This is a genomic window from Burkholderia perseverans (genome assembly GCF_022870505.1).
Classification (GTDB): Bacteria; Pseudomonadota; Gammaproteobacteria; order Burkholderiales; family Burkholderiaceae; genus Burkholderia; species Burkholderia plantarii.
In genome coordinates this window covers 2,716,358-2,772,309 of the sequence record NZ_CP045093.1, presented here as the reverse complement: position 1 = coordinate 2,772,309, position 55,952 = coordinate 2,716,358, and the positions used below count along the sequence as shown (strand labels likewise).

Here is a 55,952-nt window from a genome sequence, read left to right as displayed (position 1 = left end):
CGATGCGCGCGAGTTCGGGCAGCAGCGACAGCGCGTTGAGGCTGGTGGGCGCCTCGAGCGCGTGATAGCGCTGGCCGCAGACCTCGAAGCGCCCCTTGCAGATGGTGGGGTAGCTCGACGGTTCGCCCGCGCGATAGCTGTCGACGAGCACCGAGGCGAGGCGCGCGTCGAGCCAGGTCTGGCCCGCTTCCTCGCGCTCGATCCAGTGGACGTGGCGGGCCGGCGAGCAGACGCCGTCGAGGTTCGGCGCGGCGCCGCTCGCGTGGGCCGACAGCGCGCAGCGCCCCTCGACCATCACGCACAGGCTGCCGAAGCCGAACACCTCGATCTCCACCGAGGTGTTGGCCACCGTGTTGGCGATCTGCTCGAGCGACAGCACGCGCGGCAGCACGGCGCGCTGGATGCCGAACTCGTCGCGCAGGAAGTTGATGCCGGCATGGCTCGTGACCGAGCCCTGCACCGACAGATGCAGCCGCAACGACGGGTGGACGCGTGCCGCGTAGGCCATCAGCGCGGGATCGGCGACGATGATCGCGTCGATGCCGATCCCGGCCGCCAGGTCGATCGCGTGGGTCCAGTGCGAGAGATCGGCGCCGCTCGCGTAGGTGTTGATCGCGAGCAGCACCTTGCTGCCGGCCGCATGGGCATGCCGCACGCCGTCGGCCAGCGTGTTGCGGTCGAAGTTCAGGCCCGGGAACGCGCGCGCGTTGGTGTCGCCCTTCAGCCCGACGTAGACGCAATCGGCGCCGCCGTCCACGGCCGCGCGCAGGGCGGGCAGGTTGCCGGCGGGACAGACGAGTTCGGGGATCTTCAGCTCAGGCATGGCATCCATGGTCGATCGTGTTCGTGGCCGGCGCGCGCGAGCCCGCCGGATCGGTGACGCGCCGGGTACGCGACGGCGGCGCGTTTCGCTTCATTGGCGGCGCGCGTTGCGCTTCGGCGCTGTGCCGGGCCTCACGCATGGCGGCGCACCTCGACGGCGGGCAGCACCGCGCGCAATCGGTCCAGCAATGCCGGCGCCGGGTAGCCGGCCGGCAGCGGCGCGTCCAGCAGCGGCGCCGAAGTGCAGCCGGTGCCGCGAAACGGTTGCAGCACGAGCTGCGTGATGCCGCGTTGCGCCAGCGCCTGCGCGACCGCCAGCAGGTCGGCGTCGTCGAGCAGCGCCGGATGAATCGTGATCCGGCATTCGAACGCCACGCCGCTGCCGGCGATCAGGTCGAGCGAGCGTTCCGCCGCCGCGCCGCTGCGCGCGACCTGCGTGATGCGCGGGTAGGCCGCGAACGGTGCCTTGACGTCGAAGCCGACCCATTCGAGCATCGGCAGGCACTGAGCGAGCCGGTCCGGGTACGCGCCGCCCGTATGCAGCGCGGCAGCGAAGCCCATGCGCCGGACCTGCGCGATCATCGCCGGCAGGTGCCGCTCCACGAGCGGCTCGCCGCCGCAGAACACCACGGCGTCGAGCAGGCCCGTGCGGCGCGCGAGCCACGCCAGCGTGTCGTCCCAGGCTTGTGGGCCGGCGTGGCAGGCGCGCGTCTGCAGATGCGGGTTGTGGCAGTAATGGCAGCGCCACGGGCAGCCCGAGACGAACACCACGCAGGCCAGCCGCCCCGGGTAGTCGCACGTCGAGAACGGTACGACGCCGCCAAGTTTCGGGGCATGCGCCAGCTCAATGGTCATCGTCAACGAGGCGGGACGAAGAACAAGCGTTCGGCGAATTCGCCCTGTTTGCCGGTGTTGAACGCCGAGACCGGGCGGTGATAGCCCATCACGCGCGTCCAGATCTCGCAGCGGGTGCGCTCGTGATCGGCCAGCGCGACGGCGGGCGCGCTGGCCGGCTGGTCGCGCAGGGCCGGGAGGGAGGCGGTCGAAGTGGTGTGATCGTGCATGGTGGATGACTCGTGAAATGGCCGGTGAACGTGGCCAGTAAAAGGGCGCGCGGGGTGGACTGCGAGCCCGCGCGTCAGGACGGCGGGCAGGCGCCGTCGAGTTCGGCGCAGCGGCGCGCGGCTTGCGCGGCCTTGTCGGCGAGCCGCTCGGCGTCGCACTTCGGGCAGAACTCGTGGCGGCCGCTCAGGTAGCCGTGCGTCGGGCAGATCGAGAACGTCGGCGACACGGTCAGGTAGGGCACGCGAAACCGCTCCAGCGCGCGCCTGACGAGCGCGCGGCACGCGTCGGCCGACGACACGGCCTCGTTCATGTACAGATGCAGCACGGTGCCGCCCGTGTAGCCGGCCTGCAGCGGCTCCTGGCGCGCGAGCGCCTCGAACGGATCGTCGGTGAAGCCGGCGGGCAGCTGCGTGGAGTTCGTGTAGTACGGCTGGGCCGGCGTGCCGGCCTGCAGGATCTCCGGATAGCGGCGTCGGTCCTCGCGGGCGAAGCGGTAGGTGGCGCCTTCGGCCGGCGTGGCCTCGAGGTTGTAGAGGTGGCCCGTCTGTTCCTGGAAGCCGGCGATGCGATCGCGGATATGGGCGATCAGCCGCAGCGCGAGTCGATGGCCGGCCTCGGTGGTGATGTCGTCGGTGTCGCCGGTGAAGTTGCGGATCATCTCGTTCACGCCGTTCACGCCGAGCGTGCCGAAGTGGTTGCGCAGCGTGCCGAGATAGCGCCGCGTGTAGGGATAGAGGCCGCCGTCCATCAGGCGCTGGATCAGCGCGCGCTTGATTTCCAGGCTGTGCCGCCCCAGTTCCAGCAGTTCGTCGACGCGCGCGAACAGGCCGCGTTCGTCGTGGCGGAATTCGTGGCCGATGCGCGCGCAGTTCAGCGTCACGACGCCGATGCTGCCGGTCTGCTCGGCCGAGCCGAACAGGCCGTTGCCGCGCCGCAGCAGCTCACGCAGGTCGAGCCGGAGGCGGCAGCACATCGAGCGCACGTCCTGCGGCTGCAGCTCGCTGTTGATGAAGTTCTGGAAATACGGCACGCCGTAGCGCGCGGTCAGGTCGAACAGCAGCGTGGTGTTCGGATGGTCCCAGTCAAACTCGCGCGTGATGTTGTAGGTGGGGATCGGGAACGTGAACACGCGGCCGTTCGCGTCGCCGCGCATCATGATCTCGAGGTAGGCGCGGTTGATCATGTCCATCTCGGCCTGCAGCTCGCCGTAGGTGAACGGCATCTCGCGCCCGCCCACGCAGGGCACCTGATCGCGCAGGTCGTCGGGGCAGGTCCAGTCGAACGTCAGGTTCGTGAACGGCGTCTGCGTGCCCCAGCGGCTCGGCACGTTCAGGTTGTAGACGAGTTCCTGCAGGCATTGCCGGACCTGGGCCTCGTCGAGCCCGTCGACGCGCACGAACGGCGCCATGTAGGTATCGAACGACGAGAACGCCTGCGCGCCGGCCCATTCGTTCTGCAGCGTGCCGAGGAAGTTGACGATCTGGCCGACCGCCGACGACATGTGCTTCGGCGGCGTGGCCTCGACCTTGCCCGGCACGCCGTTGAAGCCTTCGTGCAGCAGCCGGCGCAGCGACCAGCCCGCGCAATAGCCCGACAGCATGTCGAGATCGTGGATGTGGATCGCGCCGCAGCGGTGCGCGGCACCGATCTCGCGCGGATAGACGTGGTCGAGCCAGTAGTTGGCCACCACCTTGCCGCTCGTGTTCAGGATCATGCCGCCGAGGCTCCAGTCCTGGTTGGCGTTGGCGCTCACGCGCCAGTCCGAGCGGTTCAGGTATTCGTCGATAGTGGCGCCGACCTCGATGCGCGTGTCGGCGGCGGGTGCCGCCTGCCCGTTCGGGTCGGCCTCGAACGCCCGCGCCGTGGCGCGATGGCCGTGTTCGAGCAGCGCCTGCCTGGCGGCCGTGCGGACCGCCGCGGTGTCGGGCCGGCCGGCCCGGGCCGCGAGGCGCGACGCGATCAGGCGCGCGAGCGTGACGGCCGCGGCCGCGTCGAATTCATCGGTGGCGCGTGCCGCGGCGGCGAGCGCGCGGGCAAGGCGCGCCGGATCGAACGGCACGATGCGGCCGTCGCGCTTGCTGACATGGGTGGGTCCGGCGGTCATGAGCTGATATCCAACATATAGTGTATTTCGCAATGGAAATGACTATATGTGGTATCCGTGTCGAGCGGGGCGTCGGCCCGGCGGCGGGCTTGTTCCACGTCATGCCGGGCACCGGTGCGCGGCGATCGGCTTCGGGGACGCGTCGCGCTCGCACGCGGCGGTGGCGATCTCTCGCTATCGCCGGGCGCGTTGCGCGACTTCAGCGTGGGTCGAGCACGCAACCGCGGCATCGTCGCGAACGGCCACCTGTCGCGCGGCGATTCTCGCGACCTGCGCGTCAGTCCGGATTCGGCGCGTACACGGGCGCGCGATCGGCGAAGAAGATGCCATGCGGCGAGCGGCCCACCGCGATCGTCGTGACGAGCTTGCGCGTGCCCAGGTCGATCACGCCGACGTGGCGCGAGAAGCGGAACGTGACCCACAGGAAGCGCTTGTCGGCGCTCAGCTCCATGTCGTCGGGGCCGGGCATCAGGCCGGTGATGTCGCCGGTGTTGGTGAGCGTGGTGTAGTCGAGCACGCTGATCGTGCTGTCCACGCGATTGGTGACGGCCACGTGGCGGCCGTCGTCGAGCGAGCGGAAGTTGTGCGCGCCGCGCCCGGTAGGGATGCGCTTCACGACCTCGTGCGTGACGCAGTCCAGCACGGCGACGTCGTCCTCGCCGGTCATCCCCACCAGCAGGTGGCGGTTGTCGGGCGTCATCCAGAGCCCGGCCGGATCGCGGCCCACCTGCGCGCGCCAGGCGACGGTCTGGGTCGGCAGGTCGATCGCCGCCACCTCGCCCGACTCCTGCAGCGACACGTAGAGGGTGCGGTTGTCGATCGAGAACGTCATGTGGCTCGGCATCTTCGCGAGCGGCAGGCGTTTGGCCAGCGTGAAATGCAGCGGCGCGCCGTAATGGTAGAGGTCGACGCGGTCGAGCCGCAGCGCGTTCGTGACGAACCATTTGCCGTCGGGCGAGAAGCCGAGCTGGTACGGGTCCTCGATGTCCTGCAAGGTGCCCGTCACGCGGCCGGTGGGCGGATCGACGAACATCAGGTTGTCGGACACCGAGTTCGCCACCAGCAGCGTGCGGCCGTCGGGCGTGATCATCAGGTGGTGCGGTTCCTTGCCGGCCGGCAGCGTCGCGACCACCTTGCGCGAGGCTTCGTCGATCAGGTTCAGTCTGGCCTCGGCGGAATCGAGCACGATCACGTTGTCGGCGTGGGCCGCGAGCGGCGCGCCGGCGCAGGCGAGGGACAGCAGCAGCACGCGCAGGCGCGCGGCGGGAGAGCGGAACATCCTGGACTTCCTGGTGCGAGTGTGGCGAAAACGAGGCCGTCCGGGCGCGGCCCCGCGGCGGCCTGTCGATGTGGCTGCCGCTTGCCGTAAGGCGCGTCGAAGCGTTTCGTCAGCCGGGCCGCATCGGTGCACGGTCGCGCGAACGGCAGTGGCGCACGTTAACCGGTGTGGCCGCGAGGCGTCCAATGCATTGTGCGGATGACCGGATGAGCCGCGGGCATGAGTGGAATAATGCGCCGCGCACCATGCAATGAAGCGCCGCCGGGCGCAGCAATCGATGTCGCCAGCCGGAAGGTAGTCGTTGCGCGCGCAACCGATTGCGAGGCGAGAGCGCGTCGCGACGTGACGCTTCAGCGCCGCACGCCGAACAGCCCGCCGAGCGCGGCCCGCAGCAGATCGCCCGAGGTTGGCCGGCTCACGAAGCTCATCGCGGGCGCGTAGGTCAGCTCGAAGATCAGCGCGCCGAGCGTCTCGGCCTCGATCGCGAGCGAGGGCGCGAGCGCGAGCAGCCGCTCGCCGAGCGCGCCCCAGTGCGAGCGCAGCACCGTTTCCTGCGATTCGCGAAACGTCTCGGCCGGTTTCGCGTGGCGCGCGTATTCGAGCACCAGCAGCGGCCAGTTGCCCTCGCGCGAATGCCGGTTCGCCCAGGCCGCGATCCGCTCGATCGCCTCGTCGATCGTCACGGCCTCGCCGATCGCCGCGTGCAGGTCGGCCACGCTGCGCTGGCCGTGCGCCTCGAGCACTTCCAGGAACAGCGCCTCCTTGCCCTGGAAGTTCGAATAGACGGCGCCCTTGCTGAAGCCGGCCACCTCGGCGATCCGTTCGAGCGAGGTGGCCGCGTAGCCGTCGCGCGCGAACAGGGCCGCCGCCACCTCCAGCAGCCGGGTACGCGTCTGTGCCTGGCTTTCCTCGCGCGTCAGCCTCGCCATGCGTGTCTCCATTCGGGATGCGGGTTGAATGCCCGGAAGTATACAGATACCATCCAGTATCTGAAAATCGAAACCGCCTGCCTCATGTACAAGAAAGGAACCGCGCTCGAACTGCAGTTTGCCCCGCGCCGGCTCGTGACCGATGGCGCCGAGCCGCTGCGCATCGATCTGACGGCCGGCGACGTCGAGCGCCTCTATCGTGGACTCGATGCCTGCCTGGCCGCCGACCGCGCGCCGGGCGCCGGGCCGCTGGTGGTGAGCCTCGACGCGGCGCCGTCCGCCGGCGCGCCGCGCACGGACGAGGCGGGCGCAGCCGCCGAGCCCACGGCCGCGCAGGAAGCACCCGCCGTGCCGCCACCCGACGATTTCCGGCAGTTCGTCTGCCTGATCTGCGGGTGGATCTACGACGAGGCGAGCGGCGACGTCGAGCACGGCATCGCGCCCGGCACGCGCTGGGAGCAGGTCCCCGACGACTGGCGCTGCCCGCTTTGCGACGTCGGCAAGGAGGACTTCGTGCTGGCCGAGTTCTGAGCCAGCCCGTTCCGGGGCGACGGCGCTGGCCGCCGCCTCGCCGCGCTTTTGTCGTGTCCGGCTCCTGTCTTCGGCGTCATCCTCCCCGGTATCTTCAACGTCTCCCCGGCGGCATCCCGGCCGCCATCGCCGCGCGTTTCCCGGGCGCGCCCGCCCAAGCCATCCGCAAGCCGATCGTGAACGTCCATTAAGATGGCGGCAGCGGCATCCCCGCTTCTTCCGCCCTGACGAGAGTGTTCCGATGATCCAGTCTTCCCGTTCCACGCCGGACTCCGGCCGCCCGAAAGCGCAGGCGATCGCGCTCGGCGTGCTCTACACGGTACTCGTCGCCCTCGCGCTGTGGATAATCCGCGCGTTCCTGCCGGCCATCGCCTGGGCCGGCGTGATCGCGATCGCGCTGTGGCCGGCGCTGCGCCGGCTCGACGCGATTCGCTGGCTGAGCGGACGCCGGACCGTGGTCGCGATCGTGCTGACCTCGGCGGTCGGCCTGCTGCTGGTGGTGCCGGTGGCGATCGCGGTGGTGCAGGCGGCCGGGCAGATCCACGAGGTGTTCGCATGGGTGCGCGACGCGCGGCTCAACGGCATTCCGATGCCCGACGCGGTTTATCATCTGCCCTTCGGTTCGCAGCAGGTGGCCGCCTGGTGGCAGGCCAACCTGGCCCAGCCGCTGCACGCGCCGGCCGGCGTCAAGGGCATGAACGGCGAGGCGTTCGTTTCCTACGGCAAGGCGTTCGGCTCGCGCGTGGTGCATGCGGCCGTGCTGTTCGGCTTCATGCTCGTCACGCTGTTCGTGATCTTCCAGGCCGGCCCGCGCATGTCCGAGTCGCTGATGCGCGGCGTGCAGCGCGCGTTCGGCGCGAACGGCGCGTCGCTGACGCATCGTATGGTGTCGGCCGTCTACGGTACCGTGACGGGCCTGGTGGTGGTCGGGCTCGGCGAGGGCGCGCTGCTCGGCATCGCCTACGCGGTGGCGGGCGTGCCGCACGCGGCGCTGCTCGGCCTGGTCACCGCGGTGGCTGCGATGCTGCCGTTCTGCGCGCCGATCGTGTTCTGCTGCGCGGCGCTGTGGCTGTTTCTCGTCAAGGGCGCCGCGGCCTGGGCGATCGGCCTCGCCGTGTTCGGCTCGGTGGTGGTGTTCATCGCCGAGCATTTCGTGCGACCGGTGCTGATCGGCGGCTCCGCGCGGCTGCCGTTCCTGCTGGTGCTGTTCGGCATCCTCGGCGGCGCCGAGACGTTCGGCCTGCTTGGCCTGTTCATCGGGCCGGCGCTGATGACGGTGCTGACCGTGCTCTGGACCGAGTGGGTCGAATAGGCGGCGCGCCGATGGTTGCGCGCGCATGCGTCGCACCGCTCGCGCCGGTCACGGCGCCGATAACTTTACAGAATTCCACATGGATCGGAGCGAGGTGGATTAGGATGCGCAAATGACGACCGATCGTGTTGCCCGGAGACTGACCGGCATGCTTGCCTCGCTCCCGCGTTCCTCCACCGCCGCGCTGCCGTTCGCCGCGGGCCTGCTGCTGTCGGGCTGCTCGTGGTTCGGGTGGCTCCATCACCCGTCGTTCTCGTATGCGCGGCTGCCGGTGCCGAAGGCGGCCTCGCAGCCGGGCGCCACGCAGCAGAAGGTGGTGCGCGCCGGCGGCAATCCGGCCAGTGTCTGGATGGTGCGCAACGGGACCGGCGTTTGCTACAACTACCTGCTCACGCACGGCAGCGAGCATCGTCCCTATTACGTCGTGTTCGATTCTCGCGGCGCCGTCACGCGTCACGGCTTCGCGTCCTGCATGGACGCCGATCGCCACGGCGACCTGCGCTGACGGCTGCCGGCGGGCGCGGGGCGTCACGCGCCCCCGGTGCTTCCGCCACGGCATTCACCCTTCGATTCGCTTGCGGTGCCGTGCGCTCATGTCGGCGCCACGCGCGCCGGCGGTCGCATCGGATTCGCGATCGGCCGGCGCGGCGGCATGCCGGCCGCCGGCTTGCGCTCAGGCCAGCGTGTCGACCACGCCGCCGTCCACGCGCAGCGCGGCGCCGGTGGTCGCCGAAGCCTGCGCCGAGCACACGTACACCACCAGGTTCGCCACTTCCTCGGTGGTGGCCGGGCGCTGCAGGATCGAACTGGGGCGCTGCGTGCGCACGAATTCCACGGCCACCTCGTCCACCGTCTTGCCCTGCTGGTCCGCGCTGTCCTTCAGCATCGACTTCACGCCGTCCGACATGGTCGGCCCCGGCAGCACCGAGTTGACCGTCACGCCGGTGCCGGCCGCGAGCTTCGCGAGGCCGCGCGCGATCGACAGCTGCGCCGTCTTCGAGAAGCCGTACTGGATCATGTCCACCGGAATGTTCAGCGCCGATTCGGACGAGATGAACACCACGCGGCCCCAGTCGCGCTCCATCATTCGCGACAGGTAGTGGCGCGCGAGCCGCACGCCCGACATCACGTTGGTCTGGAAATAGCGCTCCCATTCGTCGTCGTCGATGTCGAAGAACGGCTTCGGCTCGTAGATGCCGGCGTTGTTGACGAGGATGTCCACGTTCGGTGCCGCCTCGGTCAGCGCCTTGACGCCGGCCGCACCGGACAGGTCGGCCGCGATGCCGGCGGCGTTCACGCCGGGCACCGACGAGCGCAGCGTGGCCAGCGCCGCATTGACCGAGGTGTCGCTGCGGCCGTTGACGATCAGCGTCGCGCCCGCGCGAGCGAGGCCTTCCGCGATTGCATAGCCGATGCCGCCGGTGGACGCGGTGACGAGGGCGGTCTTGCCAGTGAGATTGATCTGCATGAGTGTCGGGTTCCGGAAAGGACGCTAGAACATGAGACGTGCCGCGGCCGGCGCGGCACGCTCGACGGATGGATCGGGACAGCTTAGACGAATCGCCGCGCCATGACAGCGTCGCTGTCGCTTCAGGTCCCGCGACAGGGCTTCGGCATCAGGTCCCCACGCAGCACGGGTAATCGAGCTTGCTCGCGCGCGTGGGATCGAGATCGACGGTGACGGCCCGCAGCGGTGCCGCATCGCTCGTTTCGCCGAGCAACTCGCCCGTGGTGGACATAGCAAATCCGGTGCCGCCGAATTCGGTCGACGGCCCGACGGCGCCACGCCGGTTCGAACTGACGAAGACGGCGCCCGAGACGGTCGCGGCCACCGCGCCGGCCGTCTTTCCAGTACGCGGTACGCCGGCCCGTGGCGCGCGGCGTGCCGATCACGTCGGCGCCGTCGCGGCCGCGCGCGAACCAGCTCGCCTCGCGCCAGCCCGGCTCCTCGGGAAAAAATTTCTCGTGATGTAAATAACGATACCGGCCGCCCTTCAGCACGAAGGCCTCGTTCGCGAGCCGGCCGCCGCACGGCACCGGCCGCGACGACACCACGGCGCCGACCTGCAGGCCGGCCAGCGCGTCCAGCGCCGCCTCGTGCAGCGCCACGCTGCGTTCGGCGGTGGCCGCGTCGTAGTCGGCCGTGAGCGGGAACCACGGGCCGAACGGCATCTCGCTGGTGACGAGCAAATCGGCGCCGCCCGCGTCGACCGCGCGGCGGATCGCGTCCCATGCCGCGCCATGCGGCAGCAGGCCGTCGGGCCATTGAACCTGGAGCAGGCTTGCCTTCGACATCGGATTTCCTTTCGGGACGGAGCGGCCGTGCCGGTGCGGGCAGACGCCGTGATCGGCGCCCTGATCGGCGCCCTGATCCGCGCCAGCCTGCGCGGTGATGCGCATGCCGTGTCGGCGGGCGAGCCGGTTTTCACGGCGGCGAGGGCTTCGCGAGGCGGGCGCCGTCGCTGCAAACCAGCCTGCGGGCAAGGCGTTCGCGGGTTGCCGCCCGGGCCGCTCGCCACGGTGCGAAAAAAATTTCGTGGACCGATGGAATAAACGCGATCGGGCCGTGTTCGCCCATTCGTACACCAGCGTTCGGCATCGAATCGCGAAATCGGACGCCCGGCGCGCGGCTCATGGCGCCGCCGCGCGGAAGCGAGAAGCCTGGGTATGGTCCCGCCACCCGCACACCGCAACGCGGGTGGCCGGATCCCGTCAATGCAACGCCCCTGGAGAATTCGAATGAAATTGAAATCGCTCGTCGCCGCCGGCCTGGCCGCCGCCGCCACGTTCGGCGCCACCGCCGCCTTCGCGCAGGACAACCCGGCCGCCGCGCCGGCCGCGCCGATCCACAACGTCGTGCTGGTCCACGGCCTGTACGCCGACGGTTCCAGCTGGGCCAAGGTGATTCCGCTGCTGCAGGCCAGGGGCCTGCACGTCACGGCGGTGCAGAACCCGACCACCTCGTTCGACGCCGACGTCGACGCGGTCAAGCGCGTGCTCGCGCAGCAGGACGGCCCGACGCTGCTGGTCGGCCACTCCTATGCGGGCATGGTGATCAGCCAGGCCGGTGACGATCCGAAGGTCGCCGGCCTCGTCTACGTCGCCGCGCGCGCCCCCGATGCCGGCGAGGACTACCCGGCGCTGACGAAGAAATTCCCGGCCGCGCCGGCGTCGGCCGGCCTGCAATGGTCGGCCGACGGCTACGGCAAGCTCTCGGAGCAGGCCTTCGTGAGGGACTTCGCGGGCGACCTGCCGCCCGAGGAAGCGCGCGTCTACTACGCCGTGCAGCAGCCGGTAGGCAAGGCCGTGACGATGGCGAAGACCACCGTCGCCGCCTGGCACGACAAGCCGAGCTGGTACGTGGTGTCCACCGAGGACCGCACCATCAATTCGGACCTCGAACGCTTCATGGCCAAGCGCATGCACGCGCACACGATCGAGCTGCAGGCGAGCCACGCGGTGCTGCTCTCGCACCCGGCCGCGGTCGCGAACCTGATTCTCGAGGCGGCGGGCCAGAGCAAGTAAGCGGGCGCGCGAACGCGATGCCATGCGGGGCGGGCGAGGGTGCCCGCCCTTTCTGCGTGGCGCGGCGCTCGATAAAGTTGTGCATGCAACTATATAACGAGGACGCGGGGACGCGGGGCCGCGTGATTCACCGCACGAACGGCGGCAAGGCTCGCCGATGCGCTCAGCGCGGCGTGACGTCCCGCATCCAGTGCGCGATGCCGCCGACCACCTTCGTCTCGATGCCGAAATAGCCGTGCGGCGACAGCGAGCTGCACGGATTCGACGATTGATCGACGCCGCCCTCGACGCGCAGCACGGTGGCGGCCGATTGCGTCATCGCATGCGCGATCTCGGCCGCGCGCGAGGGCGGCGCGACGGTGCAGGTGTCGTCGCGGTTGGCCACCACCAGCGCCGGCGCGCGCACGCGCTCGGGATGCGCGTCGAACACGGTCTCGCCCGAGTGACCGACCACCGATACTGATTCGGTCAGCACGATCCCGGCCAGTTCGCCGTCGCGCGCGCTCGCGCCGGCTGCCATCGCGGCGATCGAGCCCTGGCTCGTGCCCATCGCCCAGAGCGGGCGGTCGGTCAGCGTGCGGGCGTAGTCGAGGATCTCGCGGATCACCTGCCGGTACGCCTCGGTGCTGCGCTCGCCGCGCAGCGAGCGTTTGCCGATCGCATCGACGATCACCACGCCGTAGCCGAGCCGCGCCCACAACGTGCGCGTGCGGACCACGAAGTTGTTGTCGTGGCGCAGCGTGTCGTCGCGTTCGATGTCGACGTCGCCGGCGCCGCCCGGGAACATCACGATCACGCCGCGCATCGGGCCGGCCGGGCCGTAGAACATCACGCGCTGATGCTCGCCGCCGGGCAGCGGCAGGTCCTGCACGGCGATGCGCGGCGCGCTGTCGGGGGCCGCGTCGGGCGCCGCGCCGGCGGGCGGCGCGTCGTCCGCGTGAGCGCGATGCGCGTTCGCCGCGCCGGCATGAGCGAGCGCGGCGAGCGCGAGCGAAACCACCGACAACCGGAACCGACGATTCATTTCCATATGCACCGAACTGGCTGGACAAAAGCACGGCCGCGGCCGTGACGGGGACGCCAAGCGTAAGCCATCAGGGCGGTGCGCGACCAATACATTTTCGACCACGCCGCGATACGTTGCGGATATGCCGGCGCATCGGTGTCGTCGCCCTGCAGGCATGCGGAAGCGCTGCGGAACGGCACGAGGCGCCTCAGGCACGCGTGACGTCGAGTTCCTTCAGCACCTCGATGAACGCGCGCAGCGCGGCCGGCACCTGGCGGTGGCCCGGGTAGTAGAGGAACAGGCCCACGTAAGCCGGACACCAGTCGGACAGCACCGCGCGCAGCGACCTGTCGCGCAGGTAGGGCATCGCCAGCAGCTCCGGCACGAACGCGATGCCGAGCCCGCGCAGGGCGGCCTCGATCATCAGCTCGGTGCGGTTCAGCGTCAGCGCGCCGGGTACGTCGAGCACGTGTGGCTGACCGTGCCGCGCGAACTCCCAGCGATAGGGGCGGCCGGCCGGCGTGCGCGAGCGGATGCAGCGGTGCCGCGCGAGGTCGTCCGGCGTCTTCGGCGCCGGATGCCGCTTCAGGTAAGCGGGCGAGGCCACCGTCAGCATCCGCGACGGGCTGCCGAAACGCACGGCGACCATGTCCCTCGGCACCTCGTCGCCGAGCCGGAAGCCGGCGTCGTAGCGCTCGGCGACGATGTCGACGAACTCGGACTGCGCCACCAGATCGACTTCCACCTGCGGGTGGCGCGCGAGGAAGGCCGGGATCACGTGCTGGACCAGCAGCATCGAGACCGTCTCGGAGGCGGTCAGCCGCAGCCGTCCGCCCGGCTCGTCGCGCGCCGCGCTGAGCTCGGACAGTGCGTCGTCGAGCCCGCGCAGCAGCGGCTGCAGCTGCGCGACGAGCCGCGCGCCGGCCTCGGTGGGCGCGACGCTGCGCGTGGTGCGGTTCAGCAGGCGCATGCCGAGCCGCGCTTCCAGTTCGCGCATCAGGTGGCTCAGCGTCGAGGGGGCCAGCTCCATGTCGTCGGCCGCCTTGCGGAAGCTGCGATGCGCGGCCACGGCGGCCAGCGCCCGCAGCTCGGTCAGGCTCACGCGTTCATTCATGGCTTTTTCCCATCAAGGCATCCGGTATCAGGTGGCTTATCGCCATGGATTATCGCCGCTACATTGGCGTTCCACCGATTCGATATGCGAGGAAGCGTTCATGTCCAGAACCTGGTTCATCACCGGCATCGGCAGCGGCTTCGGCCGCGAAATGGCCGGCCAGCTGCTCGCGCGCGGCGAGCGCGTGGCCGGCACCCTGCGCGACACCTCGGCCGTCGCGCCGCTGCGCGAGCGATATGGCGCGCGGCTGTGGATCGCGACGCTCGACCTGACCGACGCGCACGGGATCGCGCGTGTCGTGGCGCAGGCGTTCGACGCGTTCGGCCGCCTCGACGTGATCGTCAACAATGCCGGCTACGGGCTGTTCGGCGTGACCGAGGGGCTCGACGACGCGCAGGTGCGCCACCAGCTCGACACCAATCTCGTCGCGCCGATCCAGGTCACGCGCGCCGCGCTGCCGCGGCTGCGCGCGCAGGGCGGCGGCCGGATTCTGGCGATCTCGAGCTACGGCGGGCAGGCGACGCACGCCGGCGCGGCGCTCTACCACGCGAGCAAGTGGGGCATGGAGGGGTTCTTCGACGCGCTGGCGGCCGAGGTCGCGCCGTTCGGCATCGGCGTGACGATCGTCGAGCCGGGCGGCGCGCGCACCGGGTTCCGGCGCGCGGCGGGCATGCACTTCGGCGCGGAGGTGGCGGCCTATCGCGACACGTCGGTCGGCGTGCTGCGCGCGCGGCTCTCGGACCCCGGCTTCGTCGCGCGCGGCGATCCGGCGAAGATGGTCGGCATCATGATCGCGAGCGTCGACGAGACACCGGCGCCGAAGCGGATCGTGCTCGGTCGCGACGCCTACGCGATGGTCCGCAACGCGCTGGGCGAGCGGCTCGCGGCCGTGGAGGGCGGCCGCGAGCTCGCGTTCTCGACGGATTTCCCCGAGGGGCAGTGAGGCGCGCGCGGCGCTGTCCGGCGCACCGGATCGGTCAGGTGCCGCGCCGCGCGCGACGCGCGTCCGCGATCGCGCGTTCGAGCCGGATCACGGCGCCGTCGATCGTCTCGGCGGCCACGTTGCCGTAGCCGAGCACGAGGCCGTTGTAGGCCGACGTGTCGGTTCCCGGCGCGCAGAACGGCGAGAGCGGCCGGATCACGAGGCCGTGCGCGCGGCCGGCGCGATAGACGTCGAGGTCGGAGACTTCGGCGTCGAGCCGCGCCGACAGATGCATGCCGCCGTCGCCGGCCGACACCGTCAGCAGGCCGCCGAGCCGGCGCGACAGCGTGTCGTGCAGCACGTCGCGGCGCTCCGCGTAGAGCCGGCGCATGCGGCGCAGGTGGCGCGTGAAGTGGCCGGCCTCGATGAACTCGGCGAGCGCGAGCTGGTCGGCCAGGCGCCCGCGCGGCGCAAGCGCCGCCGAAACGCGTTCGAGTTCGATCGCGATCGCGGCCGGCACCACCACGAAGCCGATCCGCAGCGCCGGGAACATCACCTTCGAGAACGTGCCGAGATAGATCACGGGCGCATCGCGCACGCTGCTTTGCAGCGCCGCGAGCGGCGTGCCGTGATGGCGGAACTCGCTGTCGTAGTCGTCCTCGACGATCCAGGCGCCGGCGTCGCGCGCGGCCCGCACCAGCGCGATGCGCCGCTCGGGCGACATCACGGCGCCGAGCGGATATTGATGCGAGGGCGTGATGTAGACGAGCCGCGGCGGCGCGGTGCGCCAGAGGTCGGGCGCCGGCGCGAGGCCGTGCGCGTCCACCGGCACCGGCACGAGACGCAGCCCGGCCGCGCGCAGCGCGACGCGGGCGCCGCCGTAGCCGGGGTTCTCGATCCAGGCGATGTCGCCGGCGTCGGCGAGCGCGCGGGCGCAGAGATCGAGCCCGTGCTGGGTGCCGTCGGTGATCAGCACCTGGTCCGCATCGCAGGCCACGCCGCGCGAGACGCGCAGGTAGTCGACGATCGCGTGGCGCAGCGGCAGGTTGCCGGCCGACGGCTGATAGTCGAGCTGCGCGGGACCGACGCGGCGCCAGGCGCGCTCGACCGCGCGCCGCCATGCCGCGAGCGGGAATGCGTCGAGCGCCGGCACGCCGGGCACGAACGCGCCGGTCTCGCTGGCGCGATCGGAGAAACGGCCGAGGCTGGTGGCGCGGCGTGACAGCGGCGGCGGTGCGAGCGGCGCGGCGCTGTCGTCGGGTTCGGCCGGCAGCACGGTGCGCGCCACGCGCGTGCCTTGCCGGTCCGCCACCACGAAGCCCTCGGCGGCGAGCCGCTCGTAGGCGTAGAGCACCGTGTTGCGCGCGATTCGCAGCGCCTCGGCGAGCGTGCGCGAAGAGGGCAGCGCCGTGTCCGCGTCGAGCGTGCGCCGCAGGATCGCCTCGCGCAGGCAGGCGTAGAGGCGCTGCTGCTGGCTGAGCCGGCCCGAGCCGGCGCCCTCGCCGCCGGCCTCGCGCGAGAACGCCGAGAGCAGGACACGGTAATCCATCGTGGCTCCAAATTCCATTGAAGATCGAAGCTGTGGATGGTGCCATGGATTCCGGCTTGGTCAGGCTTTCCCGCATGGCGGCGGGGAGCGGCGAAGTGCCCGACGCGGGGCGGACCAGGGCGGCGCGGGGACGGGAATGCAAGAGGATGGGAAGACGCGCGCCGTGGTGCGGTCGCTTCGACCGAAAGCCGAGGGCGCTGATGCGGGAGGGCGGGCCGGCCCGTGAGTCGTTGACGCGCGATTCCGGCCGGCCCGGCCACCGCCCCGCAATCGGCCGTCTCAGTCGACCGTCTCAGTCTGCCGTGTCGCCGCCCTTCGGCACCTTCGACCACGCGGCGTGCCCCGGCGGCGGCGACCATGCCGGGCGCTTCGCCTTCGCCGTGTCGATCACGACGAGGTAGCGCCCCGCGTCGGGCGTCGGCTCGCGCGGCGCGTCGCGCAGGATCCACGGCACGTCGCCCTGCGCGCGCGTCTCGTAGTCGGCATCGAGGATGCCGCGCCGGTCGAGAAACGCGTTCAACGAGCCGGGAATCCGCACGCAGCCTTTGGAATGGCGGATGCCGAGCAGCGGTTCGAGCTTGTCGGGATCGGTCGAGTGCATCTGGAACCGCATCGGCGACTTGCCGCCCTTGCCCCAGCCGCGCTGGCCGTCCACCCAGCCGAAGTCGAAGATGCGCCGGCCGCGCGCGCCGTAGCCGCGAATCCGGTTGTCGTTCTCGGTGCCCTCGGCGCGGAAATCCATGTTGACGGGCGAATGCTCGAACACGCCGGTCGGCGTGAGGAAGTGATCGTACCGGCCGGGCCAGCCGGTGCCGACCGGCGAGGCGCCGATCCACTGCCATTCGTTGTGCGCGGTGGTGCGGAAGTAGACGAACAGCGCCTGCACATTCGGCGCGCGGTCGACGAGCACGACGTATTCGCCGGCCAGGTCGCCATGGCCCTTGGCGGCCAGTGCCTGCTGCAGGCGCGCCGCGTATTCGCGCTGCGCGGCCTCGGGCACCGCGAGGCGGCGCGTCACCTCGTGGGCGTAGGCGTCGCGCATCGCGAGCGCGCGGCGCGTGATGACGGCGGCCTGCTCCGCGTCGGCCGGCGGCGTGTGGAACACCGGCGGCGGCAGTTCGGCCGGGACTTCGGGCGCCTCGGCCGACGAGGCGGCGGAGGCGGGCGCGACCGCGGAAGCCGGGGAGGCGGGTGCGCTGGCCGAAGGAGATGATGCAGCGGCGGCACCGGAAGCGGATGATGCGGGCGTTGCGGACGATACCGGTAACGTGGGTGACCCGCTGCCGGCCCGCGCGCCGCTGGCGGGCGGCTCGGCCGCCAGCGCCGGCGCGTTCGCGCCGAGCGTGCCGGACACGATGGCCGCGGCGGCGGCGATCGCGCCGATCCGGCGCGCGCGCGAGGCGATGGGCCGCGGCAGGAAGGGGACTGCAGAATCTCGCATCGAGTGGCCTCGTGATGAACGTCGATATCCGTGAGGCAAGGCTGACCCGATTTCGTTCGCCGCGAGCGCCGGCGCGGTTGTGACGACTTGTAAGCGGGGTCGGAGCGAGATGGCCGGAAGACGGCCGGCAACGGAGCGCGAGCGAGTCAGCCGAGATCGGCGTCGTCGATTTCCTTGCGTTCGCGGCGTTCCTCGTTGCCGCGCCGGGCACGCAGTCGCTGGCGCGAGAGCACCGAGATCACTTCGCCGGTGCTCGCGTTGGCGGGGATTTCATTGCGAATGACCTTCGGCACGGCCGGCAGCCCGGCGCGCTGCCGTTTCAGCGCGCGCGCGATCGCACGCCGGCAGGCCGGGCCGTGGCATTCCCATTCGTCGCGCAGGCGTTCGCAGTAGCGGCATTGTTCCATCCGCAAAGTCTACCCGGAATCGGTTTTCGCTTCGTGTCGCGATGTGACGGGCGCGGCCAGGCCGGCCGTTGGTGATCCGAAATATCGCGTGGACCGCGCCGGCTGCCCGGCGCCGATGTGCCAAAAAAGCGTCACCGGATGCCGGCGATGCGGGCGCGGTGCGTGGGCTCGGGACAGGTATTTGCAATGCAGCAAACGACTGCAACAATCGCGCTGATTGTGTTCGACCAAGTTGATGGTCGCGCCGTGCTGCGATGCGCAAACGCGGGCCGCCGGCGCCAGGTCCGGCGCGGTTCGGCCCGCGTCTGCTCGGAAAAAATACTCGGCGACATCAGGGAGAATACCTACAATTCTCAACATTGGCGGTATAGTAGGCGCGCTCGCCGGCGCCAGTCTCCACGCCGGCGAAATCGTCGGCGAATTGGCCGCCCGCCCTCCGTGATCTCACCCCGGACGATGCAAGACATCCTGTTGCTCATCGCCGCGTCGATCGGCTTCGCGATCGCCGCGCTCGCCGTCGGCGTCTGGTTCGCCGGCCGCCAGGCTCGACGCAATCCGTACTCGCGCCACGCGTTCGTGCGCCAGACGGTGCCGCTCGACGGCCGCGAGCCGCGCGGCGGCGTCGATTCGTCCGCGCTGCGGGCCGTGCAGTTCGCCGCGTTCGGCGAGACGCCGGCCGCGGCCGAAGGCGCCGCCCCGCACACCGCCGAGGCGAACGACGAACTCGCCGCGCCCGCGATGCGCGTGATCGTCACCGGTGCCGCCGGCGCGGCCTTGCGCGACGCGCAGGCCGCGGCCCGCGCCGCGATTCGCGACGCACGCGATGCCGATGCCGACGCGGTCGAGCTCGAGCAGCGCGCCGCGCAGGCAGTGCGCAACGCGCGGCCGAACGTGTCGGGCTCCGATGCGCTCGCGCTGCGCCTGCAGGATCGCGCGCGGCGCGCGCGCCGCTACGCGACGCTGGCCTCGCAGTGGGCCGCCGATGCGCGCAACTACGCGGAACTGGCCGCAGGCGAGCCGGGCGGCTCCCACGCCGCGCTCGCGATCGAGCGCGCGGTGCAGGCGGCCGGCGCGCGCCGCGAGGCGCAGCGGCTCGCCGCGCAGCGCCTGGGCCGGATTCGCGGCCTGCAGACGGCCGAGCACTGAGACGCCGCGGCGGCGCCGGCCGCCGCGTGGCCCCGCCACCGTCCGCCGGCGCGAGGCCGGCGAGCGGCCCGGTCCGACGCCATCCTCCCCGCACCCGCACCCGCCCGCATCGGCTGCTTCGTCATCGGAAACCTATGGTCCGATGCGCGCCGCCGTTGCCGCGATCGTCCCGCGCTCGGCGGCGGCGGCGATGGCCGGGCCGGCCCTGCGCCGAACCCCGCCACCGCGCCGTCACGCGTCGCTCAATGCCCGCCGTCGCCCGGCGCGCGTTTCGCCTTCGCGCGCCGCGACAGCATGTTCATGCCCTCGACGAACGCCGAGAACGCCATCGCCGCGTAGATGTAGCCCTTCGGCACGTGGCTGCCGAAGCCCTCGGCGATCAGCGTCATGCCGATCACGACGAGGAAGCTCAGCGCGAGCATCACGATCGTCGGGTTGCGGTCGATGAAGCGCGACAGCGGGCCGGCCGCGAACATCATCACGGTGACGGCCGCGATCACCGCCACGAACATGATCGCGACGTGCTCGGTCATGCCGATCGCGGTCACGATGCTGTCGATCGAGAACACCAGGTCGAGCACGAGGATCTGGCCGATCGCCGCGAGCGGCGTGAGCAGGGCGGCGCCGGTGCCGCCCGCGCCGGGTTCGCCGCCGCCCGGCGCGACGTGGTGATGGATCTCGCGGGTCGCCTTCCAGACCAGGAACAGGCCGCCCGCGAGCAGGATCATGTCGCGCCACGAGAACGCGTGATCGAACAGCGTGAAGGCCGGCTGCGTGAGGCGCGCGATCCAGGCCACGGTACCGAGCAGCGCGAGCCGCATCACCAGCGCGAGCCCGATGCCGATGCGCTGGGTGCGCGTGCGCTCTGCCTCGGGCAGCTTGTTGCTGAGGATCGAGATGAAGATCAGGTTGTCGATGCCGAGCACGATTTCCATCGTGACCAGCGTGACGAGGGCGGCCCAGACGGCCGGATCGGCGGCAAGTGTGAACAGGTGGTCCATGGCGGGCGGGTTCCGGAATCCGGTGAAAGATGATCGGGCTTGTTATGATCGGCGATCTTCAACTTCGGAAAAACCAGCTTCAGACTGAATGATGCATCGGTTTTTACGAAGTTTTCGTCTCGTCTTTCATGCCGTCTCGCGTCGATGCCGGGTCCATCATGCTGAATTTTCGCCATTTGTACTACTACTGGGTGGTCGTGCAGGAAGGCGGCTTCGCGCGCGCGGCCGGGCGGCTCGGGATGGCCGTGCAGACCATCAGCGCGCAGGTGCGCGAACTCGAGCGCTCGCTCGGCCACGCGCTGCTGAAGCCGGCCGGGCGCGGCGTGACGATGACCGAGGCGGGCCAGGCCGCGTTCGCGCGCGCCGACGAGATGTTCCGGATCGGCGCGCGGATCGCCGACGACGTGCGCGCGGCGGCCGGCGGCGAGCTGGCGCGGTTCGCGATCGGCCTGACCGACGGCGTGTCGAAGCTGGCCGCGCACGCGGTGCTCGCGCCGGCGCTCGACACGCCGTCGCTGCGGCTGCTCTGCCACGAGGGCGAACTCGACGCGCTGCTCGCGGCGCTCGCGCTGCACCGGCTCGATCTCGTGCTGGCGAGCCAGCCGGCGCCGCCGCATCCGACGCTGCGGCTGACGAGCGAGCGGCTGGCGGCCTCGGCGGTGGACTGGTACGGGCCGGCCTCGATCGTCACCGCGGCGGCGCGCGAGCGCTTTCCCGGCAATCTCGCGACGTTGCCGGTGCTGCTGCCCACCGCGCAGTCGCCGCTGCGCGCGCAGCTCGAGCGCGGCTTCGAGGCGCTCGGCGTGCGGCCGCGGATCGTCGGCGAATTCGAGGACAGTGCGCTGATGGCCGTGTTCGGCGCGCGCGGGCTCGGCGTGTTCCCGCTGGCCGAGGCGGGCGCCGGCGACGCGGCGCTGCTGCGCGGCCTGCGCCGGCTCGGACGTGCGCCGGGCGTGGTCGACGAGATCTACGCGATCCGCTCGCGGCGCGGCGAGCATCATCCGCTGGCCGAGAAGCTTCGCCGCCCGCCGGCATGAACGATTGAATGCCCGCTTTTCCGGCACGCACCGCTGCACGATTTCCGGCTTTGTTTTGCGGCTCGCAACCCCTTCGTTTTCGACGCCGGGCGCGCGGTCCGGACCTGCGTTCGCGCTTGCCGGCCCGTGGGTTGGTGCTCATAATGAGGCGGCCATCAGGGGGAGCCGGCGCGCCGGCTGAGAGGTTCTGCTCGCGGAACGACCCCGAAACCTGATCCGGATAATGCCGGCGTAGGAATGAGGTCATCCACGTGTCGATTCCCTGCATCGCGGCCGCGTTTGCACCGGCCGCTGCTTCGCCAGTCCCGTCCCGCCCGCGCGTTCGCCGTTCGCGCCGATGACGCCGCCCGTCATCGCGCTGGTGCTGTTCGCCGCGATCCTGCATGCGACCTGGAACGCCGTGCTGCGCAGCGGCGTCGATCGCCTCTGGACCCTCACCGTCATGAGCTTCGCGACCACCGCGGCGGCGCTCGCCTGCGCGCCGTGGCTGCCGCTGCCGGCGCGCGCGAGCTGGCCCTGCCTCGGGCTCTCGGCGCTGCTGCAGGTGGGCTACAGCGTGTTCCTGGCGCGCGCGTACAAGGGCGCCGAACTCGGGCAGGTGTATCCGGTGGTACGGGGCACGGTGCCGCTGCTGGTCGCGCTCGGCGGCTATCGGTGGGCCGGCCAGCGGCTCGACGCGGGGTCGCTGGCCGGCGTGCTGCTGATCTCCGGCGGCATCGCGAGCCTGGTGCTGGGGCGCCGCCGGATCGCCCGGCGGCCGCTGCTGGCCGCGCTCACCACCAGCCTGTTCATCGCCGGCTACGTCACCACCGACGGCGTGGGCGCGAGGCTGGCCGGCGACCCGCGCGCCTATGCGGTCTGGATCTTCGTGGTCTACGGCGCGCTGATGCCGGCCGCGTTCGCGCTGCACGGGCGCCGGCTCGGCACCGGCTATGCGTGGCGCGAGACCGCGAAGGCGGCGGCGGGCGGCGTGATCTCGATGATCGGCTACACGGCCACGGTCGCGGCGCTCTCGCTCGGGCCGATCGGGCCGGTATCGGCGCTGCGCGAGACCAGCATCGTGTTTTCGCTGATCATCGGCTGGGCCTGTCTGGGCGAGCGCCTGACCGGGCAGCGCATCGCGGCGGCCGCGGCGGTCGTGGTCGGCGCCGTGTGCCTGACCTATCGCGCCTGAGAGATACCCGGCAGGCCCGGCGCCGTGCGCTCACGAGTGGGCCACGGCGCGCCGGCCGACCGCGCGCGAGGCCAGGAAGCGTGCGCGCGCCTGTAGTTCGCCTTCGCGGAAATACCCGCCGCGCAGCGTGCGCGTGAAGCCCGACGCTCCGAAATCGCCGCGCCCGTGGAAGATCCGGCGATTGTCCCAGACCACCATGTCGCCCTGCGACCACGCATGCAGGTACGACCGTTCGCTTGCCACGAGCCGCGACTTGAGCGACTGGTAGGCCCGGAACAGCGGCAGCATGTCGTCGAAGCCGATGCCGTCGAAGAACATCTTCGTCGGATTGTTGATCAGGCGTTCGATCGAGCCGTCCGGCGCGAGCCGCACGATCGGCGTGCGATGCTCGTAGCGCTTGCGCGCCTGCGGATATTCGGCGCGATAGAGGACCGGCGTGCGGGCCAGCAGCGCGAACGCCTCGGGTTCCGCGTCGCGCAGCTCGCCGGCGACCGTGAAGCCGTCCACGAAACGCGTGCTGCCGATGCCGTCGCGCGCGCATTGCGAACTGACGTCGAGGCCGTAGAGGAACTGGTAGTCGGGTGGCGGCGAGCAGTACGGGATGTCGGTGTGCAGCGGCAGCGCCCTGGTGCTGAACGACACGCTGTCGGTGTCCTCGTCGGCCTTCACCTCGAGATCGAAGAACTCCCCGAAGTACGAACGATCGAGAAACCCCGCCAGCTGCCGGCACACCGCGCCGAACTCGATGGTGCGCGACGGCTCCGCCTTCAGCACCACCAGCCCGTATTCGAACAGGTGCTGTAGTGCCCGGTGCAGCAGCGCGTCGTCGCCGAGCGTCGCGGCGAGATCGAAGCGCAGCGCCGGCGGCGCGCCGTCGGGCCAGTGGCGCCAGGCGGGGCGCGCCTCGGCCGGCGCGGCCCGGCCCGGCTGGTCGTAGTCCTCGCCGCGCAGCCAGTCGAAGCCGTAGTGGCTCGGGTGGCCGTCCGGCCAGACGATGCGCAGCCCCGTATCGTCGGCGCTGACGGTGGCCGGCCGGAGGTCGGCCGGCACTACGCCGGGATCGAAGTGCCGCTGGCGGCAATGGCGGTTGAAGCAGCTGTCGCATTGGCAGGCCTGGCGCAGCCAGACCCAGTGATAGCGGCTCGCGCGGCCGTCGGGCCAGGCGACTTCCAGATGCTCGTGATGCGAGGTCAGCATGTGATGGATCTCCGGTAGGACTGCCAGGCGACGGGGCTCACGCCTTGCCGGCCACGAACAGGCCCTGCGTCAGCCAGCCGGCCTTCATGAAGCGGATCTTGCGCTGCCAGCGCTCGACGATGTGCTCGGCGTCGGCGTCCCCGATCGTCGGATCGCCCGAGGCCTGCCGCGCGCGATAGCGGCGCAGGTCGGCCGCGAGCTGCGCCTCGGCGAGCGCGCTGAGGTCGCTCTGCTCGACGGGGGCGAAGCCGGCCCCGGCGATGATGCGCGCGTAGTCGTCGATCGATTTCAGGTCGAAGCCCGACACGGCCATGTAGTCGTCGAACTCGGCCGAACTGCGGTGCCGGCAGAAGTCCGTGACGAACAGCCGGCCGCCCGGCTTCAGCAGCGCATGGCAGCGCGCGAACAGCGCGGGTTTGGCGTGCTCGTACATCAGCACGTCGCGCGAATAGATCAGGTCGAAGCCGCCCGTGTCGAGTTGCGCGTCGTGGACGTCGCCGTTGACGAACACCACGCGCCGGTGCGGATCGCGCGTGGCCTGCCGGATCACCGACAGTTCCGTCATGCGCGGTGCGGTATCGAGGCCGACCACTTCCACGTCGTAGCGATCCGACAGATAGAACGCCGCGCCGCCGAGCCCCGAACCGATGTCGAGCAGCCGCATGCCCGGCGCGAGCGCCATGCGGTCCGCCAGCATGGCCTTGAAGCCGGCCAGACCGCCGGGACTCTGAAAACCTTCGCCGTAGATAATTTCGGAACGGAGAATATTATGAGGATCCGTATACCGTTGCGCTTCATAGGCCCTGGAAAATCCCGTCGTGGCTGCGTGCATTATTCGCCTCTCGTATTGGCACACCTCGGTGGCGGGTCGGGAATTCGATGTGGGGACGAATTGGCATAATCCGGATACCAGCCGGGGAGCCCCGATGATTCGGTGCGGCTATATCCGGAAATTCGTTCTATACATCGAAAACCCTTGCCGGTAAAAGGATTCCGGCCGATTCGAATCGCGCTGCAACATTTTTCGATCGGTCATTTTGGTTAAAGGCTGGAATATCTGGCAGGTCGGTGACGATGCCGTCTTTTTGTAAGTGAGCGATATGGAATCACCAGCGCGGGGATGTGTCAATTGTTTGATGGGTTGATTTTGATAGGTGGGATATTAACTGCTTCGGGAAATTGATTTAATGTCTTTTTGATACGACGCGACTGTAATCGATGTGTTATTTTTTGAAAACCGGCGAATCCGGACAGGCGATTTTCCGGTGACCGGCGGCGCGTTCGCCGCGCATCAGCGAAGCGCATCGGGTGTCGCCGGCAATCCGAAGGAGAGCGAAACTTGATGGGCGAGCAACCGGGCGGTGGCCCGCAAGCGTCGGCCGCGTGGCCGCGCGTCGCGGTGATCGCGATCGTGTTCCGTGGCGACGAGCTGATTCTGGTGCAGCGCGGGAAGGAACCGCAGAAGGGCAGCTGGGGCTTTCCCGGCGGCTCGGTCGAGCCGGGCGAGAGCCTGCACGACGCCGCGCGGCGCGAACTGATGGAAGAGACGGGCGTGCAGGCCGAGGTCGGCGAGCTGGTCGACGTGGTCGAGGTGCGCGAGTTCGATGCGAGCGGCCGGCATCACCACTACGTGCTGATCGCGCTGCTGTGCCGCCACCTGAGCGGCGAGCCGCGGCCCGGCGACGACGCGGTCGATTGCCGGTGGGTACGGATGCCGGACGGCATTCACGGGTTTTCCGGAGTTCTGGCGGATCACGTCGGCCGGGTCGGCCTGCGTGCTCACGAGATCAATCATTCCAATCGAGAGAGACGACAGCGATGAAACGAATGTTCCTGGGTGGTCCGTTCAAGTCCCTGGTGGATCCCGCGACCGGCACGATGTCCGCCGAGCACATCAACCAGTTCGGGCGCGTGATCGAGCATTTCGAGGGGCGCGGCTGGGACGTGCATTGCGCGCATCGGCGCGAGAAATGGGGCCGCGAATTCATGACGCCGGAGCAATGCACGCGCATCGACTACGAGCAGATCAGCCAGTGCGACTACTTCGTGGCGTTCCCCGGCGCGCCCGCGTCGCCGGGCACGCACATCGAGCTGGGCTGGGCCTCGGCGCTCGGCAAGCCGATCGTGCTGCTGCTCGAGGCCGGCCGCGACTACGCCTATCTCGTGCAGGGCCTGCACACGGTCACGCGCCTCGAGCGCGTCGAGTATCGCAACGGCGATCTCGATCCCGCCGCGATCGAGGCAGCCATCGCACGCCTGGAAGACGGGCGCTGATCATGCGCGCCCACTTCGCGAATCTCGACGAGCTCTACCTCGCCACGCTGCGCGACGTCTGCACCGCCTACGAATATCGCAACGCGCCGCGTGGGCAGGCCGAGCGCGAGATCATCGGCTACAGCGCGCGGATCGAGGACCCGCTCGCGCGCTTCTGCCGCCATGCCTCGCGCAAGCAGAACGTGGTGTTCAACTACGCCGAGGCGCTGTGGTACCTGTCGGGGCGCAACGACCTCGCGTTCATCGAGTACTACGCGCCGTCGATGGCGCGCTACAGCGCGGACGGCAAGACCCTGCCCGGCACCGGCTACGGCGCGCGGCTGCTGCATCTCGGCGAGGACGGCATCGACCAGATCGAACGCGCGATCGACATCCTCAAGCGCGACGACGCCGAGAGCAAGCGCGTCGTGCTGCAGATCTTCGACGGGCGCGAGGACCTCTACAAGCGCAACATCGACGTGTCCTGCACGCTCGGCCTGCAGCTGCTGCTGCGCGACGGGCGCCTGAACATGGTGGCCTTCATGCGCGCCAACGATGCCTACGTCGGCCTGCTCAACGACGTGTTCTCGTTCACGTTCCTGCAGGAATACCTGGCCTCGGCGATCGGCTGCGAACTCGGCAGCTACACGCACCACGTCGGCTCGGTCCACATCTACGACCAGAACCTGCTGCAGGCCGAGGCGCTGCTCGGGCCGCCCGGCACGGCCGTCACGGCGGTGGCGCCGCCGCGCATGCCGGCCGGCTGCGGGCCGGCTACGATCCGCCGCGTGCTCGATCACGAGGCGCGGATCCGCGCGGGGCAGGTGTCGTTCGCGGCGCTGCAGGACATCGACCTCGACCCGTACTGGCGCGACATCCTCGGGCTCTTCTGGGTGTACCGGCAGATTCGCGCCGACGCGCCGCTCCCCGACCGCTCGCTGAGCTTCCTTCACCCGTTCCATCGCGACTATCTGTTCAATCGCTGGGGCGAGACGCTGGCATTGCTGCACTGACAGGGCATACACGATGAAAACCGATTGGACCGAGGATCAGGTCTCGCGCCTGTTCGACGCCTACGACGATCGCGTGGAAGCGCATTTCGGCTACCAGCCGCTGATCGCCACGCTCACCGGCACGCAGGGCACCGCGATCCGCGTGCTCGACTACGGCTGCGGCGGCGGCAAGGTCTCGCGCCGGCTCAAGGCCGCGGGCGTGGCGCACGTGACGGGCGTGGACATCGCGCCGACCATGATCGAGAAGGCCCGGGCCGCCGGCGGCGCCGACGGCGACGGGCTCGACTACGCGCTGATCCGCAGCGGCAGCACGCCGTTTCCGGAGGCCAGCTTCGACGCGGCGGTGTCGTGCTTCCTGTTCATCAACGTCCCCGAGCGCGAGGAACTGGGCCGTATCGCCGCCGAGGTGTTCCGCGTGCTGAAGCCGGGCGGCCGGTTCTACATCCTCGACACGAACCCGCGCACCACCGGCGTCAGCTACCCGACGTTCCGCAACGGCCATCCGGGCGTGGTGTACCACGACGGCGACGAGCGGCCGGTGTTCCTCGACGTGCCGGGGCACGGCGTGTTCGAGATCGTCGATACCCACTGGGACACCACCACCTATCGCGAGATGCTGATCTCGGCCGGCTTCGCGATCGATTCGGCGAAGGCGCTCAGCGTGGTGGACACGGCACCCGCGCTCGACGGCGAGCCGGCGGTGGACGACCTCGGCGGCTACGCGCCGTTCGTGTTGTTCCAGGCCACCAAGCCGCGCGGCTGAGGCGCCGATGCGAGCCCCGAAGCGGCGGCCGGCGCGGCGCGCGATGCAGCCGCGCAGGCGGCGCGGCGCCGGCTTCGCCGGTCCGGCCAGACTGGTTGCGCGTACAACCAGGATGAGGCGTCCGCGCGGACGCGCATCGGCGCAGCGGATGCCGTCGCCATGATCGCCAACGTGCTCAGCATCGCCGGCACCGATCCGACCGGCGGCGCCGGCATCCAGGCCGACCTGAAGACGTTCTCGGCGCTCGGCGCCTACGGCATGTCGGTCATCACGGCGGTGGTCGCGCAGAACACCCGCGGCGTGCGCGGCTTCCAGACGCTCGATCCGGCCTTCATCGTCGAGCAGATCGACGCCGTGTTCGACGACGTGACCGTGCACGCCGTGAAGCTCGGCATGCTCGCCACCGCGGAGATCGTGGAGGCCGTCGCCGCGGCGCTGGCCCGCCATCGCGTCACCACCATCGTGCTCGATCCCGTGATGGTGGCCAAGAGCGGCGACCAACTGCTCGCGCCCGACGCGGTGGCGGCGATCCGCGAGCGGCTGGTGCCGATCGCCACGCTGATCACGCCGAACCTGCCCGAGGCCGGCGTGCTGCTCGACCGGCCGGCGCCCGCCTCGCCGGCGGCGATGCACGAAGCGCTGCCCGCGCTGCATGCGCTCGGCCCGCGCTGGGTGCTGCTCAAGGGCGGCCACCTGTCGGGGGCGGACAGCACCGACCTGCTGTTCGGCGCGAACGGCACCACCGAGCTGGCCGCGCCGCGCATCGCGACGCGCAACGATCACGGCACCGGCTGCACGCTGTCGGCGGCGGTTGCCGCGCTGCTGCCGCATCACCCGATGGAGGAGAGCGTGCGGCGCGCGAAGGCTTACCTGAGCGGCGCGCTGGCGGAATCCTGGCGGCTCGAGGTCGGCCACGGCCGTGGGCCGGCCCACCATTTTCACGCGCTCTGGCGTTAGCGCCGGACGATCCTGCCGGGGTACCGGCGCATCAAAAACCAAGGAAAAATCATGCGTCGAATGTTCTGCCGCTTCATGCTTGCCCTGGGATTATGGCTCGCGATCCTGCCTCACGCGTTTGCCGGCGCGCCCCAGCAGTTGACGGTCGCGCTCTATCCCTGGGTGCCCCGCGTCGATCAGTTCCAGCAGGCGATCGAGACGGAATGGAAGAAGGTCCACCCCGAAATCGCGCTGCAGTTCGTACCTGATAGCGAGTGGGACGGCGGCTATTCGGGCGATCCGCCCGCGAGCGCGGACGTCTACATCTACGACGCGATCTTCTTCGACTACTTCCGCAGCAAGAACTGGCTCGAACCGCTCGCGGCCAGCGAGGTGCAGAACATCGGCGACTACCTGCCCTATGCGATCGACGGCGTGAAGGTGGGGGACCGCTACTACAGCCTGCCGCAGCTGGGCTGCGCGAACCTGCTCTTCTATCACAAGAACGACGCGGCGCTCGCGGCCGCCACCACGCTCACGCAGGTCCACGCGGCGCTGCAGCAATGCACCTATACGAGCGAGATGCCGCCGGACCGGCGCGGGCTGATGCTCGACATGTCGGGCGGCACCACCAGCAGCGCGCTGTACCTGGACGCGGCGCACAGCCAGAACGGCGCCTATCCGCTGCCGCTGCCGTGGAGCGCGGCGCAGCTCGATCCGGACGCGGTGGCGAGCCTGCGCACGCTGCTCGCGATGGCCAGCTTCCCGAACGCGACGGCGAGCCTGCCGGGGCAGTACGACCGCTCGGTCTGGTTCAGCAACGGCGAGGGGCGCGCGGTGATCGGCTATTCCGAGTCGATGTCGGCGATGAGCGAGGCGACGCGCCAGGACATCGACTTCAAGATCATGCCGCTGTCCGACCACGCCGAGCCGCCGCTGTTCTACGCCGACGTGATCGGCGTGAACACCACCACCAACCTGCGCGGCACGCGCGCGCTGGCGGTGCAGCTCGCCAACGTGATCGCCGCCTCGACGACCATGCTCGAGAGCATCGGGCCGGACGCCAGCGCGGTGCCGCAATACCTGTTCGCCACGCGGCGCAGCGTGCTCGACACGCTGGCGGCCAGCTATCCGCTGTACGCGAAGATGAACGCGCTGCTCGACGCCGCCGGCCAGCCGGAGATGTTCAAGCTCGACGCGCAGGCCCGCAACTGGCTCGACACCATGAGCCCGCCGATCCAGCAGAGCGCGCAGGCCAACTACGTGTGCGGCTGCGATATCGACACCACGCGGCCGATCGCCGACTACCGCGCCGCGCAGGCGGTCTGCCCGGCCGTGTGCTCGGCGCAGGGCGGCTGGAACGGGCAGTGGACCAACCGCCAGCCGGCCGCGCCGGCCGGCACCTCGGCGTGCGGCTGCAACACCTGCCCGACCTCGGCGCCGACGGCCTCGATGGTGCCGGCGGCGCGGACGCTGAAGTTCGGGAAGTTCGCGCACTGACGGGGCGGCGCGGGCGCGGCTGGCTGGCGGTGGAGATGCGGCGGCCCCGGTAGCGGAGCGGCGCCTTCAGCGATGTTGAGGGAGCGGCTCTCGCGTGGTGCGCGGGCCGCCTTGGTGCGATGCGGCGGCGGCCCGTGTGCCGCAACACGCCGTCCCGCCCAGGCGCCGTCCACGCTCAGTCCTGCTCGGCCACCGCCTTGCCGACGCGATGGAACGCGCGTCCGAAGTAGATCAGCGCATCGCCTTCGCCGCGCACGCGGATCGCCGTCGCCTCGACGAACAGCACCGTGTGCGAGCCCACGTCCTTCATCTCGACGATCGTGCCCTGCACGCTCGCCAGCGCGTCGCGCAGCACCGGCAGGCCACCGGGGCCTTCGTCCCAGCCGGTCTGGCCGAAGCGCGCGTCCATCGGCAGGTTGGTCAGGCCCGCGAAGTGGCGGGCGAGCGGCTCGTGCTCGGCCGGCAGCACGTTCACGCAGAGCGAGCTGTGGCCCGTGAACGTCGCGTGCGTGCTGCTGCTGCGGTTCAGGCAGACGAGCAGCGTCGGCGGCGTGTCGGTGACCGAGCAGACGGCGCTCGCGGTCACGCCGCAGCGGCCGTGCGGGCCGGCCGTCGTGATCACGTTGACGGCGGCGCCCAGATGCGCCATCGCGTGGCGGAACAGCGTGCGGGCATCGTCGTCGGCACTCGCGCGCGAAGGGTCGGTCATGAGAACTCCTGAATCGAAAAGCATGACGAAACGACGGGCGGCGTGAAATGCTGCGCCGCGGAATTCGCCGGCCGGACCGGCAGTGTCGCGCGTCTCGTCGGAAAAATCGGGGAAACCCCTTGCATACCGGGGTTTTGGTCGACGCCGGGCCGCGCCTGTGCCGCGCCGCGTCGAGGAATGCCGAGCAAGCGGGCCGGGCGCGATCGGCTGGGGCGCCGGCCGGCGAGCGGTGGCCGCCGCGTGAGCGCGTTGGCGCGGGAACGTGGTGAGGGCGGTGAGGGCGGCACCGGCTCGCGAAGCCGGCTGTGAAGCGCCTTTGAGGCGTCCGGGCGCCGCGCGCCGTCTACTTCTCCGCCTCGAGCGAGCGCATGGTGCGCAGCGACGGGAACAGCCGCGTCCACAGCAGCGCGATCGCGATCGTGCAGGCCCCGCCGATCAGTACGGCCGGCTGTGCGCCCCACCAGCCCGCGGTGATGCCCGATTCGAATTCGCCGAGCTGGTTCGAGGTGCCGATGAACAGCGCGTTGACGGCACTGACGCGGCCGAGCATCTCGTCGGGCGTGCGCAGCTGTACGAGCGAGGAGCGCACCACCACGCTGATCACGTCGGCCGCGCCGAGCGTGGCGAGCGAGACGATCGACAGCGGCAGCCAGGTCGACAGCCCGAACACCAGCGTGGCGAGGCCGAACACCACCACGCCGCCGAACATCGCGATGCCCGGGCGCTTGCGCATCGGGTGCCGCGCGAACCAGAGCGTGCCGGCCAGCGCGCCGATGGCGGGCGCCGAGCGCAGCAGCCCGAGCCCCCACGGCCCGGCATGCAGGATGTCGCGCGCATAGATCGGCATCAGCGAGACGGCGCCGCCGAACAGCACGGCGAACAGATCGAGCGACAGCGCGCCGAGGATCGCCGGCTCGCGACGGATGAAGGCGATGCCCGAGAACACCGATTCGAGCGTGACGGGCGCGCGCGGCACCGGCTTGCTGGTCAGCTTCAACGTACCCATCAGGTAGGCGGCGCAGCCGAAGCAGACGATGCCGATCAGGTACACCACGTTCGGCCCGACGCCGTACAGCAGGCCGCCCGCGGCCGGGCCGATGATCAGCGCGGTCTGGGTGGCCGAGGTGGACAGCGCGGTGGCGCGCGGCAGCTGTGCGCGCGGCACCACGGCCGGCAGCAGCGAGGCGACGGTCGGGTTCTCGAACGCGCGCGCCGCGCCGAGGCAGACGGCGAGCGCGTAGATCATCGACGCGTTGAGCCAGCCGCCGAGCGTGCCGGCGAGGAACACCGCCGAGGCGATCGCGAGCAGCGTCTGGCAGGTGGCGACGATGCGGCGCCGGTCATAGCGGTCGGCGACGTGGCCCACCACCAGCGTCAGCACGAACATCGGCAGGAACTGCGCGAGCCCGACCAGGCCGAGCGCGTAGGCGCTTTTCGTCAGCGCGTAGATGTGCCAGCCGATCGCGACCGACAGCATCTGGAACGAGATCGAGGACAGCACGCGCGCGCTCCAGAAGCGTTGGAACGTGGCTTGCCGAAGCGCGTGGGGAGAAGGGCCGGACAGGTCGGTGGACTCGGGCATGGACGAAAGGCGATCGACGCGAAACGAAACGTGGAACGATCTGCGGCAGCTTGCCGCAGATCGCAAAACGGCAAGTGTAGATGAGTTCGCGCGGGCTTGCGGAATGATGGATGCCGATGTCTGGCGGCCGGGCGGGAGAGTCATGGCGCGGCGCATGCGCGGGCCGTCGTCCGGGCCGGGGAAACGGCGAACGGAACGGAAGCGGGACGACGGGAAGCGAGAGGGGCGACTGAACAGGAAAGGCACCGGACGGCGGTGCCGCGCTTTTCGTGGAGCGTGGCGCCTGCCGTCCTGCCGGATGCGTTGGTAGGCTCGATTGGATTCGAACCAACGACCCCCACCATGTCAAGGTGGTGCTCTAACCAACTGAGCTACGAGCCTGCGTGAGGCGCGAATTATAGAGAGGCCCGTGCGATGTTGCAAGCGCCCGATCGCGATTTCACGCGGGCTGCCCGCCGCCGGTTTCGCGGGTGCCTGCCGTGCTGCGTTCAGTGCGCCGTGTCGGGCTGCGCGCCGAGCGCATCGGCCAGGCGTGTCTCGAGAAATGCGAGCAGCGTGCGGATCGCGGTCGACCCCTGCCGGTGCTGCGGATAGACCGCGCTGAGCCGCAGCGGCGGGCTCGCGTGCGCGCCGAGGATCGCCACCAGCTCGCCGCGCGCGAGCGCCGGGCCGACGATGAACTGCGGCAGCAGCGCGATGCCGAGCCCGGCGATCGCCGCGTCGCGCACCACGTCGCCGTTGTTGGCCACCAGCGGCCCCTGCACGTCATAGGCGCGCCGCCCGCCGGCGGTATCGAATTCCCAGCCGTCGCGCAGCTCCTGCCCGTAGAGCAGGCAGGCATGGCCATGCAGGTCGGCCGGCGTGGCCGGCTCGCCGTGCAGGCGCCGGTAGGCGGGGCTGCAGCAGGCGATCATGCGCAGCGTGCCGAGCGTGCGCGCCACCAGCGTCGAATCGGCCAGCGCGCCGATCCGCAGCGCGAGGTCGAAGCCCTCGCCGATCAGGTCCACGCGCCGGTCGCTCAGCTCGACGTCGAGCCGCACCGCCGGATGCGCGGCCAGGAACTCGGCGATCAGCGGCGAGAGGTGGCTCATGCCGAACGACATCGGCGCGCTGATCTTCAGCGAGCCGTGCAGCTCGGTATGACGGGCCGACATCGCTTCCTCGGCCTGCGCGACCTCGGCCAGGATCCGCTGCGCGTGCGTGTAGAACGTCTGCCCCGATTCGGTCACGGCCAGCTTGCGCGTGTTGCGGTTCAGGAGGCGCACGCGCAGCGCCGCCTCGAGCGTGGCCATGCGCCGGCTGACGAACTGCTTGGACAGCAGCAGCTTGTCGGCCGCGCCGGTGAAGCTGCCGGCGTCCACCGTCGCGATGAAGATGCGGAGATCGTCGAGTTGCATGATTGTCCACCAAAATAGGACGATGATTATCTCATGGGCGATTTATTCATCAAGATGGTTGACTTAAGATGCATCCCATCGAGCAACGCCATGTCAACGGGACACGGCGGGCTCAACCGGAGATTCATCATGATCGAAGTCAGAAACGCCAGCGACCGCGGCCGTGCCGAACACGGCTGGCTCAGCTCCCGCCACACCTTCTCGTTCGCCAACTACTACGATCCGCAGCAGGTCGGCTTTTCGGACCTGCTCGTGATCAACGACGATCGCGTCGCGCCGGGCCGCGGCTTCGGCACCCATCCGCACCGCGACATGGAAATCCTCTCGTACGTGCTGGAAGGCGCGCTCGAACACAAGGATTCGATGGGCACCGGCTCGGTGATCGTGCCGGGCGACGTGCAGCTGATGAGCGCCGGCACGGGCGTCGCGCACAGCGAGTTCAACCACTCGCGTGACGACGGCGTCCACTTCCTGCAGATCTGGGTCGGGCCGTCGGAGAAGGGTGCGCAGCCGCGCTACCAGCAGGCCAGCGTCGACGCGGCGCGCAAGCGCGGCCGGCTGCAGCTGGTGGTGTCGCCCGACGCCGCCGACGGGTCGCTCGCGATCCGCCAGGACACGCGGATCTACGCCGGGCTGTTCGACGGCGACGAAACGGCCAGCCTTGAGTTGCCGGAAGGCCGCTTCGGCTATGTCCACGTGGCCCGCGGCAGCGTGGCGGTGAACGGCGTCACGCTCGGCGAGGGCGACGGCGCGCGGATTCGCGACGAGCGGACGCTGACGTTCTCCGCCGGCCGCGACGCCGAGGTGCTGGTGTTCGACCTGCGCCCGCTCGACGTGACGGCCGACTGGGCCTGAAACCTGGCCCGGCGCGACCTGGGCCGGCCCGTGTCGGTCCGGCCGGGTCCATCGTGTTTCGTTATTGATTTGCAGGACTAAGCGGCTGATGATGGCGGGACGCGGGGCCGACCTCGCGTTCCTTGTCTCGAAACCGGGGCCGTCATCGGCGCAAGGCATCATTCGACATCGTCAAACAAAGGATCAAGACCATGCGTTACCTCTCCCTCGACAAACAGAAAGACGGCGTGCTGCTGCTCGCCCGCGTGCTGCTGATGGTGCTGTTCGTGCTGTTCGGCTGGCAGAAGCTGACCGGCTTTGCCGGCACCGTCGGCTACATGGCGAGCGTGGGCGCGCCGGCGCCCGAGCTGTCGGCGATCATCGCGGTGGTGATGGAGTTCGCGGTGGGGCTGCTGATCGTGCTGGGCTTCTACACGCGCCCGCTCGCGCTGCTGCTCGCGCTCTACACGCTCGGCACCGCGTTCATCGGCCATCACTACTGGACCATGACGGGCGCCGAGCACTACGCGAACCTGATCAACTTCTACAAGAACGTCAGCATCGTCGGCGGCCTGCTCGCGCTGGCCGTGACCGGCCCGGGGCGCTTCTCGATCGACGGCCGCTGAGGCGGCGCGCACGGCAACCGGCCCGCGTTCGGCGGGCCGCACTTGTCAGGCCATATTCACCGGCCCTTACTTGGCGGGCCGCATTCATCGGCCCGCCATCACCGGTCCGCAGCCGTCGGCCAGCCAACCATCGGCCCGCCCGCGCGATCCCGCGCCGGCGGGCCGTGTCGCGTGTGGGCTCAGCGCGTCTCGCCGGCCGCGGGCGGCGCCGCGCCGGTCAGCGGAGTGTGCCGCACGCCGGACACGTAGAGCAGGATCAGCGACACCCACACGATGCCGTAGAGCAGCATGAAGCAGGTGGTGCGCACGGGGATGAACTCGAGCAGCGCGCCCCACAGCACCGGCAGCAGGAAGCCGCCGAGGCCGCCCGCCAGCCCGACGATGCCGGTCACCACGCCCATGCTGTCGGGGAAATCGTCGGCGACGTACTTGAACGTGGAAGCCATGCCGAACGCGAACACCACGCCGAGCACGAAGGTCAGCGCGACGAAGCCGGCGAGCGGCATGGCGATATGCAGCCGGGCCGTGCCGTCGATGGTGTGGATCACGAAATCGGTGGCCGGATACGACAGCAGGAACAGGCAGACCCAGGCGATCCACAGGCCGCGCCAGGTCACCGCGTGGGCGCCGAAGCGGTCCGACAGCGCGCCGCCGAGCGCGCGCAGCACCGAGCCCGGCAGCGAGAAGCCGGCCGCGAAGGCCGAGGCGGCCACCAGCGAGATGCCGTATTCGCGCGTCACGTACTGCGGAATCCACAGCGAGAGCGCGGTGAAGCCGCCGAACGTGACCGAGTAGTACTGGCAGAGCCGCCAGACGCGCGGGTCGCGCAGCGTGCGGAACGAGGCGACGAGCGAGCCGCCCTTCGCGCCCGCGCCGGGGTCGCGCGCCGCGGCGAACCAGAAGATCACCGCCGTGACGAGCAGCACCACCGCATAGGCGCGCGGCACGAAGCGCCAGCCGTAGGCCGCTTCGAGCGACGGCGTGACGAACAGGTTGACGGCCGCGCCCACCGTGCCCGCGCCGAAGAAACCCATCGCGAAGCCGCGCCGCTTGGGCGGGAAGAAGCGCGCCACGTAGGGCGTGCCGACCGCGAACGAGGCGCCCACGCAGCCGAGGAACAGGCCGATCACGAGGAACTGCCAGAGCTGCGTGGCATAGCTGATGCCGTACACCGGCACCGCGCAGACCACCAGCAGCGTGGTCATCACCACGCGCCCGCCGAAGTGGTCGGTCCAGATGCCGAGCGGCAGGCGCATCACCGCGCCCGTCAGCACCGGCGTGGCGGTCAGCAGGCCGAATTCGAAGTTGTTGAGGGCGAGGTCGGCGCGCAGCTGCACGCCGAGCACGCCGAACATCATCCAGACGACGAAGCAGACCATGAACGCGAGCGTGCTCGCGAAGAGCACCGACCATGCGCGCAGCGGGATCGTCTGCGCATCCGGCGACGAGCCGGCGTTGAGTTGACGAGTCATACACGACACTCCGTGTGGTTGAGGCGAGGTTCGCCGGGCCGCCGCCGCGCCCGCGACGTATTCGCGGCGCGGCGGCTGGCGTGGATTCGAGCAGTGCGATTTCGGGCGAGGTGGATCCGGCCGGCGCGACGATCGCGGCCCGGCCGGCGCAGCATCGGCACCGGCGGCCCGCCGCACGCGCCGGCCGTGAGCCGGGGCCGGGCGCGCATGGCCGTGCTCAGCGCTTGCGCACGAGCTGGTAAGGGCGCAGCAGGTAGCCGAGCGAGGCGATGCCGCTCCAGATGTGGACCATCCGCGTGAACGGCGAGACCAGGAAGATCGTGAAGCCGAGCAGGATGTGGAGCCGGTAGGTGAGCGGCACGCCCACGAGCAGGTTCGCGGCGTCGGGGCGGAACGTGACGATGCCCTTCACGTAGTCGGTCAGCTGGATGAACATCGCGCCGTCCATGTGGCGCGTCGACAGCACCACCGTGCCGAGCCCGAGCGCGAGCTGCGCCCACAGCATCAGCACGATCAGGATGTCGCGATGGCGGCTTTGGTGGCGCACGCGCGCGTCGCCGAGCCGGCGCGCGATCAGGATCGTGATGCCGACGAACGCGGCGAGGCCAGCCGTGCCGCCGCCGACCATCGCGATCAGCTGGTGCTGCGACGCCGACAGGAACGGCGAGACGAGCCAGTGCGGCATCAGGAAGCCGGCGAAATGCCCGACCACGACCACCAGCACGCCCCAGTGGAACAGGTTGCTGCCCAGGCGCAGCGCGCCGCGCCGCAGCAGCTGCGACGAGTCGCTCTTCCAGGTGTACTGGTCGCGATCGAAGCGGATCAGGCTGCCGACGAGCAGCACCGCGAGGCAGAGATACGGATAGATGTCGAACAGGAAGTAGGTCGAATAGGCGCTCATGATTGTCCCCTCGCGGAGGATCGGATCGGATCGTGGCCGGCGGCCGGGCGCCGGGCGTGGAAATGGATCGGTTGCGTGTCGGGTTCGGGGGCGCCCGGTACTGAGGTGGGTTCGCCGCCGGGCGCCGGCTTCGGCGCCGCGGCTCCCGCGCCGCCGAAGCGCACCGGCGCGTCGGCATGGGACGCGTCGAGTTCGCGCAGATCGGCCGGCGTCGGCGGGGCTGCCGCGTCGTCCACCGGCGCGTCCGGCGCGGGCGGCATCTGCCCGGGCGCGATGCCGGCCAGCGGCAGCAGCGCGCCGAGCACGAAGCCGTAATGGCTGCCGCGCCGCGCCAGCTGCTGCGCCAGCGCGAGCAGGATCGCGGCGGTCTCGCCGAGCAGCGCGGCCGCCTCCGGTGCCGGCAGCCGCGACAGGTATTCGAGGAACACCGGCAGGTAGTCGGGCAGTTCGCCGGGGTTTAGTGACAGCCCGTGGCGCTCGTAGGTCTGCAGCAGGTCCACCATCGCCTGGCCGCGGTCGCGCGATTCGCCGTGGACGTGCTCGAACAGATGCAGCGAGGTGGCGCGCCCGTGATCGAACAGGCCGACGTGGTTCTCCTGCAGCGTCAGCAGGTCGTGGCCGCGCAGATAGGCGTGGAAGCGCGCGAGGCCGGCCACGCTGGCAACCGTGGCCGGCCGCGCGCCGAGTTGCTCGCGCAGGCAGGCGTCGATCGAATCGAGCGCGTCGAGCAGCGCCGCGTCGGGATAGTCGAGCAGCATCGACAGCGCCGCATAGGTGATGGACGGCACGACAACGGCTGGCACGGCGGCGGCTGGCACGGCGGCGGCAGGCTCCACGGCGGAAGGCATGGCGGTGGAAGGCATCGGGCTCATCGCGTCACCTCGCGGATCGGGATCGTCTGGCGCGGCTTCGCCGAGCCGAACAGGCCGGTGCCGGAGCGCCCGTCCGAGCAGCCGTTGCCGAACGAGAAACCGCAGGCGGCACGCAGGTCGAAGGTGTCCTCCGCGTATTCGCGGTGGCTGCTCGGGATCACGAAGCGATCCTCGTGGTTGGCGATCGCGAGGTAGCGGTACATCTGCTCGACCTGCGCGACCGACAGGCCGGCCTGGTCGAGCACGGCGCGCGCGTCGGCGTCGCTCGCGCCGTCCACGTGGCGCGCGCGCATGAAGCTGCGCATCGCCAGCAGCCGTTCGAGCGCGAGCTTCACCGGCGCCTCGTCGCCGGCCGTCAGCAGGTTCGCCAGATAGCGCAGCGGGATGCGCAGCGAGCCGACGTCGGGCAGCAGGCCGTGCATGCCGAGCGTGCCGCCGTTGGCCGCCGCGTTGATCGGCGAGAGCGGCGGCACGTACCAGACCATCGGCAGCGTGCGGTATTCCGGGTGCAGCGGGAACGCGATCTTCCAGTCGATCGCCATCTTGTGGACGGGCGAGCGGCGCGCCGCGTCGAGCCAGGCGGCCGGCACGCCGTCGCGTTCGGCCTGCGCGATCACGAGCGGATCGTGCGGATCGAGGAACACCGAGAGCTGCGCCTCGTAGAGATCGGTCTCGTGCTCGACGGCGGCGGCCTCGCCGATCCGGTCGGCGTCGTAGAGCAGCACGCCGAGATAGCGGATGCGGCCCACGCAGGTTTCCGAGCAGACGGTCGGCTCGCCGGCCTCGATGCGCGGATAGCAGAAGATGCACTTCTCGGCCTTGCCGCTCTTCCAGTTGTAGTAGATCTTCTTGTACGGGCAGCCCGACACGCACATGCGCCAGCCGCGGCACTTGTCCTGGTCGATCAGCACCACGCCGTCCTCCTCGCGCTTGTAGATCGAGCCCGACGGGCACGACGCGACGCAGGCCGGGTTCAGGCAGTGCTCGCAGAGCCGCGGCAGGTACATCATGAAGGTGTTTTCGAACTGGCCGTAGATCTCCTTCTGCACGGCCTCGAAGTTCGCGTCGCGGGCGCGCTTCTCGAACTCGCCGCCGAGGATCTCCTCCCAGTTCGGGCCGCCCTCGATCTTCTCGAGCCGCCGGCCGCTCACCAGCGAGCGCGGCCGCGCCACCGGCGGCGCGCTGGTGGAGCCGGCGCCGTGCAGGTGCGCGTAGTCGAACGTGAACGGCTCGTAGTAGTCGTCGATCTCGGGCAGGTCCGGGTTCGCGAAAATCTTCGCGAGCACGCGCAGCCGGTTGCCGCCGCGCGGCGTGATGCGGCCGTCGGCGTGGCGCTGCCAGCCGCCGTGCCAGCGCTGCTGGTTTTCCCATTCGTTCGGATAGCCGACGCCGGGTTTGGACTCGACGTTGTTGAACCAGGCGTATTCCACGCCTTCGCGGCTCGTCCAGACGTTCTTGCAGGTGACCGAGCAGGTGTGGCAGCCGATGCATTTGTCGAGGTTCAGCACCATCGCGATCTGGGCACGGACTTTCATCGCGTTTCTCCGGCAGGCAGGTCGGCCGTGGCGGTTTCGCCATCGAGCCAGTCGATACGATTCATCTTGCGCACGATCAGGAATTCGTCGCGGTTCGAGCCGACGGTCCCGTAGTAGTTGAAGCCATACGAGAGCTGCGCGTAGCCGCCGATCATGTGGGCCGGCTTCAGCGCGACGCGCGTGACCGAGTTGTGGATGCCGCCGCGCGTGCCGGTGATCTCCGAGCCCGGCACGTTCACGATCTTCTCCTGCGCGTGGTACATCATCGCCATGCCGGCCGGCACGCGCTGGCTCACCACGGCCCGCGCGCACAGCGCGCCGTTGGTGTTGAAGCATTCGATCCAGTCGTTGTCGGCCACGCCGAGCGCGCGCGCGTCGTCCTCCGAAATCCAGACGATCGGGCCGCCGCGCGAGAGCGTCAGCATCAGCAGGTTGTCGGTGTAGGTGCTGTGGATGCCCCACTTCTGGTGTGGTGTGAGGAAGTTCAGCGCGCGCTCGGGGTTGCCGTTCGAGCGCGTGCCGAGCAGTCCCTGGTAGCTGCGCGTGTCGACGGGCGGCTTGTAGACGCACAGCGATTCGCCGAACGCGCGCATCCAGGCGTGATCCTGGTAGAGCTGCTGGCGGCCCGACAGCGTGCGCCACGGAATCAGTTCGTGGACGTTGGTGTAGCCCGCGTTGTACGAGACGTGTTCCGATTCGATCCCGCTCCAGGTCGGCGACGAGATGATCTTGCGCGGCTGCGCCTGGATATCGCGGAAGCGGATCTTCTCGTCGGCGCGCGCGACGGCCAGATGCGTGTGGTCGATGCCGGTGATGGCCGACAGCGCGCGCCACGCCTTCATCGCGACTTCGCCGTTGGTTTCCGGCGCGAGCGAGAGGATCACCTCGGCCGCGTCGATCGCGCTGTCGATGCGCGGCCGGCCGCGCGTGGCGTCGTTTGAGCCGGGTGCGGCGCTGGCGGAGTCGGCGGCCGTGGCGGGCGGAGTCGACGCGGCGGCGGTGCGCCGGTTCAGTTCGCCGAGCAGCGCGACCTCGTCGCGCGTATCCCAGCCGATGCCCTTGCCGCCGTTGCCGAGCCGGTCCATCAGCGGGCCCAGCGAGGTGAAGCGCCGGAACGTGGCCGGGTAGTCGCGCTCGACCACCGTCACGGCCGGCATCGTGCGGCCCGGCACCGGTTCGCATTCGCCGCGCTTCCAGTCGCGCACGTCGTGCGGCTGCGCGAGTTCACCCGGCGAATCGTGTGCGATCGGCGCGAGCACCACGTCGCGCTCCACGCCGAGATGGCCTTCGCAGAGTTCGGAGAAGCGCCCTGCGATGCCCTTGAAGATCTCCCAGTCGCTGCGGGCCTGCCAGGCCGGATCGACGGCCGCCGACAGCGGATGGATGAACGGATGCATGTCGGACGTGTTCATGTCGTCCTTCTCGTACCAGGTCGCGGTGGGCAGCACGACGTCCGAGTAGAGGCAGGTGGTGGACATCCGGAAGTCGAGCGTGACGAGCAGGTCGAGCTTGCCGCGCGGCGCCTCGTCGTGCCATGTCACCTCGCTCGGCCGCGTGCCGCCCGTCGCGCCGAGATCCTCGCCCTGCACGCCGTGCGTGGTGCCGAGCAGATGCTTGAGGAAATACTCGTGGCCCTTGCCGGCCGAGCCGAGCAGGTTCGAGCGCCAGACGAACAGGTTGCGCGGGAAGCTGGCGGGCGCGTCGGGATCCTCGCAGGCGAGCCGCTGCGTGCCCGCCGCGAGCTGCCGCGCCAGTTCGGCGCCGGCCTGGGCCGCATCGCCGAGCGTGGCGCCCACGCGCAGCGGGTTGGCCGCGAGCTGCGGCGCCGACGGCAGCCAGCCCATCCGTTCGGCGCGCACGTTGTAGTCGATCGGCGTGGCGTCGAAGCGGTCGCGCTCGGCCAGCGGCGAGAGCAGCGCGCGCGGATCCATGGTGTCGTAGCGCCATTGATCGGTGTGCGCGTAGAAGAACGAGGTGGCGTTCATCTGGCGCGGCGGGCGCGACCAGTCGAGCGCGAACGCGAGCGCGGTCCAGCCCGTCTGCGGCCGCAGCTTCTCCTGCCCGACGTAGTGCGACCAGCCTCCGCCCGACTTGCCGATGCAGCCGCACATCACCAGCATGTTGATGATCGCGCGGTACGACATGTCCATGTGGAACCAGTGGTTGAGTCCCGCGCCGATGATCACCATCGACTTGCCTTCGGTCTTGTGCGCGTTTTCGGCGAACTGCCGCGCCACCGCGATCGCATCCTCGCGCCGCACGCCGGTGATCGCTTCCTGCCAGGCCGGCGTGTAGGGCAGGTCGTCGTCGTAGCTGGCGGCCACGTCGCGGCCGCCGAGACCCTGGTCGAGCCCGTAGTTGGCGACGAACAGATCGTAGACGGTGGTCACGAGCATCTCGCCGTCGGGTGTCGCCACGCGCCGCGCGCCGATCCGGCGCGACAGCGTGGAGCCGTGCGAGGTGGGCGCGAAATGCGCGTGCGGCTGGTTCGCGAAGTAGGGGAACAGCATGTCCACCACTTCGTCGTGGTCGATCGTGCAGGACAGCCGCGGCGCGAGCGCGGCGCCGCCGGAGGTTTGCTCGCGCAGGTTCCACTTGCCGCGGTCGGCCTCGCCGTCCTTCGCCCAGCGAAAGCCGATCGAGCCGTTCGGCACGACGAAATCGCCGCTCGCCTCGTCGATCATCACGCATTTCCAGTCGGCGCGGTCGGCCTCGCCGAGCGCGCCGTCGAAGTCGCTCGCGCGCGCGAGCCGTTCCGGCACGTAGCCGCCGTCGCGATGCGGCACGAGGCGCACCAGGCATGGCATGTCGGTGAAGCGCCGGCAGTAGTCGAGGAAATAGGCGCTGCGACCGGCGAGGTGGAATTCCTTGAGGATCACGTGGCCCATCGCGAGCGCGAGCGCCGCGTCGGTGCCCTGCTTCGGGTGCAGCCAGAGATCGCCGAATTTCGCGCCCTCCGCGTAGTCGGGGAAGATCGACACGACCTGGGTGCCGCGATAGCGCGCCTCGACGAGAAAGTGCGCGTCGGGCGTGCGCGTCTGCGGGACGTTGGAGCCCCACATCACGATGAACGTCGAGTTGTACCAGTCGGCCGATTCGGGCACGTCGGTCTGCTCGCCCCAGGTTTGCGGCGAGGCGGGCGGCAGGTCGCAATACCAGTCGTAGAAGCTCAGGCACACGCCGCCCAGCAGCGACAGGTAGCGCGAGCCGGCCGCATACGACACCATCGACATCGCCGGGATCGGCGAGAAGCCGGCGATGCGGTCGGGGCCGTGGCGGCTCACCGTGTCGACGTTGGCGGCCGCGACGAGTTCCTCGACCTCGCTCCAGCCCGCGCGCACGAAGCCGCCGAGCCCGCGGCGGGCCTGGTAGGCGCGCCGTGCCTGCGGATCCTCGACGATCGCGCGCCATGCCTCGACGGGCGCGAGCGTCGCGCGCTTCTCGCGCCACAGCTTCATGAGCGCGCCGCGCACCAGCGGGTATTTGAGGCGGTTCGCGCTGTAGAGATACCAGGAGTAGGAGGCGCCGCGCGCGCAGCCGCGCGGCTCGTGGTTCGGCATGTCGGGACGCGTGCGCGGGTAGTCGGTCTGCTGGGTTTCCCAGGTCACGATGCCGCCCTTCACGTAGACCTTCCACGAACAGGAGCCGGTGCAGTTCACGCCATGCGTCGAGCGGACGATCCGGTCGTGCTGCCAGCGCTTGCGGTATCCGTCCTCCCAGGTACGGTCCTCGTCGGTCGATACGCCGTGACCCTGGGAGAACGGTTGTCGAGTTGCGGTGAAATACCGCAGGCGATCGACGAAATGACTCATGAAAACCTCGTATGCGGGTACGTTTGCCAGACTTCGCTTATTGGTTTCGGTTAATGCGAATTCGACGATATAACGAGCGCCGGCGGCTTGGTGTTGTGCTCCGCAACAAGACGGGAGATATATCAAAGTTTGATCAATTCGCCGGATTGTGCCGGGATAGGGAGACAATCTGTGAAATCGGCGTGACACCGCAGGCGTGTTTCAACCTATTTTTTTGTATATGACGACATGTCGATGGATGAATCGGCGCGCGGCTTTTTATTCGATTTCTCGAGGGGGGAAGACTTGATGAAATGCGTCGCGGATGGAGCGGCGAAATTCGAGATTGATCGATGCCGCAATTGATTTGCGTCAATCAATGATGAGAAAACCGGACGGGGAGCGGACAGCTTCGGTCGCGCGAAGCGAGGCACGCGATGCGGTGGCGGGGTGGCGCGCCGCGCGGTGAGAATGGAGAGCAGAACGCGGGCGCGGCGCCCGCGGAGCGACGGCCTGCGTGGAGCGGGCCGATAAGGCGGCCGGCCGGTCAGCCGCCCAGCCGCCGCAGGCGCGCGAACAGCCCGTGCTGCGCGATCCAGTCGGCGTAGGCGCGATAGTCGGGGTCGCGCATCAGGTGGCGCTCCTCGGTCTTCGCGCGCAGGAAGTAGATGCCGTTCACGGCGAGCAGCGCCGCGCAGTGCGCCACCGCCACCTGCCAGCCGAGCGCGCCGACGAACGGCACCGAGATCATCCAGTACGACAGGTTCTTGGTCAGGTAGGCCGGGTGCTTCGTGAAGCGGTACGGGCCGGACGTGATGATGCCGCGGTTGGTCAGGTTCGAGAACCGCAGCCCGAACGAGATCGTCGACATCGCGTAGCAGAGCACCAGCGCGATGATCACCGCGCCCCACGCGAACTGGATCGCCGGGACGTGGGCGAGCCAGTTGTCCCAGAACAGCGAGCCTTCGTAGCGGATGTAGTGGTCCGAGACCAGCGACCAGAACGGCTGGTAGCAGAGCAGCGCGACGAGCCAGCCGAGCGTGGTCGGCTCGACGGTGCGCACGTGGCTGTCGAGGATCCGGAACGTGCAGAGATAGCCCACCGAGCCGAACAGCAGGTCCATCGTGAACGCCAGCTCGTAGAGGAAGCGGAACGTGGCGAGCGATTGCGGCGCGGCCTGCATCGCCAGCAGCGAGGCGCCCAGGTGGTCGGCGTTGGTCGAGACGTAGACGAACATCAGCGGCAGGAAGAACGCCTTCACGGCCCAGCCTGCCAGCAGCTCGCGCACCGGCGCCCAATTTTCCGGGCGCTGCTGGCGGAACACGAAGCGCGCCCACGCCAGATAGGCGTCGTCGATCTCGCGCTGGCGCGTGTCCATCCACGCGAAATAGAGCGGCGTGGCCACCGCGAAATACGGCGCGAGCATCGCGCAGAGCTGCCAGAACGGCCGGTAGAAATCGCCGTGATATTCGGGCAGCAGCCAGTAGAGCAACGCGATGCCCGCGTAGATCGAGCCGAGTGCCGCGAGCCGCAGCGCGACGCGCGCGAAGCTGAGCGGGCGCAGCGCGTCGCCGGCGATGCCGGCGCTCGGGCGCAGGTAGGCGCGCGCGACGAACAGCTCGTAGGCGGCGACCACCGCGATGATCGCGAAGCAGGCGGCGAAGCCGCGGCCGGCGCCGCTCAAGAGCGTGCCGTCGCGCGAGAACCAGAGCGTGGCCAGCGCGGCGGCGATGCCGGCCAGGCCGACCGTGAACGGGGTGGCGGAACGGGGCGGCCGGGCCCGGGCGTCGGCGACGCCGTCGATGGTGGAGTTCATGTCATGCCTCGTGATATGACATCTTGCGATGCGGCGGCCGGGCTGTTGGTGTGTAGGTGTCCGGCCGCCGGGTGCCGCGTGTTGCGCGGCGGTTGCGCTACTTCTTGCCGCCGAGCCCGCCGAGCAGGCCGCCCACCAGGTTCGTCACCGGCGAGAGCAGGCCCGTGGAGGCGCTGCCCGAGGCCGTGGTGGTGCCGGCCAGCGTGCCGGTGGCGCCGGCGGCCGTGCCCGTTACCGCACCGGTGGCGGTGGTGGTGGCCGAACCGGTTGCGCCCGCAACGGTGCCGGCCGCGCCCGTGACGGCGCCCGTCAGCGTGCCGCCCGCGCCGGCCGCCGCGCCGCTGGTGCCGCCGAGCGAGCCCTGCACGCCGCCCGTCAGCGAGCCGACCAGGTTCGTGACCGGCGAGAGCAGGCCGCCGAGGCCGGCCGTCGCGCCGCCGCTGGCCGAGCCGCCGGCGCTGCCCGACAGGCCGCCGAGCAGGTTCGTGACCGGCGTGAGCAGCGCGCCGAGGCCGGCCACCGGCACCGCGCCCGAGGTCGAGCCCGACGAGCTGCTGCCGCTGGTGCCGCTGGTGCCGCCGATCGTGGCGCCGAGGCCGAGGTTCAGGCCGAGCGAGCCGGTCAGGTTCAGCAGCGGCGAGAGCGGATTGGTGGTCGAGCCCGTCAGCAGGCCGCCCGTATTGGTAACCGTGTTGCCGAGCTGCGTGACCACGTTGCCGAGATCCTTGCCGACCTGGTTGTCGCTGGCGTTGGCCACCGCCGTGCCGGCACTGCCGAGGCCCGCGCCGAGCGTGCCGAGCAGGCTGTTGACGGGGGCGCCGAGGCCGGTGGCCGTGCCTACCGTCTGGGTCACGCTGGAGACGGCGTTGGTGATCGGGTTGATCAGCGAGCTGACCTGCGTCTCGATCTGCTGCACCGGCGCGCTCGAGAGCGTGGTGCCGAGGCCGGTGCCGACGCTGCCGACCACGCTGCCCACCGAGCTCACGACCGAGCCGAGCGTCTGCGTGACGGGCGCGAGCGGCGCGAGCGGGCCGCCGCCGAGCTGGGCCACCCCGTTGCCGAGCGACTGGACCGCGGTCGCGGCGTCCGACACGAGGTTGGCGGCCGAGCCCAGCGTCGGGCCGAGCGGATTCGCCGACGTGCCGACCTGGCCGAGGCCGGCCGCGAGCCCGTTGCCGAGCGAGACCACGCCGCTGCCGAGGCTCGACACGGCGCTGCCGACATTGGCCGTCGTGCCGGCGGCGAGCGGCAGCGAACTGGCTTCCACGGCCTGGCCGCCGTCGACGACGGTCTGGCCGGTCGCGGTGACGACGTTGCCGAGCTGGGTGACGAGCGTGCCGAGCGGGTTGCTGGCGGTGCCGGAGGTACCGGAAGTCCCGGAAGTGCCCGAGGTACCTGAAGTGCCCGAGGTACCGGAGGTGCCCGAAGTCCCGGAGGTGCCCGAGGTACCGGAAGTGCCAGAAGTCCCGGAGGTGCCCGAGGTGCCGGAAGTCCCGGAGGTGCCCGAGGTACCAGAGGTGCCCGAAGTCCCGGAAGTGCCCGAGGTGCCGGAAGTACCCGAAGTCCCGGAGGTGCCGGAAGTGCCCGAAGTACCCGAGGTACCGGAAGTACCCGAAGTCCCGGAGGTGCCCGAAGTACCCGAGGTACCGGAAGTGCCCGAGGTACCGGAGGTGCCCGAAGTCCCGGACGTGCCCGAGGTACCGGAAGTGCCTGAGGTACCGGAGGTGCCCGAAGTCCCGGACGTGCCCGAGGTACCGGAAGTGCCCGAGGTACCGGAGGTGCCCGAGGTGCCGGAGGTGCCCGAAGTCCCGGAGGTGCCCGAAGTCCCGGAGGTGCCCGAGGTGCCGGAAGTACCCGAAGTCCCGGAAGTGCCCGAAGTCCCGGAAGTACCCGATGACCCGCCCGACGATCCTCCCGAAGTCCCCGACGACCCACCCGAAGTTCCGCCCGAGGTGCCCGACGTCGTGCCCGAGGTGGCTCCCGACGTCGACTGCACGCCGAGGTTGCCGCCGCTCGGCGTCGTCAGCGCGTCGCTGCCGCCGCAGCCTTGCAGGGCGAGCATCGACGATATGCCGATTGCGATCGCGGTTTTGTTGAGTAGCGTGTGCATGGCGTCCTCGCAGAAAAGAGATTTCCCGAGGGACAAGCTGCAAAAGTCGAGCCATGCCGATCGTGCGTCAAGAATGCCGCGATTCGTCGAATTTCCTGCTTTCCGGGACGTGATATCCGGCGATAGATGCGGTTTTCACGGCGCATCGTCGACGGCGGCGGCCCGATGTTCCCGGCCGTGCTACGTAACACGCATGACGATGCCGTAACGGGCCGGCGCGTGGAGATTGCCGGTCACGGAGCCGTCGATCGCAGGCCGCGCTCGCCGATGCGATGCGGCCGGCGCGATCGGCGGCTATCCGGCCACGCCACGGGACCGCGCCATGCGCGCCCGGCCGTTGCGCCAGCGGACTGGCGGCAGGCGAGGCAAGCGCAACGAATACGGGAGAAGAAACGAGAGGCGCTAACGCGACGCGGGCGCAACAGGGAGGCAGGGAGAACGCGCACCCGGCACCGCGCGCGACGCGGGACAGGCACGGTGCAAACCGGCGCCCGAGGGCGCCGCGACCCGCGCGGCGGCCATCCGCCGCCGCGTCTGATCGCGGCGTCGTTACGCCGTCAAACCAGCCCCGCCGGCCGTCGCGTCGGCGGGATCGGCGCGTCGTCGAGCGCGTCGAGGAAGCCGTTGCTCCACCAATGCACGTCGTGCTTGCGGATCTCCTCGAGCAGGGCCGTGTGGCGCCGCACGCGCTCGTCCAGCGGCATCGTCAGCGCGGCGTGGATCGCGCGCGCGGTGCCCTGGACGTCGTAGGGGTTCACGAGCAGCGCGTCGGTCAGCTGCTCGGCGGCGCCGGCGAAGCGCGACAGCACCAGCACGCCCGGGTCGTTCGCGTCCTGCGCGGCGATGAACTCCTTGGCCACCAGGTTCATGCCGTCGCGCAGCGGCGTGACGAGCGCGACGCGGCTCGCGCGGTAGAGGCCCGGCAGCGAGGTGCGATCGAGGCTGCGGTGGATGTAGCGCACCGGCATCCAGTCCAGCTCGCCGTAGTCGCCGTTCACGGAGCCGCACAGCGAATCCATTTCCTGGCGCAGCTGGTCGTAGGCGTCCACGTCCTCGCGGCTCGGCGCGGCGATCTGGATCAGCGTCGCGCTCTGGCGCATCTCGGGATAGCGGTCGAGCATCTCGCGGAACGCCTGCACGCGCTGCGGCAGCCCCTTCGAGTAGTCGAGCCGGTCCACGCCGAGCAGCAGCTTGCGGCGCGAATACTCGTCGCGCATCTGCTCGTAGACGTTCAGGCCGTCGTCGTCGGTGGCCATCTGCGCGAAGCCGTCCACGTCGATGCCGATCGGGAACGCGCCCACGCGGATCGTGCGGTCGAACGCGCGCAGCCGCTCGCCGTCGATCAGCTGCGCATCGGCCTCGGCCTCGGCGTAGCGCACGAAATGCGTGACGTCGGTATGGGCCTGGAAGCCGACCAGGTCGTAGGCGAACAGCGAGCGCATCAGCCATTCGTGTTCGGGGATCGCGGCCATGATCTGCGGCGGCGGCACGGGGATGTGCAGGAAGAAGCCGATGCGGTTGCGGCAGCCCTGCGCGCGCAGCTCGGTGGCGAGCGGGATCAGGTGATAGTCGTGGACCCACAGGACGTCGTCGGGCTGCAGCAGCGGAATCAGCTTCTGCGCGAACAGCCGGTTCACGCGGCGGTAGCCGTCGCTGAACTGCACGTCGAAGTTCGCGAGGTCGAGCCGGTAGTGGAACACCGGCCACAGCACGTTGTTGGAGTAGCCGAGATAGAACGCGTCGTAGTCGCGCTGCGACATGTCGATGGTCGCGAGCTGCATGTTGCCCACTTCGCGCGTCTGCACTTCCTGGGTTGCCGGGTCGGCTTCGGTGAGCTTGCCGCTCCAGCCGAACCAGATGCCGCCGCGCTGCTGCAGACTCTCGTTCAGCGCGACGGCCAGGCCGCCCGGCGCTTCGTTGTCCGGATCGGCGGTGCGGTTCGATACGACGATGAGACGGCCCACAGAGATACCTCCTGATAGCGATGGCGAATGATGGCGCGACCGGCCCGCGGAACGCGTCGCGCGGGCGGGCCGGATGAGGCGGGTCGGACGGGACGGGCCGGCGACGCGGGGCCGGCACGACGGTGGCGGCTGCGGGGTGTGCCGTCACGCTGGCACGGCGTGACGCACGGTGCGTCGCGCCGCGAACGGACGACGGATGGACTCAGCGTACACCATCAATAAGGCGCGCGTTTGCGCAAGCAGCCGAGCGTCGCATCGGGCACCGTCGTCAGCAGCGTATGGATCGCGAAGTTCAGATCGGCGCGGGCGAGGTCGAACCAGACGGCCATCCGGTCGCGATGCGCGTCGATATGCGAGACGTAGACGCCGATCGGCGAGCGCAGCAGCGCGCGCCGCTGCGTACCGAGGTAGTCGGCGGTGCCTTCGAGCGTGACGGGCAGCAGCACGCGGGGCGCGCCGTCGCGGGCGGCTGCCATGGCGGACTGCGACGCGGGCCGGGCGGCGCGCGTCGGGCCGATGGCGACGACCGGGCGCGGCGCGCGCAGGGCCGGCGTGGTGGAGGCGCACGGGGAGGACGAGGTGGTGGCGCGATGGACGGGCATGACGGAGGCGGCGGGCCGCGGTAACGAACACGTCCTCACGTTACGCGGATGCGCGTAAACGGCTCGCAAAAAAATGGTCGGACGCAGCAAAGATGCGGTTGCGCGGGCGGCGATCGTGGCGGCCGACGGAGCCGAAAGCCGGTGAGGGCGCGGCGATGGTGCGATGCATCGAAAACACCGGATCGATCGGCGCGAGGCAGGCGCGGCGGGCCGCGGGCGCCGATACGGCGCGTCAACGGCGGCTGGTGTATAGCAATCTGCGTGCCCGAAAGATGGGATGGTTGGCGGCTTTTTTGGCCGCCGCGGGCGCCCGGCGTGGCAGAACGTCAGTTTGCCGGATCGGGCGCCCCGCCGCGTTGGCGGTTCGCGAGGAAATCCGCGACCAGCGCGATCGCCGCGCGGCAGGACCCGGTGTCGAAGCTGTGGATCGAGCTGGCCGGATCGAGGCCGAGCTGGATGGCGAGCCAGCGGATGCCACGCGCGCGGGCCTCGAACGCGTTGCAGCCGTCGCGGCGCACCTTGGCGGCGACGAGCGGTTCGAGCGCCGCGTGCAGGTCCGACTTCGCCTGCCGCAGTTCGGCGTTGGCGAGGCGGCCGAGCGGCACGTGGCGGCGGCTGCGCGGGAACACGCCGATCCAGGCGTCGCAGGGCGGGCAGATCCACAGCTCGCCGTGCTCGTCGCGATACGGATAGGCGGCGTCGCCGAAGCGCGCGAGTTGCGCCTTCGCGCCGCAATAGTCGCAGACGGGTTGAGGCAGGGCGGGAACGGGGCGGCCAACGCGCATGACGGGGGGATCGGGCGAGCGGGATCGGAGTGGAGCCAGCGCACAGTATACGGATCTCGCCACGCGGCCCGCATGGAGGGACGAAGTCCATGGCGAGCGGGCCGTGCGCCGCGTCACGCCGGCCGCGCGAGTTGGCGGGCCGGGCTGGGCGCCGCCCGACCGTCATCCGGGATCGCTCTCCGCTCTCCGTGCCCACACACGAGCCGGCAAGCGACCCCACGCTCAGGCAAGCACGACGCCCTGCGGATCGCAGATTCGATTACGGCCCGCCGTTTTCGCGTGATAGAGCGCGGTGTCGGCAAGGCTGACGAACGCGGCGTCGCTCGCCACCGACGTGTCGCCCGAGGTGACGATGCCGATGCTGACGGTCACGCGGCCGTGGCGGCTCGTCGTATGCGGGATCGCGAGTTCGTAGATCGAGCTGCGCACGTGTTCGCCGATATAGGTGGCGCCGGCCGCGTCGGTGTCGGGCAGCGTCACCACGAACTCCTCGCCGCCGTAGCGCGCCACGCTGTCGGACGGGCGCCGCACGCACTGCGTGAGCATGCGGCCCACCTCGCGCAGCACGTCGTCGCCGGCCGGATGCCCGTAGCGGTCGTTGTAGGCCTTGAACTGGTCGATGTCGACGAACAGCAGCGACAGCGGCTTGCCGGTACGTTGCGCCCGCAACCATTCGCCGTGCAGCGTGGCGTCGAACGCGCGGCGGTTGCCGAGCCCGGTCAGCGCGTCGGTGCGCACCAGCCGGTGCAGCTGCAGCTCGGCCTTCTGGCGCAGGCGCAGCTCGTGCGACAGCAGCACCGCGCCGGCCGAGACGACGAACGAGAATACCGCCACGATCACGCCGAGCCGCCCGGCGCGGTGCCGCCATTCCATGTAGATGTCGTCCTCGGCGGGCGCCACGTTGACGATGATCGGCAGCGTCGGCAGCCGGCGGAACACGTAGAGCCGGCGCGTGCCGTCCAGCTTGGCGAAGCCGGCCACCGAGCCGGTCGGCCGGGTCATCGCGTCGCGATACACGGTGGTGTTGCTGACGTCGCGGCCCACCATGCCGCTGTCGAACGGCAGCCGCGTGATCAGCGCGCCGCTGGTGCCGATCACCGAGGCCGAGCCGTGCGGGCCCACCGACAGCCCGTCGAGCAGCGAGCGGAAATAGTCGATGCTGAGCGCGCCCACCACCACGCCGCCGAACGAACCGTCCTCGTTGTCGATGCGCCGCGTCAGTGTGAGCATCGGCATGCCGCGATGCATCGGCGAGGGAAGCGGCCGGCTGATGTAGAGGCCGAGGTCGGGCTGCTCCCGATGGATCGCGATGTCCTCGCGCATCGCGAAGTTGCCGGCCGGCGGCGTGTCGGCGCGCGAATCGAGCACGATGTTGCCGTGCGCGTCGACCACGTAGATGGTGCCGAGATAGCGGCCGGTGGTGGCGCGATCGAACAGCACGAGGTTGCGCAGATGCGGCGGCAGCGCCATCACCTGCGGCTGGCGCATGCCGTCCACCACGGCCTGCAGCGAAAGATCGTATTGCTCGATGCTGCGCGCGATGTCGCGCTCGAGCACGAGCACCAGGTTGCGCGCATTGCCCTCCGCGCGCTGGTAGGCATCCGAGCGCGACTGGTAGAGCACGAGCGCGCTCAGGGTCCAGAAGAACATCAGCAGCAGCGCGCCGGCGATCAGGACGCCATTGGGCGTCAGCAGGCGCGCGGGATGCATCTTCGACAGACGGCGCGGCGAATCGGACTGGCGATCGGGCATGAGTAGCAGGCGAAACGAATCGGGCAACGTCGCGGCGCGTGGCATGCGTGCCGCGGCGGCGTGCATACGGTTTCGATTATCGGAGCAAATCGGGCGTTTCAGATCGACCCGACACACTTAGTGGTGCGTGTGACACACAGTTTTACGTTGATGCGTCGCAGCATGGGCGCGGCGCGGCGTTCGGGGCCCGAGGGCGGGCCGGGGACGGTCCGAGGTGCCCGGTGCCGCCCGCTTTCGCCTGCCGAGGCGGCCGGCGGCGCCGCGAATCGTTGCGCGCGCCACGGCCGGGCCGCCGCCTCCGCGGATGCCGGTGACCGCTTCAGAGGCTCAGGTCGGACAGCAGCTGGTCGGCGAGGAAATCGCAGGGCGGCCGGTTCGACCGGGCGCTGCGCGCGAGCACGATGTCGAGATCGGGCAGCGGCGGCAGGCCGTGCGCCGGCCCCTGCTGCGAGAAGTGGGCGGGCACCGCGCAGCGCGCCAGCGGCGCCACCGCGAGCCCCGCCTCCACCATGCTGAAGAGGCCCATCAGGCTCGGGCTTTCGTATGAGGTACGAAACGCGATGCCGGCCGCCTCGAGCGCACGGATCGCGTTGGCGCGCGCCACGCTGCCGGTGCCGAACAGCGCCACCGGCAGGGGCCGCTCGTCCCACACGGCGCCGCCCGACGGCGGGCCGGCCCAGACCATCGGCTCGGCGCGCACGAACGCGCCGTTCAGCCCGCGCATGCGCGTCACGCAGGCCAGGTCGATCTTGTTGTCTTTCAGGAGCGGCGCCAGCGCGCGGCTCGGCAGCCCCACCACCTGGATCTCCACCTTCGGATAGCGCGCCGAGAACTTGCGCAGCACCGGCGGCAGCAGCGAGGACGCGTAGTCGTCGGGCACGCCGATCGTCACGCGCCCCTTCACCTCCGGATGCACGATCGCGGCCCAGGCCTCGTCGCGCAGCGCGAGCAGGCGGCGCGCATAGGCGACCAGCGTCTCGCCGTCGGGCGTCGGCATCACGCTGCGCGGGCCGCGCACGAACAGCGACTTGCCGAGCGACTGCTCCAGCGCGCGGATCTGCATGCTCAGCGCCGACTGCGAGCGATGCACGCGCGCCGCGCCGCGCACGAAGCTGCCGGCTTCCGCCACGGCCACCACCATGGCCAGCACATCGAGGTCCAGTGCCTTCATGATCATCAGAAAATCTGATTGAAAGCGTCAATATAACTCGTTTGCCTGATGGGTGGCCGCCGCGCATACTGGCCCGGCAGTTCCAGGCCAGCCCTTCAGACGCCGCGACGCGGCAGGAGATCCGATCGATGTTTTCGACGTATGACGCATTCCGGCAGCGAGGCATGCGCCTCGACATGTCGCGCGGCAAGCCCGCGCCCGAGCAGCTCGACCTCGCGACGCAACGGTTCGCGGCGGCGGGCGACCCCGGCCATCTCGCGCGCGACGGCGCCGATTGCCGGAACTACGGGTTCGGGCTCGGCCTGCCGGAAGCGCGCGAGTTCGGCGCGGCGCTGCTCGGCGTCGAGCCGGCGTGCGTCGTCGCGGGCGGCAATTCGAGCCTGGCGCTGATGCACGACGTACTCGCGTTCGCCACGCTGCATGGCCTGCCGGGCGGAACCGCGTGGCGCGACGGCGCCGTGACGATGCTGTGCCCGGTGCCCGGCTACGACCGGCACTTCACGATCTGCGAGACGCTCGGCATCCGCATGATCGCGGTGCCGATGCGCGACGACGGCCCCGACATGGCGGTGGTCGAGGCGCTGGTGCGCGACGACGCGTCGATCCGCGGGATCTGGTGCGTGCCGCTCTACAGCAACCCGTCCGGCGCGATCTATTCGGCCGAGACGGTGCGGCGGCTCGCGGCGATGCCGGCCGCGGCGCCCGACTTCGTGCTGATGTGGGACGACGCCTACCGGTTCCACCACCTCGGCGACACGCCGCACACGACGCCGAACGTCATCGAGGCCTGCGCGGCGGCCGGCCATCCCGATCGCGCGATCGTGTTCGCGTCGCTGTCGAAGGTGACGCTGGCCGGCGCGAGCGTGGCGTTCCTCGCCTCGTCGCCGCGCAACGTCGAATGGTGGGCCCGGCATGCCGGCGCGCGCTCGATCGGGCCGGACAAGCTGAACCAGTTGCGGCACGTGCATGCGCTGCGCGACCGGGCCGGCGTGGAGGCGCTGATGGCAGGGCATCGCGCGCTGCTGCGGCCGAAGTTCGAGGCGGTGGAGGCGACGTTCGCGGCGCGGCTGTCCGGGCTGGCCGGCGTGGCCTGGACGCGCCCGCAGGGTGGCTATTTCGTCAGCCTCGAGGTGCCGCCCGGGCATGCGAAGCGCGTGGTCGCGCTGGCCGCCGAGGCGGGACTGGTGCTGACGCCGGCCGGCGCCGCGTATCCGTATCGCGACGATCCCGACGATCGCCACCTGCGCATCGCGCCGTCGTTCCCGTCGCTGGAGGAAGTGCGGCTGGCCGCCGACGGGATCGCGGTGTCGGTCCGCCGGGCGCTGGAACTGGACTGACGATGACGGCCGCCTTGCGGCGGGCGGCGCATCGCCGGACCTTCATTTCTCGCAGGTCAGATCCTGCTTGCGCACGTCGACGATGATGGGGAACGTGCCCTGATCGATTTCGATACGCGCGACCACGGAGGTGGTCGTGCTGCCGCTGTCGTCGTAGACGCTGACGCGCTCGTGGCGCAGGCTCGCCACGCCGACGCAGGCCGAGACGCGCCCTTCGTCGGAAACCTTGCACTGCAGCGGGTTGCCGGTCAGGTAGCGGAAGCGGTCCTTGTCGGCGCTGGCCAGATACTCGCGCAGGCTTTGCGGGCTGCCCGCCACGCCCGTCACGTAGCCGATCGCGCAGGGCTCGCCCGGCGTCGCCGCGATGGCCGGCGCATCGGCCAGCGCGGGCAGGGCCGTCAGCGTGAGGGCGGCGGCGCAGGCCGCCGCGATCGATTGCTTCATGGTGCGAATACCGGTGTCGGATCGAAGTGCGCAATTGTAATCGGAGCGCGCGATCGATGTCCGCGAGCGGGGGGCGGCCGGATCGCGGCACGGCGCGGCATGGCGATTTCGTCCGACGTTTGCGCGCGAGGCTTGCCGCACGGGCGTGGCCGGGAGGTCACGATGAGCGGTGAAGAAACGGGGCGGGAAGCGGACCCAAAAGCGGACCAAAAAGCAGACCAAAAAG

Annotated in this window: 50 protein-coding genes, 1 tRNA gene and 1 riboswitch (1 of these 52 cut by a window edge); of the genes, 18 read left to right on the top strand and 33 right to left on the bottom strand. The window is 70.2% G+C overall.

Annotation, left to right across the window (positions count from 1 at the left end):
- From ubiU to BpN12_RS11425, 6 genes are all read right to left on the bottom strand, one after another.
- On the bottom strand, nt 1-823 hold the 5' portion of the coding sequence (ubiU, locus tag BpN12_RS11450) for a ubiquinone anaerobic biosynthesis protein UbiU (RefSeq protein WP_246794694.1). It extends 203 nt beyond the left edge of the window; 823 of the gene's 1,026 nt are visible here — the first part of the coding sequence; it begins with the start codon at nt 821-823; its stop codon lies off the left edge, out of view.
- A 131-nt stretch (nt 824-954) separates the two neighbouring features.
- Nucleotides 955-1,683: an anaerobic ribonucleoside-triphosphate reductase activating protein gene (locus tag BpN12_RS11445; protein WP_425306261.1), complete on the bottom strand. Its 729-nt coding sequence runs from the start codon at nt 1,681-1,683 to the stop codon at nt 955-957.
- Nucleotides 1,680-1,886, bottom strand: a complete 207-nt coding sequence (gene nrdD, locus BpN12_RS11440) for an anaerobic ribonucleoside-triphosphate reductase (protein WP_246792711.1) — start codon at nt 1,884-1,886, stop codon at nt 1,680-1,682. The genes BpN12_RS11445 and nrdD overlap by 4 nt, the downstream gene beginning before the upstream one ends.
- A 74-nt stretch (nt 1,887-1,960) precedes the next feature.
- The gene (locus BpN12_RS11435) at nt 1,961-3,991 is read right to left on the bottom strand and encodes a ribonucleoside triphosphate reductase (protein ID WP_246792710.1); all 2,031 of its coding nucleotides are present in this window, start codon (nt 3,989-3,991) and stop codon (nt 1,961-1,963) included.
- 277 nt (nt 3,992-4,268) lie between these two features.
- Nucleotides 4,269-5,270, bottom strand: a complete 1,002-nt coding sequence (locus BpN12_RS11430; RefSeq protein ID WP_246792709.1) for a YVTN family beta-propeller repeat protein — start codon at nt 5,268-5,270, stop codon at nt 4,269-4,271.
- Nucleotides 5,271-5,620: 350 nt separating this feature from the next.
- On the bottom strand, nt 5,621-6,199 hold the full coding sequence (locus BpN12_RS11425; protein ID WP_246792708.1) for a TetR/AcrR family transcriptional regulator: 579 nt from the start codon (nt 6,197-6,199) through the stop codon (nt 5,621-5,623).
- 84 nt (nt 6,200-6,283) lie between these two features.
- Here BpN12_RS11425 and BpN12_RS11420 point away from each other — a divergent pair, with 84 nt between their 5' ends.
- The 3 genes from BpN12_RS11420 (at nt 6,284) to BpN12_RS11410 (ending at nt 8,547) form a co-directional block, all read left to right on the top strand.
- Entirely contained in the window at nt 6,284-6,730 is a 447-nt protein-coding gene (locus BpN12_RS11420) for a rubredoxin (protein ID WP_246792707.1), read from the top strand.
- Nucleotides 6,731-6,971: 241 nt separating this feature from the next.
- Entirely contained in the window at nt 6,972-8,042 is a 1,071-nt protein-coding gene (locus BpN12_RS11415) for an AI-2E family transporter (protein WP_246792706.1), read from the top strand.
- A gap of 148 nt (nt 8,043-8,190) precedes the next feature.
- On the top strand, nt 8,191-8,547 hold the full coding sequence (locus tag BpN12_RS11410; RefSeq protein WP_246792705.1) for a hypothetical protein: 357 nt from the start codon (nt 8,191-8,193) through the stop codon (nt 8,545-8,547).
- A 168-nt stretch (nt 8,548-8,715) separates the two neighbouring features.
- Here the strand turns inward: BpN12_RS11410 and BpN12_RS11405 are convergent, their stop codons facing one another.
- Nucleotides 8,716-9,510: an SDR family NAD(P)-dependent oxidoreductase gene (locus BpN12_RS11405; RefSeq protein ID WP_246792704.1), complete on the bottom strand. Its 795-nt coding sequence runs from the start codon at nt 9,508-9,510 to the stop codon at nt 8,716-8,718.
- Nucleotides 9,511-9,632: 122 nt separating this feature from the next.
- A complete protein-coding gene (locus BpN12_RS11400; RefSeq protein ID WP_246792703.1) occupies nt 9,633-10,442 on the bottom strand; it encodes a carbon-nitrogen hydrolase family protein in 810 nt (269 codons plus the stop codon).
- Between the two features lie 339 nt (nt 10,443-10,781).
- Between BpN12_RS11400 and BpN12_RS11395 the strand changes: the two genes are divergently transcribed.
- A complete protein-coding gene (locus tag BpN12_RS11395; RefSeq protein ID WP_246792702.1) occupies nt 10,782-11,567 on the top strand; it encodes an alpha/beta hydrolase in 786 nt (261 codons plus the stop codon).
- A 163-nt stretch (nt 11,568-11,730) separates the two neighbouring features.
- Here BpN12_RS11395 and BpN12_RS11390 read toward each other — a convergent pair whose 3' ends face one another.
- Nucleotides 11,731-12,591 (bottom strand): alpha/beta hydrolase, encoded by an 861-nt coding sequence (locus BpN12_RS11390; RefSeq protein ID WP_246792701.1) that lies wholly within the window; start codon nt 12,589-12,591, stop codon nt 11,731-11,733.
- Nucleotides 12,592-12,781: 190 nt separating this feature from the next.
- Nucleotides 12,782-13,687, bottom strand: coding sequence for a LysR family transcriptional regulator (locus BpN12_RS11385; RefSeq protein ID WP_246792700.1), 906 nt, complete (start codon nt 13,685-13,687; stop codon nt 12,782-12,784).
- A gap of 100 nt (nt 13,688-13,787) precedes the next feature.
- On the opposite strand from BpN12_RS11385, the gene BpN12_RS11380 reads away from it, so the two are divergent.
- Nucleotides 13,788-14,630, top strand: a complete 843-nt coding sequence (locus BpN12_RS11380; protein WP_246792699.1) for an SDR family oxidoreductase — start codon at nt 13,788-13,790, stop codon at nt 14,628-14,630.
- Between the two features lie 34 nt (nt 14,631-14,664).
- Here the strand turns inward: BpN12_RS11380 and pdxR are convergent, their stop codons facing one another.
- The 3 genes from pdxR to BpN12_RS11365 form a co-directional block, all read right to left on the bottom strand.
- Nucleotides 14,665-16,158 carry a MocR-like pyridoxine biosynthesis transcription factor PdxR gene (pdxR, locus tag BpN12_RS11375; protein ID WP_246792698.1) on the bottom strand — a complete coding sequence of 498 codons (1,494 nt, stop codon included), beginning with the start codon at nt 16,156-16,158 and terminating at the stop codon, nt 14,665-14,667.
- 292 nt (nt 16,159-16,450) lie between these two features.
- Nucleotides 16,451-17,599 carry a hypothetical protein gene (locus BpN12_RS11370; RefSeq protein ID WP_246792697.1) on the bottom strand — a complete coding sequence of 383 codons (1,149 nt, stop codon included), beginning with the start codon at nt 17,597-17,599 and terminating at the stop codon, nt 16,451-16,453.
- A gap of 146 nt (nt 17,600-17,745) precedes the next feature.
- Complete coding sequence (locus BpN12_RS11365) at nt 17,746-18,006, bottom strand: hypothetical protein (RefSeq protein WP_198256872.1); 261 nt, start codon at nt 18,004-18,006, stop codon at nt 17,746-17,748.
- A 456-nt stretch (nt 18,007-18,462) separates the two neighbouring features.
- Here BpN12_RS11365 and BpN12_RS11360 point away from each other — a divergent pair, with 456 nt between their 5' ends.
- Nucleotides 18,463-19,152 carry a hypothetical protein gene (locus BpN12_RS11360; RefSeq protein WP_246792696.1) on the top strand — a complete coding sequence of 230 codons (690 nt, stop codon included), beginning with the start codon at nt 18,463-18,465 and terminating at the stop codon, nt 19,150-19,152.
- 242 nt (nt 19,153-19,394) lie between these two features.
- Here the strand turns inward: BpN12_RS11360 and BpN12_RS11355 are convergent, their stop codons facing one another.
- The gene (locus BpN12_RS11355; protein WP_246792695.1) at nt 19,395-20,153 is read right to left on the bottom strand and encodes a TerC family protein; all 759 of its coding nucleotides are present in this window, start codon (nt 20,151-20,153) and stop codon (nt 19,395-19,397) included.
- Between the two features lie 158 nt (nt 20,154-20,311).
- Here BpN12_RS11355 and BpN12_RS11350 point away from each other — a divergent pair, with 158 nt between their 5' ends.
- Together BpN12_RS11350 and BpN12_RS11345 are read left to right on the top strand one after the other, a co-directional pair.
- Nucleotides 20,312-21,190, top strand: coding sequence for a LysR family transcriptional regulator (locus BpN12_RS11350; protein ID WP_246792694.1), 879 nt, complete (start codon nt 20,312-20,314; stop codon nt 21,188-21,190).
- Between the two features lie 148 nt (nt 21,191-21,338).
- Nucleotides 21,339-21,445: riboswitch (TPP riboswitch) on the top strand.
- Between the two features lie 82 nt (nt 21,446-21,527).
- Complete coding sequence (locus BpN12_RS11345) at nt 21,528-22,364, top strand: DMT family transporter (protein ID WP_246792693.1); 837 nt, start codon at nt 21,528-21,530, stop codon at nt 22,362-22,364.
- A 30-nt stretch (nt 22,365-22,394) separates the two neighbouring features.
- Here BpN12_RS11345 and BpN12_RS11340 read toward each other — a convergent pair whose 3' ends face one another.
- Together BpN12_RS11340 and BpN12_RS11335 are read right to left on the bottom strand one after the other, a co-directional pair.
- Nucleotides 22,395-23,561, bottom strand: a complete 1,167-nt coding sequence (locus BpN12_RS11340; RefSeq protein WP_246792692.1) for a TauD/TfdA family dioxygenase — start codon at nt 23,559-23,561, stop codon at nt 22,395-22,397.
- A gap of 37 nt (nt 23,562-23,598) precedes the next feature.
- Complete coding sequence (locus BpN12_RS11335; protein WP_342346191.1) at nt 23,599-24,393, bottom strand: methyltransferase domain-containing protein; 795 nt, start codon at nt 24,391-24,393, stop codon at nt 23,599-23,601.
- Between the two features lie 510 nt (nt 24,394-24,903).
- Here BpN12_RS11335 and BpN12_RS11330 point away from each other — a divergent pair.
- The 6 genes from BpN12_RS11330 (at nt 24,904) to bcmE (ending at nt 30,026) form a co-directional block, all read left to right on the top strand.
- Nucleotides 24,904-25,383, top strand: coding sequence for an NUDIX hydrolase (locus BpN12_RS11330; protein ID WP_246794693.1), 480 nt, complete (start codon nt 24,904-24,906; stop codon nt 25,381-25,383).
- Nucleotides 25,380-25,835, top strand: a complete 456-nt coding sequence (locus BpN12_RS11325) for a nucleoside 2-deoxyribosyltransferase (RefSeq protein WP_246792690.1) — start codon at nt 25,380-25,382, stop codon at nt 25,833-25,835. Before BpN12_RS11330 ends, BpN12_RS11325 begins: the two co-directional genes overlap by 4 nt.
- Before the next feature lie 2 nt (nt 25,836-25,837).
- Complete coding sequence (locus tag BpN12_RS11320; protein ID WP_246792689.1) at nt 25,838-26,827, top strand: thymidylate synthase; 990 nt, start codon at nt 25,838-25,840, stop codon at nt 26,825-26,827.
- A 13-nt stretch (nt 26,828-26,840) separates the two neighbouring features.
- Complete coding sequence (locus BpN12_RS11315; protein ID WP_042628688.1) at nt 26,841-27,590, top strand: class I SAM-dependent methyltransferase; 750 nt, start codon at nt 26,841-26,843, stop codon at nt 27,588-27,590.
- 159 nt (nt 27,591-27,749) lie between these two features.
- Complete coding sequence (thiD, locus tag BpN12_RS11310) at nt 27,750-28,547, top strand: bifunctional hydroxymethylpyrimidine kinase/phosphomethylpyrimidine kinase (RefSeq protein WP_246792688.1); 798 nt, start codon at nt 27,750-27,752, stop codon at nt 28,545-28,547.
- 51 nt (nt 28,548-28,598) lie between these two features.
- Nucleotides 28,599-30,026 (top strand): thiamine pyridinylase, encoded by a 1,428-nt coding sequence (gene bcmE, locus BpN12_RS11305; protein ID WP_246792687.1) that lies wholly within the window; start codon nt 28,599-28,601, stop codon nt 30,024-30,026.
- Nucleotides 30,027-30,201: 175 nt separating this feature from the next.
- Here the strand turns inward: bcmE and BpN12_RS11300 are convergent, their stop codons facing one another.
- The 4 genes from BpN12_RS11300 to BpN12_RS11285 all read right to left on the bottom strand — a co-directional run bounded on the left by BpN12_RS11300 (nt 30,202) and on the right by BpN12_RS11285 (nt 33,714).
- A complete protein-coding gene (locus tag BpN12_RS11300) occupies nt 30,202-30,735 on the bottom strand; it encodes a flavin reductase (RefSeq protein WP_246792686.1) in 534 nt (177 codons plus the stop codon).
- Between the two features lie 343 nt (nt 30,736-31,078).
- Entirely contained in the window at nt 31,079-32,317 is a 1,239-nt protein-coding gene (locus BpN12_RS11295; protein WP_246792685.1) for an MFS transporter, read from the bottom strand.
- Nucleotides 32,318-32,621: 304 nt separating this feature from the next.
- A tRNA-Val gene (locus tag BpN12_RS11290) sits at nt 32,622-32,698 on the bottom strand.
- Between the two features lie 107 nt (nt 32,699-32,805).
- On the bottom strand, nt 32,806-33,714 hold the full coding sequence (locus BpN12_RS11285) for a LysR family transcriptional regulator (RefSeq protein ID WP_246792684.1): 909 nt from the start codon (nt 33,712-33,714) through the stop codon (nt 32,806-32,808).
- Between the two features lie 129 nt (nt 33,715-33,843).
- Between BpN12_RS11285 and BpN12_RS11280 the strand changes: the two genes are divergently transcribed.
- The gene (locus BpN12_RS11280) at nt 33,844-34,569 is read left to right on the top strand and encodes a pirin family protein (RefSeq protein WP_246792683.1); all 726 of its coding nucleotides are present in this window, start codon (nt 33,844-33,846) and stop codon (nt 34,567-34,569) included.
- A gap of 191 nt (nt 34,570-34,760) precedes the next feature.
- The gene (locus BpN12_RS11275) at nt 34,761-35,174 is read left to right on the top strand and encodes a DoxX family protein (RefSeq protein ID WP_198256888.1); all 414 of its coding nucleotides are present in this window, start codon (nt 34,761-34,763) and stop codon (nt 35,172-35,174) included.
- Between the two features lie 179 nt (nt 35,175-35,353).
- Here the strand turns inward: BpN12_RS11275 and BpN12_RS11270 are convergent, their stop codons facing one another.
- The 7 genes from BpN12_RS11270 to BpN12_RS33505 form a co-directional block, all read right to left on the bottom strand.
- Nucleotides 35,354-36,646: an MFS transporter gene (locus BpN12_RS11270; RefSeq protein WP_246792682.1), complete on the bottom strand. Its 1,293-nt coding sequence runs from the start codon at nt 36,644-36,646 to the stop codon at nt 35,354-35,356.
- 217 nt (nt 36,647-36,863) lie between these two features.
- Nucleotides 36,864-37,547 (bottom strand): respiratory nitrate reductase subunit gamma, encoded by a 684-nt coding sequence (gene narI, locus BpN12_RS11265; protein WP_246792681.1) that lies wholly within the window; start codon nt 37,545-37,547, stop codon nt 36,864-36,866.
- Entirely contained in the window at nt 37,544-38,383 is an 840-nt protein-coding gene (gene narJ / locus BpN12_RS11260; RefSeq protein WP_425306309.1) for a nitrate reductase molybdenum cofactor assembly chaperone, read from the bottom strand. Before narJ ends, narI begins: the two co-directional genes overlap by 4 nt.
- A gap of 32 nt (nt 38,384-38,415) precedes the next feature.
- Nucleotides 38,416-39,954 (bottom strand): nitrate reductase subunit beta, encoded by a 1,539-nt coding sequence (gene narH, locus BpN12_RS11255; RefSeq protein ID WP_246792680.1) that lies wholly within the window; start codon nt 39,952-39,954, stop codon nt 38,416-38,418.
- On the bottom strand, nt 39,951-43,766 hold the full coding sequence (locus BpN12_RS11250) for a nitrate reductase subunit alpha (RefSeq protein ID WP_246792679.1): 3,816 nt from the start codon (nt 43,764-43,766) through the stop codon (nt 39,951-39,953). The genes narH and BpN12_RS11250 overlap by 4 nt, the downstream gene beginning before the upstream one ends.
- Before the next feature lie 526 nt (nt 43,767-44,292).
- Nucleotides 44,293-45,561: a protein-S-isoprenylcysteine O-methyltransferase gene (locus tag BpN12_RS11245; protein WP_246792678.1), complete on the bottom strand. Its 1,269-nt coding sequence runs from the start codon at nt 45,559-45,561 to the stop codon at nt 44,293-44,295.
- 97 nt (nt 45,562-45,658) lie between these two features.
- A complete protein-coding gene (locus BpN12_RS33505; protein WP_342346190.1) occupies nt 45,659-46,828 on the bottom strand; it encodes a collagen-like triple helix repeat-containing protein in 1,170 nt (389 codons plus the stop codon).
- 268 nt (nt 46,829-47,096) lie between these two features.
- Between BpN12_RS33505 and BpN12_RS33500 the strand changes: the two genes are divergently transcribed.
- Complete coding sequence (locus BpN12_RS33500; protein WP_483298940.1) at nt 47,097-47,879, top strand: hypothetical protein; 783 nt, start codon at nt 47,097-47,099, stop codon at nt 47,877-47,879.
- A 349-nt stretch (nt 47,880-48,228) separates the two neighbouring features.
- Here BpN12_RS33500 and otsA read toward each other — a convergent pair whose 3' ends face one another.
- The 5 genes from otsA to BpN12_RS11215 all read right to left on the bottom strand — a co-directional run bounded on the left by otsA (nt 48,229) and on the right by BpN12_RS11215 (nt 53,945).
- Nucleotides 48,229-49,635, bottom strand: coding sequence for an alpha,alpha-trehalose-phosphate synthase (UDP-forming) (gene otsA / locus BpN12_RS11235; RefSeq protein ID WP_246792675.1), 1,407 nt, complete (start codon nt 49,633-49,635; stop codon nt 48,229-48,231).
- A 215-nt stretch (nt 49,636-49,850) separates the two neighbouring features.
- The gene (locus BpN12_RS11230; protein WP_242468579.1) at nt 49,851-50,111 is read right to left on the bottom strand and encodes a hypothetical protein; all 261 of its coding nucleotides are present in this window, start codon (nt 50,109-50,111) and stop codon (nt 49,851-49,853) included.
- A 452-nt stretch (nt 50,112-50,563) separates the two neighbouring features.
- A complete protein-coding gene (locus BpN12_RS11225) occupies nt 50,564-51,022 on the bottom strand; it encodes a zinc-finger-containing protein (RefSeq protein ID WP_246792673.1) in 459 nt (152 codons plus the stop codon).
- A 222-nt stretch (nt 51,023-51,244) separates the two neighbouring features.
- Nucleotides 51,245-52,774, bottom strand: a complete 1,530-nt coding sequence (locus BpN12_RS11220) for a sensor domain-containing diguanylate cyclase (RefSeq protein ID WP_246792671.1) — start codon at nt 52,772-52,774, stop codon at nt 51,245-51,247.
- A gap of 319 nt (nt 52,775-53,093) precedes the next feature.
- Complete coding sequence (locus tag BpN12_RS11215; protein ID WP_198256901.1) at nt 53,094-53,945, bottom strand: LysR substrate-binding domain-containing protein; 852 nt, start codon at nt 53,943-53,945, stop codon at nt 53,094-53,096.
- 68 nt (nt 53,946-54,013) lie between these two features.
- Here BpN12_RS11215 and BpN12_RS11210 point away from each other — a divergent pair, with 68 nt between their 5' ends.
- A complete protein-coding gene (locus BpN12_RS11210) occupies nt 54,014-55,282 on the top strand; it encodes an aspartate aminotransferase type Ic (protein WP_280529134.1) in 1,269 nt (422 codons plus the stop codon).
- A gap of 42 nt (nt 55,283-55,324) precedes the next feature.
- Here the strand turns inward: BpN12_RS11210 and BpN12_RS11205 are convergent, their stop codons facing one another.
- Nucleotides 55,325-55,726 (bottom strand): hypothetical protein, encoded by a 402-nt coding sequence (locus tag BpN12_RS11205; RefSeq protein ID WP_246792667.1) that lies wholly within the window; start codon nt 55,724-55,726, stop codon nt 55,325-55,327.
- Nucleotides 55,727-55,952: the final 226 nt, after the last annotated feature.

Excerpts from the sequence above, each read along its gene's own strand:
- nrdD (WP_246792711.1), bottom strand. The coding sequence starts at position 1,886 with ATGCACGATCACACCACTTCGACCGCCTCCCTCCCGGCCCTGCGCGAC.
- BpN12_RS11435 (WP_246792710.1), bottom strand. The coding sequence starts at position 3,991 with ATGACCGCCGGACCCACCCATGTCAGCAAGCGCGACGGCCGCATCGTG.
- BpN12_RS11430 (WP_246792709.1), bottom strand. The coding sequence starts at position 5,270 with ATGTTCCGCTCTCCCGCCGCGCGCCTGCGCGTGCTGCTGCTGTCCCTC.
- BpN12_RS11425 (WP_246792708.1), bottom strand. The coding sequence starts at position 6,199 with ATGGCGAGGCTGACGCGCGAGGAAAGCCAGGCACAGACGCGTACCCGG.
- BpN12_RS11420 (WP_246792707.1), top strand. The coding sequence starts at position 6,284 with ATGTACAAGAAAGGAACCGCGCTCGAACTGCAGTTTGCCCCGCGCCGG.
- BpN12_RS11415 (WP_246792706.1), top strand. The coding sequence starts at position 6,972 with ATGATCCAGTCTTCCCGTTCCACGCCGGACTCCGGCCGCCCGAAAGCG.
- BpN12_RS11410 (WP_246792705.1), top strand. The coding sequence starts at position 8,191 with ATGCTTGCCTCGCTCCCGCGTTCCTCCACCGCCGCGCTGCCGTTCGCC.
- BpN12_RS11405 (WP_246792704.1), bottom strand. The coding sequence starts at position 9,510 with ATGCAGATCAATCTCACTGGCAAGACCGCCCTCGTCACCGCGTCCACC.
- BpN12_RS11400 (WP_246792703.1), bottom strand. The coding sequence starts at position 10,442 with ATGCGCATCACCGCGCAGGCTGGCGCGGATCAGGGCGCCGATCAGGGC.
- BpN12_RS11395 (WP_246792702.1), top strand. The coding sequence starts at position 10,782 with ATGAAATTGAAATCGCTCGTCGCCGCCGGCCTGGCCGCCGCCGCCACG.
- BpN12_RS11390 (WP_246792701.1), bottom strand. The coding sequence starts at position 12,591 with ATGAATCGTCGGTTCCGGTTGTCGGTGGTTTCGCTCGCGCTCGCCGCG.
- BpN12_RS11385 (WP_246792700.1), bottom strand. The coding sequence starts at position 13,687 with ATGAATGAACGCGTGAGCCTGACCGAGCTGCGGGCGCTGGCCGCCGTG.
- BpN12_RS11380 (WP_246792699.1), top strand. The coding sequence starts at position 13,788 with ATGTCCAGAACCTGGTTCATCACCGGCATCGGCAGCGGCTTCGGCCGC.
- pdxR (WP_246792698.1), bottom strand. The coding sequence starts at position 16,158 with ATGGATTACCGTGTCCTGCTCTCGGCGTTCTCGCGCGAGGCCGGCGGC.
- BpN12_RS11370 (WP_246792697.1), bottom strand. The coding sequence starts at position 17,599 with ATGCGAGATTCTGCAGTCCCCTTCCTGCCGCGGCCCATCGCCTCGCGC.
- BpN12_RS11365 (WP_198256872.1), bottom strand. The coding sequence starts at position 18,006 with ATGGAACAATGCCGCTACTGCGAACGCCTGCGCGACGAATGGGAATGC.
- BpN12_RS11360 (WP_246792696.1), top strand. The coding sequence starts at position 18,463 with ATGCAAGACATCCTGTTGCTCATCGCCGCGTCGATCGGCTTCGCGATC.
- BpN12_RS11355 (WP_246792695.1), bottom strand. The coding sequence starts at position 20,153 with ATGGACCACCTGTTCACACTTGCCGCCGATCCGGCCGTCTGGGCCGCC.
- BpN12_RS11350 (WP_246792694.1), top strand. The coding sequence starts at position 20,312 with ATGCTGAATTTTCGCCATTTGTACTACTACTGGGTGGTCGTGCAGGAA.
- BpN12_RS11345 (WP_246792693.1), top strand. The coding sequence starts at position 21,528 with ATGACGCCGCCCGTCATCGCGCTGGTGCTGTTCGCCGCGATCCTGCAT.
- BpN12_RS11340 (WP_246792692.1), bottom strand. The coding sequence starts at position 23,561 with ATGCTGACCTCGCATCACGAGCATCTGGAAGTCGCCTGGCCCGACGGC.
- BpN12_RS11335 (WP_342346191.1), bottom strand. The coding sequence starts at position 24,393 with ATGCACGCAGCCACGACGGGATTTTCCAGGGCCTATGAAGCGCAACGG.
- BpN12_RS11330 (WP_246794693.1), top strand. The coding sequence starts at position 24,904 with ATGGGCGAGCAACCGGGCGGTGGCCCGCAAGCGTCGGCCGCGTGGCCG.
- BpN12_RS11325 (WP_246792690.1), top strand. The coding sequence starts at position 25,380 with ATGAAACGAATGTTCCTGGGTGGTCCGTTCAAGTCCCTGGTGGATCCC.
- BpN12_RS11320 (WP_246792689.1), top strand. The coding sequence starts at position 25,838 with ATGCGCGCCCACTTCGCGAATCTCGACGAGCTCTACCTCGCCACGCTG.
- BpN12_RS11315 (WP_042628688.1), top strand. The coding sequence starts at position 26,841 with ATGAAAACCGATTGGACCGAGGATCAGGTCTCGCGCCTGTTCGACGCC.
- thiD (WP_246792688.1), top strand. The coding sequence starts at position 27,750 with ATGATCGCCAACGTGCTCAGCATCGCCGGCACCGATCCGACCGGCGGC.
- bcmE (WP_246792687.1), top strand. The coding sequence starts at position 28,599 with ATGCGTCGAATGTTCTGCCGCTTCATGCTTGCCCTGGGATTATGGCTC.
- BpN12_RS11300 (WP_246792686.1), bottom strand. The coding sequence starts at position 30,735 with ATGACCGACCCTTCGCGCGCGAGTGCCGACGACGATGCCCGCACGCTG.
- BpN12_RS11295 (WP_246792685.1), bottom strand. The coding sequence starts at position 32,317 with ATGCCCGAGTCCACCGACCTGTCCGGCCCTTCTCCCCACGCGCTTCGG.
- BpN12_RS11285 (WP_246792684.1), bottom strand. The coding sequence starts at position 33,714 with ATGCAACTCGACGATCTCCGCATCTTCATCGCGACGGTGGACGCCGGC.
- BpN12_RS11280 (WP_246792683.1), top strand. The coding sequence starts at position 33,844 with ATGATCGAAGTCAGAAACGCCAGCGACCGCGGCCGTGCCGAACACGGC.
- BpN12_RS11275 (WP_198256888.1), top strand. The coding sequence starts at position 34,761 with ATGCGTTACCTCTCCCTCGACAAACAGAAAGACGGCGTGCTGCTGCTC.
- BpN12_RS11270 (WP_246792682.1), bottom strand. The coding sequence starts at position 36,646 with ATGACTCGTCAACTCAACGCCGGCTCGTCGCCGGATGCGCAGACGATC.
- narI (WP_246792681.1), bottom strand. The coding sequence starts at position 37,547 with ATGAGCGCCTATTCGACCTACTTCCTGTTCGACATCTATCCGTATCTC.
- narH (WP_246792680.1), bottom strand. The coding sequence starts at position 39,954 with ATGAAAGTCCGTGCCCAGATCGCGATGGTGCTGAACCTCGACAAATGC.
- BpN12_RS11250 (WP_246792679.1), bottom strand. The coding sequence starts at position 43,766 with ATGAGTCATTTCGTCGATCGCCTGCGGTATTTCACCGCAACTCGACAA.
- BpN12_RS11245 (WP_246792678.1), bottom strand. The coding sequence starts at position 45,561 with ATGAACTCCACCATCGACGGCGTCGCCGACGCCCGGGCCCGGCCGCCC.
- BpN12_RS11230 (WP_242468579.1), bottom strand. The coding sequence starts at position 50,111 with ATGGCAGCCGCCCGCGACGGCGCGCCCCGCGTGCTGCTGCCCGTCACG.
- BpN12_RS11225 (WP_246792673.1), bottom strand. The coding sequence starts at position 51,022 with ATGCGCGTTGGCCGCCCCGTTCCCGCCCTGCCTCAACCCGTCTGCGAC.
- BpN12_RS11220 (WP_246792671.1), bottom strand. The coding sequence starts at position 52,774 with ATGCCCGATCGCCAGTCCGATTCGCCGCGCCGTCTGTCGAAGATGCAT.
- BpN12_RS11215 (WP_198256901.1), bottom strand. The coding sequence starts at position 53,945 with ATGAAGGCACTGGACCTCGATGTGCTGGCCATGGTGGTGGCCGTGGCG.
- BpN12_RS11205 (WP_246792667.1), bottom strand. The coding sequence starts at position 55,726 with ATGAAGCAATCGATCGCGGCGGCCTGCGCCGCCGCCCTCACGCTGACG.